60 protein-coding genes, 1 tRNA gene and 2 pseudogenes (1 of these 63 cut by a window edge) are annotated in these 54,334 nt (G+C 63.2%); 35 read left to right on the forward strand and 28 right to left on the reverse strand.

Annotation, left to right across the window (positions count from 1 at the left end; translation table 11 throughout):
* Positions 1-186: 186 nt before the first annotated feature.
* On the reverse strand, positions 187-1,305 hold the full coding sequence (locus G3N64_RS07285) for a lytic transglycosylase domain-containing protein (protein ID WP_205783162.1): 1,119 nt from the start codon (positions 1,303-1,305) through the stop codon (positions 187-189).
* A 596-nt stretch (positions 1,306-1,901) separates the two neighbouring features.
* Between G3N64_RS07285 and G3N64_RS07290 the strand changes: the two genes are divergently transcribed.
* On the forward strand, positions 1,902-3,458 hold the full coding sequence (locus G3N64_RS07290) for a UbiD family decarboxylase (RefSeq protein ID WP_205783163.1): 1,557 nt from the start codon (positions 1,902-1,904) through the stop codon (positions 3,456-3,458).
* A gap of 58 nt (positions 3,459-3,516) precedes the next feature.
* Positions 3,517-4,185 (forward strand): LysE family transporter, encoded by a 669-nt coding sequence (locus tag G3N64_RS07295; protein WP_205783164.1) that lies wholly within the window; start codon positions 3,517-3,519, stop codon positions 4,183-4,185.
* Between the two features lie 129 nt (positions 4,186-4,314).
* Here G3N64_RS07295 and G3N64_RS07300 read toward each other — a convergent pair whose 3' ends face one another.
* Positions 4,315-4,614, reverse strand: a complete 300-nt coding sequence (locus G3N64_RS07300; protein WP_175036418.1) for a hypothetical protein — start codon at positions 4,612-4,614, stop codon at positions 4,315-4,317.
* On the opposite strand from G3N64_RS07300, the gene G3N64_RS07305 reads away from it, so the two are divergent.
* The 3 genes from G3N64_RS07305 (at position 4,601) to G3N64_RS07315 (ending at position 6,695) form a co-directional block, all read left to right on the forward strand.
* Positions 4,601-4,909: a hypothetical protein gene (locus tag G3N64_RS07305; RefSeq protein ID WP_205783165.1), complete on the forward strand. Its 309-nt coding sequence runs from the start codon at positions 4,601-4,603 to the stop codon at positions 4,907-4,909. The genes G3N64_RS07300 and G3N64_RS07305 overlap by 14 nt on opposite strands.
* 220 nt (positions 4,910-5,129) lie before the next feature.
* The gene (locus G3N64_RS07310; protein ID WP_205783166.1) at positions 5,130-6,059 is read left to right on the forward strand and encodes a DUF2520 domain-containing protein; all 930 of its coding nucleotides are present in this window, start codon (positions 5,130-5,132) and stop codon (positions 6,057-6,059) included.
* A 72-nt stretch (positions 6,060-6,131) separates the two neighbouring features.
* Positions 6,132-6,695, forward strand: coding sequence for a YggT family protein (locus G3N64_RS07315; RefSeq protein ID WP_006488584.1), 564 nt, complete (start codon positions 6,132-6,134; stop codon positions 6,693-6,695).
* A 12-nt stretch (positions 6,696-6,707) separates the two neighbouring features.
* Here G3N64_RS07315 and G3N64_RS07320 read toward each other — a convergent pair whose 3' ends face one another.
* Entirely contained in the window at positions 6,708-7,058 is a 351-nt protein-coding gene (locus G3N64_RS07320) for a DUF190 domain-containing protein (protein ID WP_205783167.1), read from the reverse strand.
* Positions 7,059-7,081: 23 nt separating this feature from the next.
* The gene (gene crcB / locus G3N64_RS07325; protein WP_027788140.1) at positions 7,082-7,468 is read right to left on the reverse strand and encodes a fluoride efflux transporter CrcB; all 387 of its coding nucleotides are present in this window, start codon (positions 7,466-7,468) and stop codon (positions 7,082-7,084) included.
* A 405-nt stretch (positions 7,469-7,873) separates the two neighbouring features.
* On the opposite strand from crcB, the gene G3N64_RS07330 reads away from it, so the two are divergent.
* A complete protein-coding gene (locus tag G3N64_RS07330) occupies positions 7,874-9,085 on the forward strand; it encodes a S53 family peptidase (RefSeq protein WP_205783168.1) in 1,212 nt (403 codons plus the stop codon).
* A gap of 37 nt (positions 9,086-9,122) precedes the next feature.
* On the opposite strand, the gene G3N64_RS07335 is transcribed toward G3N64_RS07330, so the two are convergent.
* The 3 genes from G3N64_RS07335 to G3N64_RS07345 form a co-directional block, all read right to left on the reverse strand.
* A complete protein-coding gene (locus tag G3N64_RS07335) occupies positions 9,123-10,001 on the reverse strand; it encodes a Sir2 family NAD-dependent protein deacetylase (RefSeq protein WP_205783169.1) in 879 nt (292 codons plus the stop codon).
* 184 nt (positions 10,002-10,185) lie between these two features.
* Positions 10,186-10,566 carry a DUF4406 domain-containing protein gene (locus tag G3N64_RS07340; protein WP_205783170.1) on the reverse strand — a complete coding sequence of 127 codons (381 nt, stop codon included), beginning with the start codon at positions 10,564-10,566 and terminating at the stop codon, positions 10,186-10,188.
* A complete protein-coding gene (locus G3N64_RS07345) occupies positions 10,563-11,162 on the reverse strand; it encodes an NUDIX domain-containing protein (RefSeq protein WP_205783171.1) in 600 nt (199 codons plus the stop codon). Before G3N64_RS07345 ends, G3N64_RS07340 begins: the two co-directional genes overlap by 4 nt.
* 81 nt (positions 11,163-11,243) lie before the next feature.
* Here G3N64_RS07345 and G3N64_RS07350 point away from each other — a divergent pair, with 81 nt between their 5' ends.
* From G3N64_RS07350 to G3N64_RS07360, 3 genes are all read left to right on the forward strand, one after another.
* Positions 11,244-11,999: a DeoR/GlpR family DNA-binding transcription regulator gene (locus G3N64_RS07350; protein ID WP_175005844.1), complete on the forward strand. Its 756-nt coding sequence runs from the start codon at positions 11,244-11,246 to the stop codon at positions 11,997-11,999.
* 219 nt (positions 12,000-12,218) lie between these two features.
* On the forward strand, positions 12,219-12,830 hold the full coding sequence (locus G3N64_RS07355; protein ID WP_205783172.1) for a chromate transporter: 612 nt from the start codon (positions 12,219-12,221) through the stop codon (positions 12,828-12,830).
* Complete coding sequence (locus tag G3N64_RS07360; protein ID WP_205783173.1) at positions 12,827-13,366, forward strand: chromate transporter; 540 nt, start codon at positions 12,827-12,829, stop codon at positions 13,364-13,366. The genes G3N64_RS07355 and G3N64_RS07360 overlap by 4 nt, the downstream gene beginning before the upstream one ends.
* Positions 13,367-13,484: 118 nt before the next feature.
* On the opposite strand, the gene scpB is transcribed toward G3N64_RS07360, so the two are convergent.
* The 3 genes from scpB to G3N64_RS07375 form a co-directional block, all read right to left on the reverse strand.
* Positions 13,485-14,294 carry a methylmalonyl-CoA decarboxylase gene (gene scpB / locus G3N64_RS07365; RefSeq protein WP_205783174.1) on the reverse strand — a complete coding sequence of 270 codons (810 nt, stop codon included), beginning with the start codon at positions 14,292-14,294 and terminating at the stop codon, positions 13,485-13,487.
* Entirely contained in the window at positions 14,291-15,514 is a 1,224-nt protein-coding gene (locus G3N64_RS07370; RefSeq protein WP_205783175.1) for a CaiB/BaiF CoA-transferase family protein, read from the reverse strand. Before G3N64_RS07370 ends, scpB begins: the two co-directional genes overlap by 4 nt.
* A gap of 61 nt (positions 15,515-15,575) precedes the next feature.
* Entirely contained in the window at positions 15,576-16,898 is a 1,323-nt protein-coding gene (locus tag G3N64_RS07375) for an MFS transporter (RefSeq protein WP_205783176.1), read from the reverse strand.
* A 170-nt stretch (positions 16,899-17,068) separates the two neighbouring features.
* Here G3N64_RS07375 and G3N64_RS07380 point away from each other — a divergent pair, with 170 nt between their 5' ends.
* Positions 17,069-17,998: a LysR substrate-binding domain-containing protein gene (locus G3N64_RS07380; protein WP_205783177.1), complete on the forward strand. Its 930-nt coding sequence runs from the start codon at positions 17,069-17,071 to the stop codon at positions 17,996-17,998.
* Positions 17,999-18,124: 126 nt separating this feature from the next.
* On the forward strand, positions 18,125-18,769 hold the full coding sequence (locus tag G3N64_RS07385; RefSeq protein WP_205783178.1) for a LysE family transporter: 645 nt from the start codon (positions 18,125-18,127) through the stop codon (positions 18,767-18,769).
* Here the strand turns inward: G3N64_RS07385 and G3N64_RS07390 are convergent.
* Positions 18,755-19,915, reverse strand: coding sequence for an enolase C-terminal domain-like protein (locus G3N64_RS07390; protein ID WP_205783179.1), 1,161 nt, complete (start codon positions 19,913-19,915; stop codon positions 18,755-18,757). The two genes, G3N64_RS07385 and G3N64_RS07390, sit on opposite strands and share 15 nt — an antisense overlap.
* A 295-nt stretch (positions 19,916-20,210) precedes the next feature.
* On the opposite strand from G3N64_RS07390, the gene G3N64_RS07395 reads away from it, so the two are divergent.
* The gene (locus G3N64_RS07395) at positions 20,211-20,366 is read left to right on the forward strand and encodes a hypothetical protein (RefSeq protein ID WP_205783295.1); all 156 of its coding nucleotides are present in this window, start codon (positions 20,211-20,213) and stop codon (positions 20,364-20,366) included.
* A gap of 63 nt (positions 20,367-20,429) precedes the next feature.
* Here the strand turns inward: G3N64_RS07395 and G3N64_RS07400 are convergent, their stop codons facing one another.
* From G3N64_RS07400 to G3N64_RS07425, 6 genes and pseudogenes are all read right to left on the reverse strand, one after another.
* A complete protein-coding gene (locus G3N64_RS07400; RefSeq protein ID WP_027783759.1) occupies positions 20,430-20,774 on the reverse strand; it encodes a cupin domain-containing protein in 345 nt (114 codons plus the stop codon).
* 140 nt (positions 20,775-20,914) lie between these two features.
* On the reverse strand, positions 20,915-21,991 hold the full coding sequence (locus G3N64_RS07405; protein ID WP_205783180.1) for an Imm72 family immunity protein: 1,077 nt from the start codon (positions 21,989-21,991) through the stop codon (positions 20,915-20,917).
* A 129-nt stretch (positions 21,992-22,120) separates the two neighbouring features.
* Positions 22,121-22,261, reverse strand: a pseudogene (locus G3N64_RS07410) (helix-turn-helix domain-containing protein); the annotation flags it as partial.
* Between the two features lie 3 nt (positions 22,262-22,264).
* Positions 22,265-22,342: pseudogene (locus G3N64_RS07415) on the reverse strand (IS21-like element ISRso6 family helper ATPase IstB); the annotation flags it as partial.
* A 577-nt stretch (positions 22,343-22,919) separates the two neighbouring features.
* Positions 22,920-23,906 (reverse strand): toll/interleukin-1 receptor domain-containing protein, encoded by a 987-nt coding sequence (locus G3N64_RS07420; RefSeq protein WP_080750988.1) that lies wholly within the window; start codon positions 23,904-23,906, stop codon positions 22,920-22,922.
* A gap of 69 nt (positions 23,907-23,975) precedes the next feature.
* Positions 23,976-25,172: a reverse transcriptase domain-containing protein gene (locus G3N64_RS07425; protein WP_205783181.1), complete on the reverse strand. Its 1,197-nt coding sequence runs from the start codon at positions 25,170-25,172 to the stop codon at positions 23,976-23,978.
* Between the two features lie 691 nt (positions 25,173-25,863).
* Between G3N64_RS07425 and G3N64_RS07430 the strand changes: the two genes are divergently transcribed.
* Positions 25,864-26,076 carry a hypothetical protein gene (locus G3N64_RS07430; RefSeq protein ID WP_126877948.1) on the forward strand — a complete coding sequence of 71 codons (213 nt, stop codon included), beginning with the start codon at positions 25,864-25,866 and terminating at the stop codon, positions 26,074-26,076.
* A gap of 31 nt (positions 26,077-26,107) precedes the next feature.
* A complete protein-coding gene (locus tag G3N64_RS07435) occupies positions 26,108-26,704 on the forward strand; it encodes a hypothetical protein (protein ID WP_009689783.1) in 597 nt (198 codons plus the stop codon).
* Positions 26,705-26,755: 51 nt separating this feature from the next.
* On the opposite strand, the gene G3N64_RS07440 is transcribed toward G3N64_RS07435, so the two are convergent.
* Positions 26,756-27,070, reverse strand: a complete 315-nt coding sequence (locus G3N64_RS07440; protein WP_043295084.1) for a hypothetical protein — start codon at positions 27,068-27,070, stop codon at positions 26,756-26,758.
* A gap of 677 nt (positions 27,071-27,747) precedes the next feature.
* Here G3N64_RS07440 and G3N64_RS07445 point away from each other — a divergent pair.
* From G3N64_RS07445 to G3N64_RS07460, 4 genes are all read left to right on the forward strand, one after another.
* Complete coding sequence (locus G3N64_RS07445; protein WP_205783182.1) at positions 27,748-28,164, forward strand: hypothetical protein; 417 nt, start codon at positions 27,748-27,750, stop codon at positions 28,162-28,164.
* Between the two features lie 118 nt (positions 28,165-28,282).
* Positions 28,283-29,836: a signal recognition particle gene (locus G3N64_RS07450; protein WP_241020829.1), complete on the forward strand. Its 1,554-nt coding sequence runs from the start codon at positions 28,283-28,285 to the stop codon at positions 29,834-29,836.
* A gap of 70 nt (positions 29,837-29,906) precedes the next feature.
* Positions 29,907-31,421: a plasmid replication protein, CyRepA1 family gene (locus tag G3N64_RS07455; protein ID WP_205783183.1), complete on the forward strand. Its 1,515-nt coding sequence runs from the start codon at positions 29,907-29,909 to the stop codon at positions 31,419-31,421.
* Between the two features lie 227 nt (positions 31,422-31,648).
* A complete protein-coding gene (locus G3N64_RS07460; protein ID WP_205783184.1) occupies positions 31,649-32,797 on the forward strand; it encodes a site-specific integrase in 1,149 nt (382 codons plus the stop codon).
* Positions 32,798-32,908: 111 nt separating this feature from the next.
* Here the strand turns inward: G3N64_RS07460 and G3N64_RS07465 are convergent, their stop codons facing one another.
* The 4 genes from G3N64_RS07465 to G3N64_RS07480 all read right to left on the reverse strand — a co-directional run bounded on the left by G3N64_RS07465 (position 32,909) and on the right by G3N64_RS07480 (position 34,801).
* Entirely contained in the window at positions 32,909-33,283 is a 375-nt protein-coding gene (locus G3N64_RS07465) for a hypothetical protein (RefSeq protein WP_241020830.1), read from the reverse strand.
* The gene (locus G3N64_RS07470; RefSeq protein ID WP_205783185.1) at positions 33,261-33,641 is read right to left on the reverse strand and encodes a hypothetical protein; all 381 of its coding nucleotides are present in this window, start codon (positions 33,639-33,641) and stop codon (positions 33,261-33,263) included. The genes G3N64_RS07465 and G3N64_RS07470 overlap by 23 nt, the downstream gene beginning before the upstream one ends.
* A 129-nt stretch (positions 33,642-33,770) precedes the next feature.
* Positions 33,771-34,295, reverse strand: a complete 525-nt coding sequence (locus G3N64_RS07475; protein ID WP_205783186.1) for a hypothetical protein — start codon at positions 34,293-34,295, stop codon at positions 33,771-33,773.
* Positions 34,296-34,327: 32 nt separating this feature from the next.
* Positions 34,328-34,801: a hypothetical protein gene (locus tag G3N64_RS07480; protein WP_205783187.1), complete on the reverse strand. Its 474-nt coding sequence runs from the start codon at positions 34,799-34,801 to the stop codon at positions 34,328-34,330.
* A gap of 161 nt (positions 34,802-34,962) precedes the next feature.
* Here G3N64_RS07480 and G3N64_RS07485 point away from each other — a divergent pair, with 161 nt between their 5' ends.
* Complete coding sequence (locus tag G3N64_RS07485) at positions 34,963-35,208, forward strand: helix-turn-helix transcriptional regulator (RefSeq protein ID WP_205783188.1); 246 nt, start codon at positions 34,963-34,965, stop codon at positions 35,206-35,208.
* A 43-nt stretch (positions 35,209-35,251) separates the two neighbouring features.
* Here G3N64_RS07485 and G3N64_RS07490 read toward each other — a convergent pair whose 3' ends face one another.
* The gene (locus G3N64_RS07490) at positions 35,252-35,731 is read right to left on the reverse strand and encodes a helix-turn-helix domain-containing protein (protein ID WP_205783189.1); all 480 of its coding nucleotides are present in this window, start codon (positions 35,729-35,731) and stop codon (positions 35,252-35,254) included.
* Between the two features lie 197 nt (positions 35,732-35,928).
* Between G3N64_RS07490 and G3N64_RS07495 the strand changes: the two genes are divergently transcribed.
* Both G3N64_RS07495 and G3N64_RS40385 read left to right on the forward strand, forming a co-directional pair.
* Positions 35,929-36,327, forward strand: a complete 399-nt coding sequence (locus G3N64_RS07495) for a helix-turn-helix transcriptional regulator (protein ID WP_205783190.1) — start codon at positions 35,929-35,931, stop codon at positions 36,325-36,327.
* Between the two features lie 28 nt (positions 36,328-36,355).
* The gene (locus tag G3N64_RS40385) at positions 36,356-37,576 is read left to right on the forward strand and encodes an HNH endonuclease signature motif containing protein (protein ID WP_346778805.1); all 1,221 of its coding nucleotides are present in this window, start codon (positions 36,356-36,358) and stop codon (positions 37,574-37,576) included.
* A gap of 5 nt (positions 37,577-37,581) precedes the next feature.
* Here G3N64_RS40385 and G3N64_RS07505 read toward each other — a convergent pair whose 3' ends face one another.
* Entirely contained in the window at positions 37,582-37,812 is a 231-nt protein-coding gene (locus G3N64_RS07505; protein ID WP_205783191.1) for a hypothetical protein, read from the reverse strand.
* A 115-nt stretch (positions 37,813-37,927) separates the two neighbouring features.
* On the opposite strand from G3N64_RS07505, the gene G3N64_RS07510 reads away from it, so the two are divergent.
* The gene (locus tag G3N64_RS07510; protein WP_205783192.1) at positions 37,928-38,242 is read left to right on the forward strand and encodes a hypothetical protein; all 315 of its coding nucleotides are present in this window, start codon (positions 37,928-37,930) and stop codon (positions 38,240-38,242) included.
* A gap of 187 nt (positions 38,243-38,429) precedes the next feature.
* Here the strand turns inward: G3N64_RS07510 and G3N64_RS07515 are convergent, their stop codons facing one another.
* Positions 38,430-40,481 carry an ATP-binding protein gene (locus G3N64_RS07515; RefSeq protein ID WP_183161837.1) on the reverse strand — a complete coding sequence of 684 codons (2,052 nt, stop codon included), beginning with the start codon at positions 40,479-40,481 and terminating at the stop codon, positions 38,430-38,432.
* 198 nt (positions 40,482-40,679) lie between these two features.
* On the opposite strand from G3N64_RS07515, the gene G3N64_RS07520 reads away from it, so the two are divergent.
* Together G3N64_RS07520 and trmB are read left to right on the forward strand one after the other, a co-directional pair.
* A tRNA-Gly gene (locus G3N64_RS07520) sits at positions 40,680-40,754 on the forward strand.
* Between the two features lie 132 nt (positions 40,755-40,886).
* Positions 40,887-41,654 (forward strand): tRNA (guanosine(46)-N7)-methyltransferase TrmB, encoded by a 768-nt coding sequence (trmB, locus tag G3N64_RS07525; protein ID WP_205783193.1) that lies wholly within the window; start codon positions 40,887-40,889, stop codon positions 41,652-41,654.
* Between the two features lie 147 nt (positions 41,655-41,801).
* Here trmB and G3N64_RS07530 read toward each other — a convergent pair whose 3' ends face one another.
* The 3 genes from G3N64_RS07530 to G3N64_RS07540 form a co-directional block, all read right to left on the reverse strand.
* A complete protein-coding gene (locus tag G3N64_RS07530; protein ID WP_205783194.1) occupies positions 41,802-42,632 on the reverse strand; it encodes an undecaprenyl-diphosphate phosphatase in 831 nt (276 codons plus the stop codon).
* A gap of 81 nt (positions 42,633-42,713) precedes the next feature.
* Entirely contained in the window at positions 42,714-43,295 is a 582-nt protein-coding gene (locus tag G3N64_RS07535; RefSeq protein ID WP_205783195.1) for a DUF1439 domain-containing protein, read from the reverse strand.
* Complete coding sequence (locus tag G3N64_RS07540) at positions 43,292-43,609, reverse strand: YkgJ family cysteine cluster protein (RefSeq protein ID WP_205783196.1); 318 nt, start codon at positions 43,607-43,609, stop codon at positions 43,292-43,294. Before G3N64_RS07540 ends, G3N64_RS07535 begins: the two co-directional genes overlap by 4 nt.
* Before the next feature lie 171 nt (positions 43,610-43,780).
* Between G3N64_RS07540 and hemN the strand changes: the two genes are divergently transcribed.
* From hemN to ureA, 11 genes are all read left to right on the forward strand, one after another.
* On the forward strand, positions 43,781-45,172 hold the full coding sequence (gene hemN, locus G3N64_RS07545; protein WP_205783197.1) for an oxygen-independent coproporphyrinogen III oxidase: 1,392 nt from the start codon (positions 43,781-43,783) through the stop codon (positions 45,170-45,172).
* A 98-nt stretch (positions 45,173-45,270) separates the two neighbouring features.
* Positions 45,271-45,528 (forward strand): hypothetical protein, encoded by a 258-nt coding sequence (locus G3N64_RS07550; RefSeq protein ID WP_085039650.1) that lies wholly within the window; start codon positions 45,271-45,273, stop codon positions 45,526-45,528.
* Between the two features lie 105 nt (positions 45,529-45,633).
* Positions 45,634-46,290 (forward strand): protein-L-isoaspartate O-methyltransferase, encoded by a 657-nt coding sequence (locus G3N64_RS07555; RefSeq protein ID WP_205783198.1) that lies wholly within the window; start codon positions 45,634-45,636, stop codon positions 46,288-46,290.
* A 14-nt stretch (positions 46,291-46,304) separates the two neighbouring features.
* Complete coding sequence (locus tag G3N64_RS07560; protein ID WP_011351193.1) at positions 46,305-46,628, forward strand: rhodanese-like domain-containing protein; 324 nt, start codon at positions 46,305-46,307, stop codon at positions 46,626-46,628.
* 469 nt (positions 46,629-47,097) lie between these two features.
* The gene (urtA, locus tag G3N64_RS07565; protein ID WP_205783199.1) at positions 47,098-48,405 is read left to right on the forward strand and encodes an urea ABC transporter substrate-binding protein; all 1,308 of its coding nucleotides are present in this window, start codon (positions 47,098-47,100) and stop codon (positions 48,403-48,405) included.
* A gap of 146 nt (positions 48,406-48,551) precedes the next feature.
* Positions 48,552-50,171, forward strand: a complete 1,620-nt coding sequence (gene urtB, locus G3N64_RS07570) for an urea ABC transporter permease subunit UrtB (RefSeq protein WP_205783200.1) — start codon at positions 48,552-48,554, stop codon at positions 50,169-50,171.
* A 1-nt stretch (position 50,172) separates the two neighbouring features.
* Positions 50,173-51,360: an urea ABC transporter permease subunit UrtC gene (gene urtC / locus G3N64_RS07575; RefSeq protein WP_205783201.1), complete on the forward strand. Its 1,188-nt coding sequence runs from the start codon at positions 50,173-50,175 to the stop codon at positions 51,358-51,360.
* A complete protein-coding gene (gene urtD, locus G3N64_RS07580) occupies positions 51,357-52,214 on the forward strand; it encodes an urea ABC transporter ATP-binding protein UrtD (protein ID WP_205783221.1) in 858 nt (285 codons plus the stop codon). Before urtC ends, urtD begins: the two co-directional genes overlap by 4 nt.
* Before the next feature lie 4 nt (positions 52,215-52,218).
* A complete protein-coding gene (gene urtE, locus G3N64_RS07585) occupies positions 52,219-52,911 on the forward strand; it encodes an urea ABC transporter ATP-binding subunit UrtE (RefSeq protein WP_205783222.1) in 693 nt (230 codons plus the stop codon).
* Between the two features lie 160 nt (positions 52,912-53,071).
* The gene (locus G3N64_RS07590; RefSeq protein ID WP_205783224.1) at positions 53,072-53,947 is read left to right on the forward strand and encodes an urease accessory protein UreD; all 876 of its coding nucleotides are present in this window, start codon (positions 53,072-53,074) and stop codon (positions 53,945-53,947) included.
* A gap of 237 nt (positions 53,948-54,184) precedes the next feature.
* Positions 54,185-54,334 carry the 5' portion of an urease subunit gamma gene (gene ureA, locus G3N64_RS07595; protein WP_006406310.1) on the forward strand. 153 nt of this gene lie beyond the right edge of the window, so only the first 150 of its 303 coding nucleotides appear in the window; it begins with the start codon at positions 54,185-54,187; its stop codon lies beyond the right edge, outside the window.

A 54,334-nucleotide genomic window follows, 5' to 3' on the forward strand; every position in this document is an offset into this window, starting at 1 on the left:
GCGACTTGATACCAATTCCGCCGGCAAGATACTCGTCAACGATGCGTTGCTTGAACTGCTCGTTGTACTTCGTCATGAAAAACACCCCAAAGGTTGGACGGGTGTCCAACTTTTGGGGTGCAGTTCAATCGGGTGCCTTTTTCATTTCCTGCCGGCCTGAGCCATGCGGTGCGCTACCGCCACACGTTACGCGCCAAGCTCCGAACGGTCGCCGTGCGACTGCTTCGCGGTATCGACGCTCGTGTCGTCCTGCGACGCGGCTTCCTTCGATGCCGCCGACTTCGCCGACGTCGAGGTTTCGAGCGTCGCACGTACGCGCTTCGCACCGCCTGCTGCTGCTGCCGTTACGGCGGCGGCCGTGACGATCGGCTTCGCCGGCGCCTGCGGCGCATTGAGCGGCACGCTGCGGCCACGCGCGACGTCACGCAGGCGACCGCGCTCGGCCATCACCTTGGAACCGTAGCCGTTGTCGTCGGGGTTCGTCGAGCCGTTGTACAGGCGCAGGCCGTTCGCGAGCGAGCCGCCACGTGCGATGCAATCCTTCAGCACGAGTGCGCCGACCTGGAGGTTCGCAAGCGGCTGCAGCGCGGTATCGGTGCCGCCGAAATACTCGAACTTGTCGGAATGGACCTTCGACATGACCTGCATCAGACCCTTCGCGCCGACGCCGCTTTCGGCGTACGGGTTGAAGCCCGATTCGATCGCCATCACCGACAGCAGCAGCAGCGGATCGAGGCCGACGTCACGGCCGGTCTGGAACGCAGCCTTGACGAGCTGGCCGAGCGGCTCCTGCGCGACCCGGTAACGACGCGACAGGTAGGTCGCGACGAGCGCCTGTTCGCGATTCGATGCGAGCGCACGGTCGTCACGCGCATCGGCCGCCACGCGCTGGGACGGGATCAGTTTGGCAAGCGCGACGGGCGACGGGCCGTTGCGGGCCGTATCGGACGCATCGCCCTGCGCGGCGGCTTCCGGTGCGACGTCGAGGCCGACCGCAAGCGCGTCCGTTTCGGGGCTGTCTTCCTGCTGCTGCGGCTGCGCGCCGGCGGGCGCGAAGTTCGGCAGCGGATGGCCGGTCAGCAGACGGGCCGGCCCGGCTTGCACGGCCGCGGATACGACCGGCATCAGCTTCGCGGCGAGCGTGCCGCGGACGGTTGGCAGCAGCCACAGTGCGAGCGCAACTGCGACAGCGAGACAGCCGACAACGCTGAATAGATGGTGACTGACACGCGTCCCGCGACGCAGCATGCTGCGCACGAACTGCGCATGCTGCTCACTAGGACGCCACGATAACCAAGCGTTCATTCAGATCATCTCCCATGAACATGACTCGTGCGGCTCGCTCAGCTCGATGGCGAGACAGGTAACGCGCCGCGGAATCACGACGCCGCACGCTTTGGTTGGGGCGTGCAGACATCGGGGAAACGGTATAAGTACCGTTCGAGGCCACGGTGTAAGAGGGCCGGCACCTTCGCACACTGGGCGAGGCGGGCATACGCGGTGGCACCCACGCAAAAAACCAGCGTCTGGTGGCGCTGGCTGAGACTACGACTAAGGCCGTCGGATACGCCGTGCAGGATTCGGCGGACGGTGACGCGCTGCGTCAAAGATCGGTGATTGGCGGCTCGAAGCCTTTTACCCTGCAGCCAATTTGAGCGGATTCTAGCAGGGTTTTATAGATCGTCAACACTATAAAACCTTCAAATTATAACAAAAAGTAATTTAAGAACCCTCTTCAGATCGCGAGCCCCGTGCCGTAGGGGGTTTGCGCGCGGTCGACTTTTTTCTCGGCCGGGCGGTCGGACGGCGGCCCGGGTAAAATCGTCGGTCGATTCGGGGCCGCAGCCGGCCGCTGCGCCCGCCCATCGCTGCCCGCCATGCGGGTGGCCCGGACCATCTTCATGAAATACAAAGACTTACGCGATTTCATCCAGCGCCTCGAGGCGCTCGGCGAACTGCGGCGCGTCACGCAGCCCGTGTCGCCCGTGCTCGAAATGACCGAGCTGTGCGACCGCGTGCTGCGCGCCGGCGGCCCTGCGCTGCTGTTCAATGCGCCGACCGGCTACGACTTCCCGGTGCTCGGCAACCTGTTCGGCACGCCCCGACGCGTCGCGCTCGGGATGGGCGTCGATGCGGGCGACGACGCCGCGCTCGATTCGCTGCGCGATCTCGGGCGCCTGCTGTCCGCGCTGAAGGAACCCGATCCGCCGAAGAGCCTGAAGGACGCCGGCAAGCTGCTGTCGCTCGCGAAGGCCGTGTGGGATATGGCGCCGAAGTCGGTGTCGTCGCCGCCGTGCCAGGAAATCGTCTGGGAAGGCAACGACGTCGACCTGAACCGGCTGCCGATCCAGACCTGCTGGCCCGGCGACGCGGGACCGCTCGTCACGTGGGGCCTGACGGTCACGCGCGGGCCGAACAAGTCGCGGCAGAACCTCGGGATCTACCGCCAGCAGCTGATCGGCCGCAACAAGCTGATCATGCGCTGGCTCGCGCATCGCGGCGGCGCGCTCGACTTCCGCGAATTCGCGCTGCAGAACCCCGGCAAGCCGTATCCGGTCGCGGTCGTGCTCGGCGCCGATCCGGCCACGACGCTCGGCGCGGTGACGCCCGTGCCCGATTCGCTGTCCGAGTACCAGTTCGCCGGCCTGCTGCGCGGCAGCCGCACCGAGCTCGCCAAGTGCCTGACGCCCGGCGTCGACACGCTGCAGGTGCCCGCGCGCGCGGAGATCGTGCTCGAAGGCTTCATCTATCCGCAGGAAGGCACGCCCGCCCCCGCTCCGGCCGGCGCACCGCCGCGCCCGGCCGGCAATGCGTCCGCCGCGTACGAGCACGCGCTCGAAGGCCCGTACGGCGACCACACCGGCTACTACAACGAGCAGGAGTGGTTCCCGGTGTTCACCGTCGAGCGCATCACGATGCGCCGCGACGCGATCTACCACTCGACCTACACGGGCAAGCCGCCCGACGAGCCCGCGGTGCTCGGCGTCGCGCTCAACGAGGTGTTCGTGCCGCTGCTGCAGAAGCAGTTCACCGAGATCACCGACTTCTACCTGCCGCCCGAAGGCTGCAGCTACCGGATGGCCATCGTCCAGATGAAGAAGAGCTACGCGGGCCACGCGAAGCGCGTGATGTTCGGCGTGTGGAGCTTCCTGCGGCAGTTCATGTATACGAAGTTCATCGTGGTCGTCGACGAAGACGTGAACATCCGCGACTGGAAGGAAGTGATCTGGGCGATCACGACGCGCGTCGACCCCGTGCGCGACACGGTGATGGTCGACAGCACGCCGATCGACTATCTCGACTTCGCGTCGCCGGTCGCCGGCCTCGGTTCGAAGATGGGGCTCGACGCGACCAACAAGTGGCCGGGCGAAACCAGCCGCGAATGGGGCCGCCCGATCGAGATGGATGCGGCCGTGAAGGCGCGCGTCGACCGGCTCTGGCAGGAGATCGGACTCTGACGCCACGCGGCCGGCGCCTGCCGGCCCGTGGATTGCCATCGCCACAAGAACGACGAAGATGACCTTTCCGCCCGCCTCCATGCTGTCCGACGGCTTCTTTCTGTCGCTGTCGCTGTGCCTCGACATCGGCCTCGTGAACGTCGCGATGCTGTCGCTGACGCTGTCGCACGGCTTCCGGCCGGGCTTCTGGCTCGGCATCGGCTCGTGCGTCGGCGATCTCGTCTATGCGGCGCTCGCGCTCGCGGGGATGGCCGTGCTGCTGCAGTTCGAGCCGGTGCGCTGGATCGTGTGGATCGGCGGCGGCGCCGTGCTGCTGTTCCTCACGTGGAAGATGGCGCGCGAAGCGCTCGCACCGGCCAAGCCGGCCGGCGACGATGCCGAGGATACGCCGCAGCCGCGCGCCAGCGCGCGGCGCAGTTTCCTGCGCGGAATGCTGCTCGCGATGTCGTCACCGAGCGCGATCCTGTGGTTCGCGGCGGTCGGCGGCGCACTGATCGCGAAAGCCGGCGCGACCACGCCGGCCACCGCGTCGGTGTTCCTGTCGGGCTTTTTTCTCGGCGGCCTCGCGTGGACGCTCTTCATGTGCACGCTCGCGAGCCAGGGCCGCAAGCGCGCGGGCGCCGGGCTGATGCGTGCGTGTCACGTCGCGTCGGCAATGCTGTTCGCGTATTTCTCGTACAGCGTGATCGTCGGCGGCTACCGCGACCTGATCGTGCACGCGGTGTAATCGCAACCGATCTGATCTGCACGGGCCGCGCGTCGAAGCCGGGCGGCGGCCCGGAAGAAAAAACGGCGCAGCGCCCCTCGCGGGACGTTGCGCCGTTTTGCCACGCGCGGTCAGGCCGCGCGGCACGAATCAGCGACGCCAGCCGTGATGCCCCCAGCCGCCGTAACCGTGACGCCAGTACGGACGGCCGTAGTAGCCACCATAGCCGCCGACGACCACGGCGGGCGGCGGCGCGTAATACGCCGGTGCCGGTGCGTAATAGACGGGCGGCGGCGGCGCGTAGTACACGGGCGGCGGCGGTGCATAGACGGGGTACGCGGGTGCGACCGGGATACCGATGCCGACCCCGATCGACACGTGAGCCTGTGCGGCGCTTGCGGCACCCAGGCCCAGCGCGGCGGCGGCGATGAACGGAATGAGCTTTTTCACTTCGATTCTCCTGCTGGAGCGGTATTTTATGCGCTCCTGTCGGCAACGGCGGGCATGCACGTCGCATGAGAGCAATGTAGCGAAAACCCGCCCCGCGCGTATCGTGCATTTGTTGCAAATTGCAATTGCACGCGGCTGGAACCGCCGTACGGTATGGCTTGCAGCACCCGCGGCGACCCTTGCGGGTCGCGCGATTCCGTCCGACGAGTCGGGTCGCGACATCATGGCCGGTCAGTCTTACCGGATACGGCGCGCGCAGCGGGCACGCGACCGTAATGAACGATTACAAATTTGAGACAAGATGCCGACATTTCAAGCGGGATACGGGTGCGATATGTTTCGGGGTCGGATTCCAGGATCGTGAATCGACCGTGACGCCGGGCGCCGGTACACGCATCGATCGCGCTGCCTGCCGGTAAGTCACGCACGTGTCCGCGCGGAAATTGTCCTTTCGCGGCCCCGCCGTCATTCCTGCGATACTGGCGGCTGCTTCGTTTTCGCTTACGCCCGCTGCCATGTCCCTCCCCGACACACCCCGTCTCGGCTTCATCGGCGCCGGCCGTCTCGCGCGCTGCGTCGCGCAGCGCTTCGCGCGGGCCGGCTTTCCGGTCGTCGCGATCGCGAGCCGCACGCCCGCGTCGGCCGCGGCACTCGCCGCGTGCATCGACGGCTGCCAGGCGGTCGACACGCCGCAGCAAGTCGCCGACAGCGCCGACCTGATTTTCCTGACGGTGCCCGACGACCATCTCGCGTCGACCGCCGCGGCGCTGCACTTCGACACGTCGCGCGTGGCGCAACAGGCCGTCGTTCACTGCAGCGGCGCGTCGGCGGTCGCGCTGCTCGATCCGGCGAAGCAGCAAGGCGCGGCCACCGGCGGCTTCCATCCGCTCTACCTGTTCGGCGGCACCGACGCCGACCTCGCCCGCATCGACGGCTGCTCGGTCACGATCGAAGCCGACGGCGCGTTGCATGCGACGCTGATGCGACTTGCTGCCGCACTCGGCTGCCATCCGCTGTCGATTCCGGCCGGCGGCCGGATGCTCTATCACGCGGCCGCACACTACGCGGCGAGCTTCGCGCTGTGCGGTCTTGCGGAAGCGGTCGAGCTGTGGCGCGGCCTCGGTTTCGACGAGGAAGCCGCGCTGCGCGCACTGCTGCCGATGCTGGCCGGCACGATCGAGACCGCGCGCGACAAGGGGCTCGCGAACGCGCTCTCCGGCCCCGTGTCGCGCGGCGATACGGGCATCGTCGAACGCCAGTTGGCACTGCTTGAAACGCGCGGCGGCGATCACGCGACGCTGTACGCGCTGATGACCCGCCGCGCGGTCGCGCTCGCGGCGCAGCGCGCCACGCCGCCGGCATCGTTGCCGGCGCTCGCCGAAGCCGTCGAAACGTCGCTCGCACGCACGGCCGCGCCCCCCTCCCCGTCGCGAGACGAGGCGTGATAAGGTGTCGGCCGATGCGCCGCCATCCGGCGTTGGCGGCCGCACGCTACTGACTAAAAAAGGATGCCAACGATGTTCGGCGAGATCGCCCGTTTTCTGCTCAATACCGTCTTCACGCTGTTCGGCGCCGCGCTGATCCTGCGCGTCTGGATGCAGGCCGTCCGCGTGCCGCCGTACAACCCCGTCACGCAGGCCGTGCTGCAGGCGACCAACTGGCTCGTGCTGCCGCTGCGCCGCGTGATCGCGGGCGTACGCGGCATCGACTGGGCCAGCGTCGTCGCCGCGCTGCTCACCGCGCTCGTCTACGTCGTGCTGATGGTCGTGATGGCCGGCTTCGACCCGGCCGCGGTGATCGCGACGCTGGTCGTGGTCGCGCTGCTCACCGTCGTGAAGTGGGCGCTCAATCTCGTGATCTGGATGACGATCCTGATGGCGCTGCTGTCGTGGCTCAACCCGCGCTCGCCGGCGATGCCGATCCTCTACCAGCTCACCGCGCCGTTCCTGAACCCGCTGCGCCGGGTCATCCCGAACCTCGGCGGGATCGACCTGTCGCCGATCCTGCTGTTCGTGATCGTGCAGGTGCTGCTGATGATCGTCACGCGCGCCGCCGTGTCGCTGACGATGTTCGGCATCTGACGCCGTCGTACCCTACGCCGCCGGCGCTTGCGCCGGCGGTGCGCCGAGCGTGTCGATCACGCCGAAGCGCGCCGGTATCATCGCGTAGCACACGCGCACCTTCTCGTGCGCCAGCCGCTCGAGCAAGCGCTGCGCCTCGTCCTCGGTGACGATGAATTCGACCTCGATCGCGAGCGACCCCTGCAGTTCGAAGAAGCGGTCCTCGTGCAGCACGCGATGCTGGCCGAAACCGGCCATCGCGCGAAACGCGGACCCGCCCGCGACGCCCATCCGGTTCGCCTCCTCCAGCAGCCATTCCCACAGCGGCTTCCAGTGCAGCCGGTGCTGCTCGTGCACATAGAAGCGCAAGAAGATCTTGTCCATCGCTCCCTCCGATGGCGGCCCGCTCAGGCCGCCGCGAGCCACGCGCGCGCGGTCCACATGCCGAGCGCCGTCAGCGCGAACGATCCAGTCAAGTGTAGGGCAGCCACCGCAAACGCCCATCCGAATTCGCCCTGCAACGCGTGCGTCATCACTTCGACCGAATAGGTCGAGAACGTCGTGAGGCCGCCGAGAAAGCCCGTGATCACGAACAGCCGCCACTCGGGCGGCAGCCCGACGCGGGTCGTGAACACGACGGCGGCGATGCCGATCACGTAGCCGCCGATCAGGTTCGCAGCGAGCGTGCCGAGCGGCACGGCGGGAAAGAATTCGTTGAGCGCGAGGCTCAGGAACCAGCGCAGCAACGCGCCGAGCCCGGCGCCGACGAAGATCGCGACGATCGAATAGAACAAGGGCACTCCTCACTGACGCCGCCGCGTGGCGGACGCGGCCTACGCTGAACTGTATGCGGAATCGCGCCCCGCCGGCAATGCCGGCGGGCCGGGCCCGCGAGCGCCGGATCGTGTCGCAATGGCGCGTTGCGTTTCATTATTTCCATGCGCGCACCGCACATCGATATTTTCCAAACAATTACATCTGACATTACGAATTCATTTTGAATCAGCCGAATATTTATCGGCCTTTCAATAATCGATAAAGCCATTCAATCCGGCGCGGGCTAACCCTTAAAAATGCGTGTTCCACGTACTTTCCCTTATCAGACATTCCCGTATCCGGCCGATATTCGATGCAATTGACGCAGTCGATTTCGTAGAATTATTTCGCCAATCCACTCCATCGACATGGAGACTCGAAAAATGAACAATATCCGCCTGTCGTCCATGTTGATTCCGGCGCTGTGCGCGTCGCTGCTCGCATCGGGCGTCGCGCTCGCCGACGGCAACGGGCCGCCGTCCTACGTCGAGGGCAATCGTGCACCGAAAGGCTTCGCACGGCCGCCGTTCCACACGAAGCCGCGTGCGAGCACGGCCACAATCGCCGGCCTCACACCGGCACTTACCCGGCATGTCTACGGCTTCGACTCGATCGCCAATCAGGGCGACGGGATGACCATCGCGATCGTCGACGCATACGACGACCCGAAGATCGAGTCCGATCTCGGCGTGTTCAGCAACGCGTTCTCGCTGCCGGCCTGCACGTCGTCGAACGGCTGTTTCACCAAGGTATATGCACGCGGTACGCGGCCCAGGACGGATTCGGGCTGGTCGCTCGAGATAGCGCTCGACGTCGAATGGGTGCATGCGATTGCGCCGAAAGCGAAGATCCTGCTCGTCGAGGCCGCATCCGCCAGCTTCAGCGACCTGCTGGCCGCGGTCGATCTCGCGGTGAAGCGCGGCGCGTCGGTCGTGTCGATGAGTTTCGGCGGCAACGAATTCAGCAGCGAGGCCGGCTTCGACAGCCACTTCAACGTCGCGGGCGTCACGTTCGTCGCGTCGTCCGGCGACAGCGGTACCGGGACCGAGTACCCGGCGGCATCGCCCTACGTGGTGTCGGTCGGCGGCACGACGCTGTCGTTCGATGCGGCCGGCAACTATGTCGGCGAAGCCGCGTGGAGCGGCAGCGGCGGCGGCATGAGCACGACCGAGGCCGAGCCGGCCGGCCAGAGCGCGTGGCCGATTCCGGTGGCCGGCAAGCGCGGCGTGCCCGATGTCAGCTACGACGCGAATCCGTCCAGCGGTTTCGCCGTGTACGACTCGGTCACCTATCAGGGGCAGGCCGGCTGGTTCCAGGTCGGCGGTACGAGCGCAGGCGCGCCGCAATGGTCGGCGCTCGTCGCGATCGCCAATTCGCTGCGCACGGCGGCCGGCAAGAAATCGTTGACCGGCACCTACGACGCGCTTTATACGGTCGGCAAAACCGCGTACGGCAGCGACTTTCGCGACGTGACGACCGGGTCCAACGGCAGTTGCGGCAGCGTCTGCAGCGCGGCGGGCAGCTACGACTACGTGACGGGCCTCGGTTCACCCATCGCGCCGGCGCTCGTGCAGGCGCTCGTCGCGCAGCCGTAACTGCGCGGTCGTCGCCGGTCGGCCCGTAGCGCGGCGCTCAGTCGCCGTGCCAGGCGCGATCGAGCACGCTCAGCGTCGCGAGCGCACCGCCCTTCAAGCCGATCGCGTCCGCGCGGCGCGCATGCGCTTCGCGCACGTTGATGCGGATCACGTCGGCGCCGAGCCGTTCGCTCAGCAGGCGCACGGTCGGGATCGCGGTGCCCGCGCCGATCTCGACCACCGCGACGCGCCCGGCCCGCGCGAGCCAGTCTTCCAGCGCGCGTTCCTGCGCGTCGTAACGCGCACCGAGCCAGCCGGTATCGCCGAACATCAGGATGTTGGGCCTGGCAAGACCGCCGCAGTGCGGGCAGCGCGGCATTTCGCCGACCAGGCGGCAGGTAGCTTCGTCGACGTCCGGCACGAACGGCGCGGCATCCCACGTGTCGTTCGTGCACGGCCGCAGGCACTGCATCGCATGAATCGAACCGTGGATCTCGACGATCCGCGCCGGATCGAAGCCGGCTTTCTGGAACTGGCCGTCGACATTGCTCGTCAGCACGAAACCGCCGTTTGGCATCGCGTCGATCCAGCGGCGCAGGATCGCGAAGCCTGCATGCGGCACCGTCGCACGGTAGCGCGCGAGACGGTGCCCGTAGAAGCCCCACGCGAGCGGCGCGCGCGCACGGAACGCGTGCGGCGATGCGATCTCGTGGAATTCGAACCGCTCGTGGCGCAACGCCGGATACGCGCGCCAGAACCCGTCCGTGCCGCGAAAATCGGGCAGCCCGGAATCGACGCCGATACCGGCGCCGGCCGTCACGAGCAAAGCGTCGGCGCGCGCGAGCGCGGCAACGGCGGTGGCGACGAGATCGGCGGGCAGTTGCGCAGCGGCGGCAGCAGCAGCAGCAGTGGAGTCGGCGGAATCGGAAAACGGCATGATGGGGCGGCGGTAGCGTCGAGCGGTGCGCGGGTGGCGTCGCGATCATACGCCGCTTCGCGTACGGCGCGGCATGCGCGATGCAACAGCATGACGTACCGCTCGCCCGGCCGCGGGCGATGCAGGCGGCCGGCCGATGCAGTGTGCCGACGGCGCCGCCGCGGCCGGGCGGCGCCCCGCCTGCTCAGCGATCCGAATCGTCCTGCGCGACCGGAATCTCGTCGACCGCGAAATAGACCGGCTTGCCGAGCTGCCGCGCAAGGTCGACGTCCGCATCGGCCCCGCGCGACGCGCCGTCGATCCGCCATACCGCATCGCAGCGGCGCAGCAGCCGGTGCGCGGCCGGATACAGGAACGCCTCGCTGATCGCGTCGCCGACCTGTCGCGACCCGGCCGAGACGGCGAGCGGCAGCGACACCCACTCGCCGATCATCGGCACGTGCCCGCGGCGATACACGGCGAGCGCCGCCGCCTCCAGCCGGTGCAGGTTCGCGGCGATGCGCGCGGGGTCGCCGTCCGTGCCGCTGCGATAGGGGCCGGCGACCAGCACGAGCAGCGGCGTCATGCCGTGCGCGTGCCGGCGGTTTCCCGCAGCGCGACGTACTGGAGCAGCATGATCGTCTTCGCATCGACGATCTCGCCGCGCTCGACCGCAGCCAGCGCCGCCTGCAGCGGCATCTCGACGACCTCGAGATCCTCGCCCTCCTCCGCGACGCCCCCGCCGTCGCCGGTGCGCAGCGACGCATCGTATTCGCCGACGAAGAAATGCAGCTTCTCCGTCACCGAGCCCGGGCTCATGAATGCCTCGAACACCTTGCGCACGCCGCGCACGCGATAGCCGGTCTCCTCCTCGGCCTCCGCGCGGATGCGCGCTTCGGGTGTCGCGTCGTCGAGCAGGCCGGCGGCGGCCTCGAGCAGCATGCCGTCGTGCCCGCTGACGAACGCCGGCATCCGGAACTGCCGCGTCAGCAGCACGTCGCCCGTATCCGCGTTGCGCAGCAGGATGGTCGCGCCATTGCCGCGATCGTAGGTCTCGCGGCTCAGGCGCTGCCACGTTCCGTCGCGGCGCTGGAAATCGAACGTCACCTTCTTCAGCACATACCAGTCATCGGACAGCACCGTCGTATCGACGATGCGGACACGGTCCCGCGTTGCAGCCATCCCAGCCTCCGGTTCGACAAAAGACGGCGCCCATGGTAACGTGCATATTCGTGCAACTTCAAGAAAATTCGTGCAAACACGATGCTGACGACGCAACGCAAGAAAGCGATCCTCGACGCACTCGCGCGCGACGGCCAGGTGCTGGCGGTCGAGCTGAGCGCGCAATTCGGCGTATCCGAAGATACCGTCCGCCGCGACCTGCGCGAGCTCGCGGCCGAGGGCCTGCTGCAGCGCGTGCATGGCGGTGCGTTGCCGGCGTCGCCGGCCGTCGCGCCGTTCGCGCAGCGCGAGGCGCTCGAGACCGCGGAAAAGCGGCGCATCGCGCGGCGCGCCGCAGAGATGATCGCGCCCGGGCAGGTGGCGATCGTCGACGGCGGCACGACCTCGGCGCTGCTCGTCAGCCAGTTGCCGGCCGACCTGCGCGCGACGATCGTCACGCACAGCCCGAGTGTCGCGGTCGCGCTCGCCGCGCATCCGTCGATCGACGTGATCCTGATCGGCGGGCGGCTCTACAAGCATTCGATCGTCGCCGTCGGTGCGGCGGCGATGGAGGGCATTGCGCGCATCCATGCAGACCTGTACTTCATGGGCGTCACGGGCGTCCATCCGGTCGCGGGGCTCAGCACCGGCGATTTCGAGGAAGCGGCGATCAAGCGCGCGCTGGCCGAGCGCGCGGCCGAGACGGTCGTGCTCGCGTCGCAGTCGAAGCTGCGCGCGGCGTCGCAGTTCGTGATCGGCGAGATTACGCTCGCGCACACCGTGGTGGTTGAGAAGGAAACCGATGCCGCGCTGACGAAGCCGATCGAGGCGGCGGGGGTGACGGTCGTGCGCGCGTAGCGGCGACGGGTTGCGGCCGCGCGGGATGTGCGGATGTGCGGATGTGCGGATGTGCGGATGCGCGGATGTGCGGATGTGCGGATGTGCGGATGCGCCTGAACACGCCCGTCGACTCGGCCGCCGGCTTTCATCGCGTCGCCGCCGAGCCCATGTCAGCGTGCTGACAGGGTCCGCTTGCTAACATGAGCGACCGCCCAACCGCCACGCGCCGCCCGCCCGATGCCGCCGCCCTCCGCCACCACCTCGCCTGCGCCGCCTGCCGGCGATGCACCACCGCCCGGCGTGCTCGCGCTGTTCATCGCGTTCTCGCAAATCGGCCTGACTAGCTTCGGCGGCGGGCTCAGCGGCCGGATGATGCGCGACTTCGTGTATGAGCGGCGCTGGCTCGACGAGGAGGCGTTCCTCAACGGCCTCGCGCTGTCGCAGGCGCTGCCGGGCGTCAACGTGAAGAACCTCGCGATCTGGATCGGCTACCGGCTCGCCGGTTGGCGCGGCGCCGTGGCCGGCTTCACCGGCATCATCGCACCGCCGGCCGTGCTGATCGTGCTGTTCGGCATCGGCTTCTCTACCCTCACGCGTTTTCCGCTCACGCATGTCGCGCTCGCCGGCGCGGCGGCCGCGGCGATCGGGCTATCGATCTCGATGGCGATCACCGCCGTGCGCCGGCTGCCGCGCCGCGCGCTGCCGTTCGCGGTGACGGCGCTCACCTTCGTGTCGGTTGCGGTGCTGCACTGGCCGCTTGTATGGACCGTGCTGGTCGGCGGCACGCTGAGCGTCGCGCTCGAATACCGCCGCGCGGCAGCGACGCCAGCCGGGAGCGACTCGCCATGACCGCATCGCAACGCTACGCCGCGCTGTTCGGCGTGTTCGCGCCGCTGTCGATCGCGACGATCGGCGGCGGACAGGCGATCATCGCCGACATCCAGCGGCAGGTGGTCGACGTGCATCACTGGATGACCGCCACGCAATTCGTGAACGATTTCGCGATCGCGCGGATGGCGCCGGGCCCCGGCTCGCTGCTCGCAACATTGATCGGCTGGCAGGTGGCCGGCTTCTGGGGCGCGGTGATCGCGACGCTCGCGCTGTTCGGCCCGACTGCGTTCCTGATCTACGGCGTCGCGCATCTCTGGCGGCGGCATCAGGGCGCGCGCTGGCAGATCGCGCTCGAAGCCGGCCTGCGCCCGGTCGCGGCCGGCACGATCCTCGCGTCGGTGTGGGTGCTGCTGCAGGCGCTCGACGGCGGCTGGGCCGCGCGCGCGATCGCGGTCGCGGCGACGCTGTGCGTGATGTATACGCGCATTCACGCGCTGCTGCTGATCGCGATCGGCGCGCTGCTGCTCGTCGGCGTGCACGCGCTCGGCATGTGAGACGCAGCGACACGCCCGCGAAGGCGGCGGCGAACAGAGCATCCGATACCCGCGCAACGACGCAAGCCCGCCAGCGCGCTTTTCGCCGCTTGGGCGCCCGGCTCGCGCAACCCATCGCCTAGACGCCGCGAAACACCGGCGCGCGTCGTTCCGCAAACGCGCGCAGCCCTTCGTCGAAGTCCGCGCCTTCGCATGCGTGCCGGCGCAGCTCGGCAATCCGTTCAAACGCGTCGGCCGGCAACGGCCGCGCGTCCTGCAGCACGCGCAACTGTTCCTTCACCGCGTGCACCGCGAGCGGCGCCTTCGCGGCGATCGTGCGCGCGACGTCGAGCGCCGCATCGTCGACACCGCCTACTTCTGCCAGCCGGTTCACGAGCCCGTGATGCGCGGCGCGCTCCGCATCGAGCGGCTGCGCGCAGAAGAACATCTCCTTCAGCACGTGGATCGGCAGGTTGTCGTAGAAGCGCAGCAGGCCGCTCGTCGAATACGGCAGGCCGATGTTCGCGGGCGTCATCGCGAAACGCGCGTCGCGCGCCGCGACCACCAGGTCGCAGCTCATCACGAGATCGACCGCCCCGCCCCACGCCGAACCCGACACCGCCGCGATCACTGCTCCCGGATAGGTCCGCACGCGCCGCAGCGCCCGTTCGAGCGGCTTGTCGTACGCGAGCGGATCGCGATCGTCGGCCAGTTCGCGCAGGTCGTGCCCCGCGCTCCACACATCGCCGCTGCCGTCGTTCGACAGGATCACGACGGGTGGAGGACGGTGTTCGGCCAGCGCATCGAGACGCGCGACGAGCGCATCGAGCAACGGCGCGTCGAGCGCATGCCGTCTCGCCGGATTCGCGAACCGCACGCGTGCGATCCGCTCGCCGAGCATGTCGACCGTCACGTTCGACGCCCCTTCGTGTTTCGTCGTGTCGCTCATTGCACGGCCTCCGCCACCGCTTCCGCCTGGAAGATCGCGCGCCCGGCCAGCAGCGCATCGATCGCGTCGTCGCCGTAGCCCGCTTCGCGCAGCACGTCGACCGTATGCTCGCCGAGCAGCGGCGGCGCATGACGCGTGCGCGACGCCGGCACCTCGTCGCCCATCCCGCCGAGCGGCGTGACGACCTGGCGCAGCGTGCCGAGCGTCGGATGCGCGACCGGCTCGACCAGCCCGCAATGCGCGAGCTGCGGATCGTCGAACACTTCTTCGAGCGTGTTGATCGGCCCGGCCGGCAGCCCGGCGTCGACGAAACGCTGCGTCCATTCGCGCTTGCCGCGCGTGCGCAGCCGGCTTTCGAGCAGCGCTTTCAGCGCGTCGCGGTGCGCGACGCGCGCGTCGTTGGTCGCGAAGCGCGGATCGTTCGGCAGTTCGGGCAGGTCCAGCAACTGGCACAGCCGCAGCCACATGTCGGTCGTGATCGGCGCGAGGTTGAGCGGCCCGTCGGCCGTCTCGAACACGCCGTACGGCGCAATCACCGCATGCGCGTTGCCGGTGCGGCGCGGCACGTCGCCGAGGCTCAGGTAGCGTTGCCCGTGCACGCTCAGCAACGAGACGAGGCTTTCGAGCAGCGACGTGCCGACATGCTGCCCGCGCCCCGTGCGCTCGCGCTCGAACAGCGCAGCCATCACGCCGGTTGCGACCCACATCCCCGAGCTGAGATCGCCGATCGCGGTACCCGTGCGGGTCGGCTCGCCGTCGGGAAATCCGGTGAGGCTCATCAGCCCCGCATAACCCTGCGCGATCTGGTCGAAGCCCGGCCAGTCGCGCAACGGGCCGCGCGGGCCGAACGCGGTGACGCTGCCCATCACGAGCCGCGGATCGCGCGCACTCAGCGCGGCGTAGCCGAGCCCCATCGCGTCCATCGTGCCGGCCTTGAAATTCTCGATCACGACGTCGGCCTGCGCGATCAGCCGCCGCACGACGTCAAGGCCGGCCGGCTGCCGGAAATCCACGCAGATGCCGCGCTTGTTGCGGTTGCAGGACAGGTAGTACGTGCTCACGCCGCGATCGAACGGCCCCCATGCACGGCTCATGTCGCCGTGCGGCCCCGACTCGACCTTGATCACGTCGGCGCCGAGATCGGCGAGCACCATCGAGCAGAACGGCCCCGACAGCGCGCGGCTCAGATCGACGACCCTGATTCCTTGTAATGCCTGCATTCCGGACTCCTGATATTGATGACTGGGTGTAGCTGGTTTCCGAACGATCGCGGCGTGCCGCTCATTCGGGCAGCGTCTGGTGGCGGGTTTCGACCGCGAACGGCAGGATCAGGATGCCGAGCCCGAACGCGGCCGCAGTCCATGCAACCGGCACGCCGAGCGATCCGTAACCGTGAATCGCGGCGCCGAGCAGAAAGTTCACGCCCGCACCGATGAAGCGGCCGACCGACGCGTTGAACGCGAACGCGGTGGCACGCACGCGCGTTGGGTACTGCTCGGGCAACCACAGCGAGAAGATCGCGAAATTGCCGCCGAAGAAACCGAGGAACGCGAGCGACACCATGAACGCCGCGAGCCCGTTCGGCTGGTAGAACGCCCAGCCGAACGCAAACACGATCGAACCGGCCATGCCCGCGAAATACACGCCGAGCGCCGCGCGCCGGCCGAGCCGTTCGGAGAGCCACGGCGCAACGAGACAGCCGGCGATCGTCGCGCACGACAGGATCGCCGCGCCGATCGACGCGAGCCGCATCGCACCGATGTGGTCGATGCCCGCGCGCGCCGCCAGCGCGCTGACCGCGCTCGCCTCGTAGACGGAGCCGGCCCACAGCCCGACGATCGCGACGCCGACGAGGCTCGCGCTCGTCAGCGTACGGCGCAGGAAGGCCGGCGCGAAGATCTCGCGCAGCGGATGCGCGCGGCGCGCGTCGGCCACGTCGCCGTCGCGTGCGTCATGCCGGCGCCACTGGCCGGGCTCCTTCACGCGCATCACGGTGAACACCGCGAGCAGCGCGGGCGCGAGGCCGCACAGGAACATCGCGCGCCAGCCGTAGGTCGCGCCGATCGTGTAGTTCAGGCACGCCGCGATGAAGAAGCCGAAGTAGTAGCCCGTCTGCAGGTAGCCGGCGCCCATCTTGCGGCGGTCTTCCGGCCAGCTTTCGGCGACGTAGGTGCCCGCGAGCGCCCATTCGCCGCCGACGCCGATCCCGGCGATCAGCCGGCACGCGGCCAGCGCCCACACGTCGTGCACGAACGCGGCCGCGCCGGTGAACACCGAGTAGATCAGGATGCTCGCGGCGAGCGTGCGGACGCGACCGAAGCGGTCGGCGAGCGGCCCCCAGATGAACGACAGCCCCCAGCCGATCAGGAACAGCGCGAACAGGATCGAGCCGTACATCCCGAGATTCGCGGGCGTCGCCGCGATGCCGGAGGCCGGCAGCAGTTCGGTCAGCGCGGGAATCAGCACGAGCGCGTAGATCACCGAATCCACGCCGTCGAGCACCCAGCCCGCATACACGGCCCAGAAGCCCTTGACCTGCTCGCGCGTGAGCGGCGTGCGCCGCGGCTTCGCGCCGGCCACCGGCGCGTCGATCGCCTTGAACATCTTCGTCTCCTTGCCGGCGGGGCCGGCGCTTTGGCCGCGTCCGGTCCGGGATGGCCGGCAGGCTGGCTCTTTTGTGAGACGAGTATAGAAACCTCATCGATCGGGGAAAAATATGATATTCATCTTGCTCGATCGGATTGGCTTATGGCTCGAATCGGGAGACGGCGGCGATGGACTTGAGACAGTTGCGCTATTTCGTGAAGGTCGTCGAATGCGGCAACGTCACGCATGCGAGCGAGGCGCTGCATGTCGCGCAGCCGGCAGTGAGCCAGCAGATGCGTAATCTCGAACAGGATCTCGGGATGCAGTTGCTCGAACGGAGCGTGCGCGGCGTCGCGCCGACCGCCGCCGGCCGCACGCTGTACCGGCACGCGCTCGAACTGCTGCGCCAGGCCGACGGCACGCGCGAGCTGCTGCGCCGCGACGCCGATACACCGCAGGGCCGCGTGACGGTCGGGATGCCATCGAGCACCGCGCGCGTGCTGGCCATTCCGCTCGCCCGCGCGGTGCGCGACCGCTTTCCCGGCATCATGCTGGAGCTGATCGAGGCGCCGAGCGCCGATCTCGACACGCTGCTCGAACGTGCGCGGCTCGATCTCGCGATCGTCGTCGATGCGGTCGACACGCGCGGCATCGCGATCCACCGGCTGCTGACGGAAACGCTGTACCTGATCACGTGGCCCGGGTTCGAGGTGCCGGACGATCCCGTGCCGCTCGACGCGATCGCGCGGATGCCGCTCGTGCTGCCGAGCGCGCCGAACACGATCCGCAACCGCGTCGACTGGGCGATGCGCGAGGCCGGACTGTCGTACGAGATCAGCTTCGAGGCGAGCTCGACCGGGCTGCTGTTCGCGGCCGTGATGGCGCAGCTCGGCGTGACGATCCTGCCGTGGACGGCCGCGCACGTCGAGATCGAGGAGCGCAAGCTCAAGCTGTCGACGGTCGCGCACCGGCTGTTCGCGCGCGACCTGTCGCTGTGCTGGCACGATACGGCGCTCGTCAGCAACGCGGTGCAGAAGGTGAAAGCCGAGATCGTCCGGCTGTTCGACACGCTCGGGCAGCGGCCCGAATGGGCGGCCGGGCAGGCCGACCGTGCGTGACCGCGGCGCTGCTCGGTGATCGGTGCGCACGCGTCCGGAGGGCATTGACAACGTCCCCCGGCGCCCCTTGACGTTGCTTCCATCGTAACCATCACCGGTTCAGCTTAAGAGGTTGTCGGCCCGCTCGTGCTCGACACCTCTGCCTTCATCGAAGGCCTGCTGCTTGGCGCCGGCCTGTTCACGTCGGTCGGCCCCAAGGACGCGTTCGTCATCAAGCGCTCGATCTCGAGCCCCCATCTGCTTTCCATCGCCCTCGTCTGTGCAGGCAGCGACGCGCTGCTGATCGCGCTCGGCGCGCGCGGGTTGTCGTCATTGCTGTCGCGGCATCCCGGCGTGGTATCGGCCGCGCTGTGGGCCGGCATCGCGTATCTTGCCGGCTATGGCCTGTTCGCGCTGCGCTCGGCGATCCGGCGGCGACAGCCCGGGCACATCGATGGCCCCCACGCGGGTAGTGAGCCCACGCGCTCGCGCACGGTGCTCGCGACCGCCGCCGTCTCGCTGCTCAATCCGTACGCGTGGATCGATACCGTGCTGCTGCTCGGCACCGTGATCGTGAGCCATACGCCCACCGCGCGCGCACCGTTCGCGATCGGCGCGATGACCGCTTCGCTCGTCTGGTTCCTGATGCTCGCGTATGGCGCACGCGCGTGCCGTGCGTGGTTCGCCCGCACGCTCGCGTGGCGCGTGCTCGATTGCTTCGTCGCGGTGATGATGCTCGGCTTCGCGGTGCGTTTCGCGATCGACACGCTTCACGCGTCAGCGGCTCGTTAGCGTGCGAAACACGTCGCGCGCACCGGCATGCATCTCGAAGCCGATACCCGGTGCCTGCGGCACGCGTGCGTATCCCGCGTCGACGGTTTCGCCATCGGCGAGCCCGCTGAACGGATGGAACGCGAACGGACTGACTTCCGCGCCGCCGAGCCCGAGCGCCGCGACGACGTGCAGCGAGAACAGATGGCCGCCATGCGGCCAGAACGCGTCGCGCCGCCAGCCGCGCGATGCGAAGTGCTCGACGATCTGCAGATAGCCCGGCAGCCCGTAGCAATGCACCGGATCGAACACCAGCACGTCGCGCTCGGGACGCAGGCCGCCATAGCGGTCGAGCAGCTTCGCTTCCGCGAGCGAGAACAACGCTTCGCCGGCCGCGATCGGCGGTGCGTAGCGCGTGGCGAAATCCGCCTGCAACGGCAGGTCGAGCGGGTCGCAGATGTCCTCGAACCACCAGAGATCGAATGGCACGAGCATCGCGGCGGCGGCGTCGACGGTCGTCGCGTCGTACGTGTTCATCGCATCGACCGCGAGATGCGAACTGTCCGCCAATTGCATGGCGGCAGCTTCGATGCGCCTGCGGTCCTGATCGAGATCCGCGCCGCCGATCTTGATCTTCGCGTGCGTGTAGCCGAGATCGGCGATGCGGCGCATCTCGTCCGACAGACGCGCGAGATCGTCATGCGGATAGCGGTAGCCGCCGCCTGCATAGACGCGCACGCGTGGTGCCGCCGTGCGGTCAAGCCGGTCGGCGAGAAAGCGATGAAGCGGCAGGCCGGCGATCTTCGCGGCTGCGTCCCAGATCGCCATGTCGAGCGTGCCGACTGCGACGCATCGTTCGCCGTGTCCGCCGGGCTTCTCGCCGGCCATCATCGCGCGCCACGCGCGGAACGGATCGAGGTTCGTGCCGGCTTCGTCCGCAAGCGTGTCGGCGGCGGCCAGCAGGCGCGGTGCGAACCGTTCGCGGATCAGGCCGCCCTGAGCGAAACGGCCGACCGATGCGTAGCCGTAACCCGTCACGGGGCGGCCGTCGCGCACGACGTCGGTGACGACCGTGACGATGCTCGTCGTCAGGCCGCCGGGCGGGATCGCCCGATCGCCATAGCGTGACACGGGAATCGCTTGTTCGTGGATCGCGGTGATGCGCATGGTCGGGATTCCGGGAAAACGGTCGATGTTCGCAGGTGCTGCCCGCATGGCGGCCGGCGCGACTGGCGGATCGCTGCATCATAGGTGCTCGCGCGATGTCCTGCAGGCTCGCGACCGTCATGCGACCCGATCGACAGCGTCCAGATCGTGCCGCACCGTATGACGTACGGACGCGATCGCTGCCTGCAACGCGCAGATCGTTGAACAGCAAACCAGACACCGGAAACAGGGGAGAGGACGACACGAATGGTCGTCATACGGGTTTGACGACAGGCCTGAAGCAACGCCAGTCACGATGCTGTCGATCGCGGGCGCGATCGGCGGGATAGCGGAACCGGCCGAGCATGCGACCACGCTCGGCGCGTTGTTTCCGAACCGGAACGAGTTCTATCGAGCCGGAATCCCTCGCGGGTCATCCCGGCAGCAATTCCTGTTCGATGGTATCGGCTGAAGGGTGCGGCTCAATGCGTCGGAACGACCGGCGCCTTTGCGCAGGCCGAACCGATCAACTCGCTCAGGCGAACACGAAGTACTTGCGCACCGTTTCCACCACTTCCCACGTCCCTTTCATGCCGGGTTCGATCACGAACACGTCGCCGGCTTTCAGGTGCACCGGCTCCTCGCCTTCCGGCGTGATGATGCAGTAGCCGTCGAGGAAGTGGCAGTACTCCCATTTCTCGTAGTTCACTTCGAACTTGCCCGGCGTGCAGATCCAGGTGCCCATGATCTTGCTGCCGTCCTTCGAGACGTAGGCATTCAGGTTCACGGTGTGCGGATCGCCGCCGATGCGCTTCCACTTGGTCGCATCGAGGACCGGGGTCGGGCAGGTTTTGCGCAGAACGGTGATGAAATCGGACATGTCGGCTCCAGACTAACGATCGTGTAAGTGAGGCCTGTCACGTTAGTTCGAAAGCACTGTCGTGGCTTGTATGCGTCCGACACCGACTCGTCTATTTTCGACACGGGCTTGCGGGCGGGGCACTCCGCCTCAGCAGCTATTCAATTATCCGGCTGAGGATCTCCATAATGCCAAATGACCATGCCCCACGCTGTGCGCTGCGGCCCCGGCATAGGCGCTCCGGCCTCGACATGAACCGGATCTTTCACAGCCGGGCTTTGCCAGTAGCCAGTGCGCTGACAAGGCTCTCCGGGCAGCACCCGTAGCCTCGGTTGCGCGACGGGCTTGGGGAGGTAAGTTTCCTCCTCCGCCGGAATGCTGCCGTCCCGGTATCGCTTGTCTTCCCACAGCAGCCGCCAGCGCACCGCATGTTCGTCGTTGGACCCTTCCAACAGGTACTTGTGGGCAACACTGCCTTTGAGGAAGTAGCTCGGACAGCCCACCTTGCCGGACGGAAACCATGGCTCCCAGATACCTTCGACAGGAATCTCCTGATCGCTGCAAACCTCGCCGCTTGCGGATTCGTTCTTCGGCGGACAGGGAGGAAGCGATGCGGGATAGGTGCGACCGGGTGGCCAATACCGCCATGCAGGAAGGGGCGCATTTTCGAACATGGATTCATAGGTCCAGTGCTCAAAAACGCGGGTTCCGCCATCCTCACGTGTTCCGTATGCAAGCATCCCGATATAACCGAATCCGACCGAGCACTTGAGCGCGTAGCAAATCAATCTCTCGATCCACACCCCCTCCGCGAAGCCAGTGGCATACACCGGGTCCGAAAAGTTGGCGTCCTTCAGTCCCAGTGAATGAAAAAACGGATCGTATTTACGACCGATTTCAAGCGCACTCCGTCCAAACAACAGGTCGCCACCTTGCTGGCTTCCTATAACCAGCGCGTCGTATGCTGCTCGTTTGTCGAGACCTCGGCGCAATGCATCGATACCCAGATCCATTTGCACCAGTGCCCCCAGGAAATCATGTACGTAGGCTTCCTCGAGCTCCACCTGATTCGGGCTCGGTGTGTCCAGTTGTTTGGCGTACGCGCCGAGAAAGTCCCGATATAGTCCAACGGCGTATTCCAGGAACGTGAAACTCGTCCACTTCTTGAGCAGATAAAACGCCTTTGCTCGCGCATCCTGTTCCTGCTCGGGGGTCATGGTCAAAATATTCAACATCATGGAACCTGTTCGTCCGTCAATTGTTTGCCAGCATCGGATATCGCTCTCCGCGCGTAACCTTCCTGCCTGATCTTGGCCGATCGCTCACGCTCGGCCAGCATGAGCGCTCGTGCAGTTGCGTGATCGGGTACGATTGCGTGCCAGCTCTCGCGTGATCGTCGACGCGCTGCGACCAAGCAGCCTTGCAATCGCCCTGACGCTCGTGTTTCTGGCCCTCTCGATCATGATCGCCGCGCGCTCTTCGGCGCTCAGATGCTGGTATTTCGTCATTGCAATCGTCTTGCGCGGCGCCCCGACGGCGAAACTGTAGTCGTAGTCATCGAGCGTCTTGATGGCGGGGAACCCGTATAAGGTTGTGAAGAAGCTGCACACCGCTGGACTCGTTCCCGACACCCAGTAGCCCGAAGCAGCCAGGCACCGCGAGTCCAGCACGCTAGGACGACGCAACGTCGACTTCAGCGGAACATTGACGCGCGTTCGGATTGAATCGCCCTCAGAGATGAGATGGGCCGATGACAAAACGTGACGCCAGCGAGAACGTTGAGCGTGGATCCACTTTTCACGCCACCGCCCGAAACCTCCCGCTTGCCATCCCCACCCGAACCCCTGTAGAATTGCGCGTTCTGCGGGCGTCGTATAATGGCCATTACCTCAGCTTCCCAAGCCCCAGCGCGTTAATCAAAACCACTAATCACGCGCGTTCTCACGTCGCAATTTCTCCCAGCTTCGCGAAAAGCCACCGTTCATGCGGGGTTCACAGCGATGCCAGTTTTCATGCCAGCACCGACATCAAGAAGCTGACGATATAGCCTCGCCCTTTAAAGCACGAAGACCGTTTCATTCCCCCTTGCAATTCGAGACGCACTCTCGGCTACGAGCGTTTCGAGCAGGGAGGAAATTACGGTTAAGAACTCGATTCTAAAAACCATTAAGCCTGATCTTCGTCATCGACTGTCACCTCTGCGCCACCACGCGAATAGATCGAGATGACATGTTCCGGCAAAAACACGACTCGATCGCCAACCGCCAGGTGCTCCTGCTCGTCGGCGCAAGCGGGAATATTGTTTAGTTCTCCAATATAGTAGGGACCAGATCGCTCGTGTACGATGACCCACATCCGCTCGCTAGAGCAATCACCGAGTTCGGGATCGTCTGGCACCTGTATATCGAACATAAGCTTGACGATGTCGCCACTTACGAGTCCACGACGCTCTTGCTCATCCGGAATCTCAAACGTTTCGGGCCATCGGCGGTGACTAGCAACGCCACTTCGCAGGCGCCAACCATCTATATCGAGTTCAGCAAGATGGATTTCCTCACCTTCTTGTTGTTCTTGCTCAATTGTGATCGGTTCTTGATCAACTGCGAAGATCGGAGGTTCGCCAAGGTCAGGCGGACAATACATCGGCGCTTTGAAAATCGCTCTTAGCAGCGACTCCATTGAAAAATCCGAATTAGCGTCGGAGCGCATATCAATGGCGTAAGTTCCGTGGAATGCAGCAGGTATCGAGCACTCAGGACCCGCAGCGAAATCGCCATCACGAACGATTGGAATAAAGTGCTCCCTAGCCTTCCCCGAGACAATATTTCCAGTAATGATTTGCTGTTCATAGCCCACACCGCCAACTCGCGCCAGAGATTTCCGCGCGTACTCCTTGGTGCAGACTACGAGGGTGAAATCGCATCCAGAAACTTCCGCCTCCATAAACTGAGTGAGGCTTTGTCCTGGAACAATATGCCATTGATCCAATCTCGCGTGAACACCATTTTTTGTGAGACGCTCGGCCAAGGCGCGGACCCAAGCCTTGTGGTCCTCGCTGTCCCAAGAATAGGAAATGAATACTCTGGGAGGAATGCTCTCTGCCATCATCAGGTCCAGTGATTTGATTTCCAATGAAGACGAACGTGCTGCCATTTTCACATGCAGCAGCCACTGTTCACCTCAAGATCGAATACTTATTGCCATACTCTTCAACGAACTACGTCAATTCAATCCCAAGAAGTTGCGGGCCACAGGCGACAACTTGGCGAGATCGATCCCGAGGCCTTCGCTATAGATTCTTCGAAGTACCCGCTGCTCCAGCTTCCCCAACTCGCGACCCAGATCTTCTACGTTGTGACACATGTCATAGGCTGCCAAATACCCGTTTCGCCTCAACATGAGTACGTTACCCAGTTTTGGCAGAGCTATCCGTCGCGCCACGAGTTCCTGGACTGAGCCGAGCTTAAGCAGGTCATCACGAATGACATCGATTTGTTCCTGCGTCAACTCAAGCCGGTAGCTGGACTGGTGGCGAACCAAGCTCACACCAAGAAATTCGGCAGCCTGCTCGGGTTCGTATATCACTGACTTCGAGCCGGGCTCAACCGGTGGCACCATCAACCCAATCGGGGCGAGATGGCGCGCGCAGAATTCAGCCACATCCTCACACTCACCACGAGACGAGGCAAAGAAAATCAGGTCGTCCGCATACCTGACCGCACGAAGACTCTGCTGCTCAATCACGCGATCAAAACCGGCCAGCATGATATTGGAAAAGAATGGGGATAGCGGCATTCCCTGTCGCACGCCTCGCCCGGCTTTGATGCCGAGTCGATTGATCCTCTTCGCAACGCTCCCCTTCGTCGCGGAAATCTCGCAACCAATTGCCTGCACCAGCAGCGGATGGAGGGAGCGCTCACGGATGACAGCCTTCAGCGCTCGCTCAAGATGCAACCGATCAATGGAATCAAAAAAAGACGCGATATCTGTCTTGTAGACCCATCCATACTTCGCTCGAATCTCACAAGCGTCGTGAACAGCCTTCTTCACCCCACGATCCTTCACGAAGCCATAGCTGATCTTGTTAGCAAGCCGATCCGCGTAGCGATCCGAAAGAAAATTCAAAAGCGCTCTCTGCACAATGCGATCTTGGACCGTCGGAACGCAGATCAACCGATCCTTTCCTGAAGACTTCGGAATGAGGTGTGGTCGAAGATCGGAAAACTGGAACGCTTTGCGGTGCAAATCGCGAGCCAATCGATTGAGACGAGCCTTTTCGTCAGCACGAAAGTCGTTGATGGAGATGTCATCGACGCCCGTAGTATTGCGGGATCGAGGTGAAGATTTCTTAAATAGAATGCCCCACGCCGCGCGTAGGGCATCAAGTGGCAGGGCAGTATGGTATGCGTTTCTAGCCATATCTCAGGTGCTTCGCTGGCGTTGAACATCCTCCCTAGACCAGCGGCTGAAAGCCCCTTCGGCATCCTCGTTGCGGACCGCATCTTGCGATTCGGACCCGCCCCTGATTCCGCCGGTCACGCACACGCGATCGCTCGCATGGGCGCAGGTTGCCGATTGGTAACGTGCAGCGCAACCCGCAGAGATGCCCGTGGGCGCAGCACTTCGACCGAAGCGGCCGCGTCGATGCAAATGCTTCTCATTCCCACCTCCATTACGCTGGTTTTGATCCCGGTGATGCAAGCGATGGCGGCCACGGCCGCGCAGACCAGCTTCCGGCCGGCGCAACGAGGGCGATGCTTCGAAGACATGCGCCGCGACGTTGCCGGCGCGCCCGCCTCCCTGCCTGGGGGATGCCCCACACGTTTGTTAATCGCCTTCCCAACAGTTCTAGGGACAGAAAGCGACCCGGTCGCCCCTTCGGCATCCTCGTTGCGGACCGCATCTTGCGATTCGGACCCGCCCCTGATCCCGCCGGTCACGCACACGCGATCGCTCGCATGGGCGCCAAAGGGCCGATTGGTAACGTGCAGCGCAACCCGCAGAGATGCCCGTGGGCGCTACCGAACCGGTGTATTTTGCCTGATGAGTCAATCGGTAACAACTCCCCACCCGCGACTCGCTCACGCACTTATTACTTGAATGTGACGATATGCCCGACTATCTTTGTACGACCATTGTTAAGTGCGCGGAGGCTGCGGTGGCAGAAAAGCAAAAACCGACAAAGAATCTCGCAAGCAACGCCGCTCGCGCCCTGAAAACCGGTACTGCCAGCAAGAAAACCGTGAAGAGCATGGCAGCCCGAATCCTTGCCGACGAGAAGAACGATCCCGAACCGCACAAGCGCGGGCCGAAAGGCAAATAGGGGTCTACGGCTCTCATAAGGGCGAAAGCAGATGGCCGTCATTTCACTTACCGATTTCGTGGACATCGTCTCGAAGTCTGGAACGCCAAAAGCAACCAAGGTCGCGAGCGTCAAGGAACGCCCCGACTATGAGCCAGCACTCGATTTTTATCGTACGTTGCGTGAGGGAATCATTCACCTTCACCAGAGCAGCAAACCGAAAAGCGAATTGGATCGCATCCTCGACAAGCTGAGTGATCCTAAGAAAATTAAGAACTACCCTGCGCTACTCGAAGGCTACAGAAAGTGGTGGGGAAAGAAAAGCCTTGTTTGGTTCTCGCCGCCAAGAGCGAGCTATGAGCATGCCGGCATTCAAATCAATATCAATCCAGAGCTCGGCATGTCGGTTGACAGCATCCGTCATGTCATCAAACTGTATTTCAAGGCCGATGCACTGACGAAACCGCGCGCCGACCTGATAACTTATCTCATGGAAACTGAGCTCCGAAAACTGGCAGCACCAACCGATGTGATGACAGTGCTAGACATCAGGAAAGCGAAGGCATTCACCTACGGCGCGAGTTCGGCAACAACTCAGCGAATGATCAATGCTGAGCTGGCGTACATAGCGAGTCTTTGGGGCAATTGAGGGAGACAGATAAATTCGAATGTCTGCCTCCACCGCAACAGGCATCAAAATCTACTTCTTGCCCATCGGCTCGTGCTTGTCCTTGATTAGTTGGTAGTAGGTGCTCGCGCCGGCCTTCGTCAGCTTTACCTCAGCGATGAACTTCTCGATGATGTCTTTTCGGGTCACGTCCTTGACGATCCGCATCCGCTTGTAGATTTCCGTCGCCAACTCCATCTTCGTCGGAGTAGCCGGTGCCGCTTTCGCTGCGGTATCGTTCCCTGCTGCATTTGCAGCCGACACCACCGCACCCGCCTTCGAATCGTTGGCAACAGGCTTGCCCGCTTTCTCGTCCTTGCTCGTCGCACCTTGCTTCTGATCGACCATGATCGCACTCCTTTCGTTGAAAGTGCGTCCAGGGTCCAGCAGATCGACCTTCGGGGCAACGGCGATAGCAATCACGACCGACACGACTGCTTCCAGCATGAAATCCCACGAGGAACAGTGACAGTTTTCACGTCACCCTCGTCCGCATCTCTCCTATCCCCTTGATCTACCTGGGATTTCCGAATCAGATCATCAGCTTTCTAAGATTCTGCCGTAGGACCATCCTCGAGTTCGATCCGACAAGTCCGCTCTTTTCAATCTTCAAAAAACAATCTCAACAGTTGTCACTTGTCGCAAAGAACCTATCGGAAAAAAAGTCGAACACGAACAGTTTTTGTTGTTGTTTTGGCACGTCAATGGCTCAGGACCCCGGTTTGACACTTGATCGTGACTTATGGAATGATTCGTCCCGTTGAAGCCCAACGCCTCAACGTACCAAGGACGCAAGCTCCGATTCCGCACACGCGGATTATTGGGGTCGAGCAAACTACCGATTGCAAGGTAGATGTCGCTAGTAGCCGCGACTAGCTGATTTCGATCAGTTGCCGACCTGTATAACCTTGGTTCAAACCTTCGATGTTTTGATTGTTTGAACTATCGCTATACAGGAAAGGCAGAGGCTATCTGTTGATCCGTATAGCAAATTCATTTTTTTAATTTGTTATTAAAGGATCAATATGCAAGAACACACCACTCTCCACGCTGCCGACCCGGCCCAACTCTCAGGCCCGGATCAAATCTCATCCGTCTCCTCCGCCGATGCCAAGCACATCGATGGTCAGCCTCGTCCGCGCAAACAGTACAAGCGCAAACCTCCGATTCCTGTCTCGGAATATAGCGTTTCATACACGCTCGACCCTGAACATCCCATTTGGCCGCTCGACAAAAACGGTATTGCCGACGGTGCTCCGTATCCGCTCTCTATGATCGCGGCCGGTGCTCTGGTGCTGTGTCCCAAACACCGCAAGCGTCATGGCGTCGGCAGCGCCGTCGGCTACGTGGGCGGTCCCGCCGAGGGCGTTCTCTGCCCGAGTTGCAAGCACATCTACTACATTGCACCTCAAGGGCAAGACCAGCCGGTCACATCCTCGTGATATCTATCTCTCCGATCACGAACTACACTAGCTGAACTGAGTCGGGAGACAGTCTTTATCAAAAAAACGCTCCCGACCATTTAATTCGCATTACTTAATTATTATTCGAGAATCGAATATGAAAAATTCAGAACTTACGATGGAAGATATCTCCTCGAACATCGCTGATACGGGCAATGTCTCAGTTGAAAGAGAGACTGCCGAAGATATTCTCGATCCGGCAACACCGCAGCCGCTGGATGCGATCAAGATCGCCATCAACAGGAAGGTTAAGAACAAAGCTCGCCCCGGCACGGATGATTTCAAACTTCTCGCGACACAATTCGAGAACGTTACCCTCACGCCGAATGAAATCACGTCTGCCATCGCTCAGGGGTACGCTTGGTGCGCACAACACGTGGACCGTCGTAAGGCCGCGAACTTCGTCTGCACCGACGTTCTCGGTGTAGATCTAGATGAAGGTTGGACCTTCGATTCGCTGCGAGCGCATGAACTTGTGGCAGACCACGGGTTCCTGATCTACGAAACCTACAGTTCCACACCCAAGCGGCCGCGTCTTCGCGCTATGTTCCGCAGTCCGTACACGATCATCGACGCGGACGAAATGCGCACAGTCGTTCGCGGCCTCGTACGCATGTTCGGGGCAGATGAGTCCTGCATCGATCCTTGCCGCATGTATTACGGTAACGAAGGGTGCGAGCCGTACATCATCGACAAAACCTTGACCGTCGAACAGATCGAACACCTCAAGGAACTCGGCGCGACCCAAGGAGGTGATGACAAACAAGATGGCGGCAATCAAAACGCGAACAACTTCGTCCGCTCGTCTCTGCACGTCACCGAAGATCAATTGCTGCGCATTCGTGGCGGAAAACAGGTTGCCCTCTCCACGCTCGCGAGCGGAACCCCCGTGCATTGCCCGCACCACTCCGACCGGAACCCAAGCGCTTTCGTAACGATGTCGTCTCAGGGTATTCGGGGCGTCCATTGCAGCAAATGCCAGCAGACGTTCTGGCAGGAGACCATGCGCCGCAGTGACCTCAAGAATCACGACTTCGAGCAATTCGACCGGGCGCTCGTCGCGGGAGAGCTGTCGGACGCCGCGCATAACGTCGTCGTCAAGGAACTGAATGTCCAGTATCTTTCGCCTGAGTTGATCCCATTCCGTTCGGGCGTAAATTTCATCAAAAGCCCGAAAGGCAGCGGGAAAACTAAGCTCCTGCGCCCGTTCGTCCAACACTGCATCGACGTCGGCGAATCCGTCTTGCTCGTCTCTCACAGGATCAGCCTCGCGTCGGCCAGCGCGCACGGTCTTGGCATGTTCTGCTATCTGGACAAGTACGACCGGGAACTCGGAAACGATCGGTATATGGCCTATGCCGTCTGTCTGGACAGCCTGCGCAGGCGGCTGAAACCGGGTGTTCATTCTTTTGATCACGTCATCATCGACGAGTCTGAACAACTCTTTTCGCACTTCCTGTCCTCCACGCTGGATGGCAAACGCGAATCGGTATTTCACACACTGAGCTTTTACGTGCGTGAGGCCACTACCGTCATTGTCTGTGATGCGGATCTCGGCCGCCTGTCGTTCGAGGCAATCAAGTGCTGCCGTGACGGCATGGGCATCAAGGACTACCGGAGGGAAGAACGCGATTCCGAACTCCAGGACTGAACAAGTCTTGTCACAGGTTTGGATTGACTTCACATCTGGACACCCACTGCATAAAATTTTTTAATTTATTATGGATAACTACTTTTTCTACGTGAATAATTACACATCATCAGGCCGCTCCATCGACCTCTATCAGTCGAAGAATCATTTGCTCAAAGACATGTTGGACACGATGCGTCAAGGCGGTAAGCACTACGTTGGCGATAACGGAAAAGCTGACTCAGAGAGCGTCGCCGAGATGATCCGGGTTGAGACTGGCCTGCGCGTCATGTGCATCACGTCGGCAAACTCTCAAAATCCTGAGATCAAGGACTTCATCAACAACATCGTTGAACGCATCCGCGATTACGACGTGCTGGTCGCTTCCCCTTCGCTTGGCACGGGCATCGACATCACCTTCCCTGATCAGGAGCAGTGGATCGATTACGTCTGGGGCATCTTTTCAGACAAGATCAACACGCACTTCGACATGGATCAGCAGCTCTGCCGCGTGCGGCATCCCAAACACGTCAAGGCATGGGTCGCCGAATCCAGTTTGCAATATGAAACCGAGCCATCCGCCATCAAGCGGGTAGTTGTTGACCTCGATGAACTGCCGGAAGCAATTCGGGGATATGGTCGCCACGGGATGCCGGTTATCGATGACGACGATCCCTTGTTGCACGTTTATGCCCACGCGGTTTCGATGCAAAACGCGTCGAAGAACGATCTACGTGGCAACTTCATCAAGCTCAAGGAACGCAACGGGTGGGAAGTCAAACACATTGCCCCGCCAAAACCGGGGCACGGCTCATCCGGGGAATCAGGCTCGAATATCGGTATGCAAGCAGCGGAAGCGCGGAAGCGGCTCGAAGAAATGCGCGCAGCGGATGTGTGTGACGCTGAACCACTCACCGAGGAAGAATATCAGGCCCTGAACGATGCCATGATGCTGACCTCCGACGAGCAACTGCGCCGGGACCGTTACGCAATCGGGAAATTCTATGGTCAGGAAATCACTCCGGAACTGGTACTGATGGACAACCGCGGACGTTACCGCACCCAAATCACCGCCATGTGCGAATTGCTGGAATCCGAGATTGTCGCGCTCGTTCGGACATACGGCAACGCGAAGGCACATGCACTCGATAAAGATATGGCGGCCAATCGGCAAGCGATCCTGAAAGAGATACTGATGGCGTCTGGCATCTACGACGGGAAACGGGCGTTCGATCCATCACGCAGGTTCCACAAGGACAACATGAAAGATTTCGTCAACTGCTGCTTGAACTATCGAGCTCAAATCTCCCATCTGTTCGATATGTCCCTGCGCAGGGATATCGAGGACAAGCCTGTGGCCCAGTTCAAGGAATTCCTTGAACTGATCGGTCTTGACACCTCGGCGGATGGAAAAAGCGACGCCGGGGGCAAGCGTACCCACTTCTACCGGCTCGACTCCGACCTGCTTGAGCGCACGATGAACTTCGCGAAATACAGGCTGAAGACTCGGACCCGTCCTGCCGTTCAGTCATATATCGGAACCCCATACGTGCTGAACCCAGACGGCGAAAGGGTATATCTCGCCGAACTCACCGTCGAGGAATAATAATACGGGATCGGTTATGCCCCGTGCGTGAAGCGAATTTCGCGCGGGCGTCGAACGATTGCCATCCGACAAGTGCGCAAATTTTCAACTTCAAAAAAAATATACGGTTACTTGTCGGCGGCCTTGTTTCGAATGTTCCGTCGCTGGTGTGGGCGAAAGCTGTTGTCATACCCCGTCTTAGCTCGGATGGTGTTGCTCATCAATTACATTCCGTAAGGAGCAACACCATGACGCTCATCCGTCGAAACAACAGCAAAAACTGGTACTATCAATTCCAGATTCAGGGCAAGAAGTACTTCGGTTCCACCGGGACGCCGAACAAGACAAAGGCCGCTCAGGTCGAACGCGAAATGCGCAATCGAGCCCACGCCGAGCAGTATCTCGGGGATGCGCAGCCGATTACTATCAAGGACGCGTTGGAGCAATATGTGGCGGCTCGGAGTGAGACGGCCTATCACACGAACATGTGCTCAATCGTTCGGAAAACCCTCGGCTACAAGCTTCATCCTCAAACGAAGGCCAAGCTCCCCTGTTACGGTATTCCACTCGACACACTGCTGCATGAACTGACCACACGCGACTTCGATATCCTCGTCGCAAAGCGCAAGGCCGAAGGTGACAAGCCGGCGACGATCAAGCATGAAATCGGACTGCTTCGCGCGACCATCAACGAGATGGCAAAGCTCGGATTCAAAGTTAGTCGTGAGATCGTTTTTCCAGAGCTTAGGACTTCGTATAGGCTTCGATATCTGGATTCTAACGACGAGTCGGCGTTATTGCGCGAGCTCGATCCGGAACGGCTTAGAGCGCGTATAACCGCGTCTAAACCGCAAAAATCTGAAATGACGCGGAATATGCAGGATAACTACGATATCACGGTTTTCCTGCTCGATACAGGGTGCCGCTATTCGGAGGTCGCGAACATTCCATGGTCGGCGATCAACATCGACGCCTGCACGATCAGTCTCTATCGGAGCAAGGTGCGGAATGAGGATGTGCTGCACATGACGTCCCGGCTCGAAACGATTCTTCGTCGTCGGTGGGAAGAACGCCGGGCCGGACAGCGGTATGTCTTCGAAGACCGCACCGGCAACGAACGAGGCTACAGCACGAAATCGATCAAGAAAGCCATCGAGCGCGCCGGTCTGAATGATCCCCTCCTCGTGAAGGAACGCGGCGGCCGCGTCACGCTGCACACGCTCCGTCACACGTTCGCGAGCAAGCTGGTCAAAGCGGGCGTCAGTCTCTATGAGGTGTCGGTGCTGCTCGGTCACAGCGATCCAAAGATGACGCAGCGCTACGCGCACCTCAGCCCGAACGACGCGAGCCGGAAGGCCGTAAAGGTCATCGACTCGCTACTGCTCAATCCCGCGTGAATCGTGGGGTTTCCCGGCCTCGGTTCGACTTAATTCGGGGTACTTTGCAGCTTTTATAGAAGGCGTAGAAAACCGGGATTCGTGGCATCGAGTCCCGGACACGCACGCAGCCTATCTATCTGGAGCGGCCGCACACGCCTCATCAAGCCACTGAGCGTGACGTTGTTCGTCGATCGGATCGCCATGCCAGAACTCGTAGTGATGAAGCTCGCGCCTTTCGATTTGGGCGCGCACCACGACTTCGATGCAGAACTTGCCGTCGTCGCGCTTGCACATGCGACCGAGCAATGCAGCCTTGCCATCCTTCGACGTTGCAACCAGATAGCCGTCTTCCGCGACAACTAGCGCCCATTGCCGGTTGAGCGAATCGACCGACATGACGCCGATCCGCTCCGTCGTCTCCGGCGACGATTTCCTTTCGAACAACGTTTCGAATTTCCGTCTGCGATTCATACGCTGAGGATCAATTGCAGCGGGATAGCTCATCAGTGCTTTGCCAGATATTCCCCGCCCTATCGACGAGACGTAGCTTTCCACCGTCAATCTTCAGACTCAACACTTCCTTTCGTCCTACGCCGTCTCCCTTGCAGTCGAACGTCCCATTGATGTGGGAAGCATCGATAGTCGACATCTTGAGCAAGGTGCATTGCGCTTCGCCGTATGAGACGGTGGTCCTGTCGGTGCGCACGATAGACATGGCGGCCTCAGTATTCTGCGGAGTCGTTGCCTGTTTGCAGTTGGATGCCCAATCGCCCTGAAATTGCTTGGGGATGGTCGTGGCAGCGTTGGCTCCAACGACAACGCAAAGTCCAGCAGCAAGAACAGAAATTTTGATGTGCTTCATTCGTGATACCCCGTCTGCTATCCGTTACCTGTCGCGACGCCTTTGAGTCAACGACTTGCCGGTTGATCACGGGGAATGCGAGACGCATGCCCCGATTTTGATTTCCTCGCCGCACTTGCCTATCATCGCTCAATAACTTCTCTGCGGCCCGCCGCCTGACGGTTTTTCTCCCACGCACACAAGACGCAGATGATCTCGGATATCCGGTCTGCCGGGCACCGGGCGGTCCATCATCAACGCCATCGTGTCGTTACCGTCCGTTCCAATCAGCATCCCGTCGTAAGGTTTTTGATTGTTTTGAAACCCCGAACCGATAAATTCGTCCACAAACTGTATCTTCAACATCCCATCATCGATCTTCACTCTAAACTTTCCCTTCACTTCTACTGAGTTCCGATGGCCGGTACGCGGATCGGGATGCGAGTTCAACCGGGAGTAATATCCGTCGTCATGGAAATCGTAATAGGCATGTTCATCCGTCACTTTCCCATCTACAGCTTCGCGACACTTGAAGCTTCGCCAGCTCCCAAGCTTGGGACCAACAAGAAAGTCCAGTGTTTTGTCGATCGGCGTTTTAGCAAAGCTAGACCACGACACCACCAATACCGATATTCCTAGAAAGCATTTGTTGAGCGCCGCTTTTCTTTTTCCCATACAAATCCCCGCAATACATGCCTTAATTTTATTTAATGACCAACAACCCTGATCTCTGACTCCATCTTACGAATGCGTACCTCGACCTCCGAATCGGCATCCGGCGTGATCTTGTAGTTTTCCGGCCAACTCGTTGTGACACTGCAAAGTCGAACACTACGTTCGGGGCGCGAGTTCTGGGCGCTGTCGGCGTTCTGGATGTACCAAGCGTCATCCGCGCAGTCCCGCTCGATGTTTCTGCTTGGCTTATTCTTTGCGAGATAGTAGATCGCCTGATGCACTTCGAACGGGATGCTACGTCGGAGTTGACGAGCACCCTCAGTGTTGCCGTTCGACGCAATCCGGTCCGCCCTCGCCTCCATGCACTGCATCTTCAATTGGAGGTATTGCTTGCAGCTCGGTCCCAACTCATCCGCGCGGCAAGAACCAGCACTCATCGCCATTGCCGCGATGGCGACAGCGATGACTCGTCCCGCTCCCGTAATGCTGACTTCCAGCTTGATCATTCCTGTCACCCCGTTTGGCCTTCTGTAATTTTCTGCTGACCTCCAGCGGCACATCGACGGCCACCGATACCAAATGTCACTCATAGTGCGTGTCACTATAGAGAGTGGCTTCATAAAGGTCAAATCCATACCCTCGATCGGATGTTCATGGACGTCCAACGATGGATTACGACCCGCTGGAACTATTCGGAAAACGACTGGTGGAACTGCGCAAGGCAAGAGGCTGGTCGCAGGAAAAGCTCGCCCTCGAATCGGGTTTGGCGCGGTCGTATGTCGGCGGGATCGAGCGCGGCCAGAGAAACATCGCGCTCTACAATATCTGCGTGCTAGCTGAGACGTTGGGCGTGGCCCCGAGCGACATGCTTGCGTTCGACTCCGGCCATGGAAAAACGCAGCGTCGCAGGTAGTGTGCCGCAACGCTGCTGGCTGAGTTCGCACCGGCCGCCATAATTACGCGACGCGCGCCAGAATCCGACGTTGCGCCTGATACTGGATATTCTGCGCATCGCCTTGCAACTCCTCCAGCGCCTTCGTCAGAACGTCCTGGAGCAACGGCAGCAACGCTTCCAATTGCCCGGTGATTCCCGCGTCTGCCGCAAGATTACCGACGAGCCGCTGGTAGCCATCGAAGCCAAACATTCTTTCTCGAATCGGTCTCAGAACCCGGCGACGGTCGTCGTTTCGCTCCTCGCTTATCTCAACGTACCCGAGATGCTGAAGGTCGAATGCAGCCCCGATCACCTGCCCCTGACTGCCGCCGAGAATACAACTCAGCTCATGCAAGGTCATGCCGGGAAACGCACAAATCAAACTGAGCGCCCGTGCTGCCATCGGCGTCATCTGCAATGCGTTACCCAGTGCCGAAGCTCGGCAACCCTCGTAGACGGCCATGAAGGAATGGAATCGGGAAAGTGAATCGTTCGTGGTCATAGTTCATTAGTTTTTCTGGAACCATCAAGGCCACCGCCCTACAGCAGCCACCTGCCTGCCGGAATTCGTACACTTCCCCACCCGCTCAGGCATCTCCGCACGATACGTCAACGCCTCGACAAATTCAACCATATTGGAATATAACATTCCCATATGGTTGTTCATCGTAATCGGAATGAAGACGACCATATCGTCCTATGACTACCCGCCCTACCTCGCCGACCGACGACGCCCAAGACGCGCTGCTTGCTGCTCGTGTTGGGACCGCTATTGCCGAACAACGACGCGCCCGCGGTCTGACTCAAGCGAAGCTCGCAGAGATGATCAATCTCGAACAGGAAGCGATCAGTCGATGGGAACGCGGTGCGCGGATGCCGACCTTGCATCGGCTCCAGCAGCTCAGTGACGCGCTCGACTGCTCAGTAGACCAGCTATTGCAGCGCGGATCGAAGCGGCCCGACGACCAACTGGCGATGATCGCGGACGCACTTGATGGGCTGGATAGCGATGAACGAACGCTCGTCGTGAATTTCGTCCAGCAATTTGCCGACATGCTCAAAGCAAAGCGCTTGCCGAAGCATCGGCGACGCAAATAATCGAACGCTTGGCCCAGGAGTCTGCCCAGTGGAAGCCTCAATCTTCGATAAACCACACAACGAAGCGTTCTCCGACCTCGGGGCACAGCGCCCCGTTCGAGAGTGGTCCATGTTCGACGTTGCTGCCGAAGAAGCCGAAGAAGGTAAGGCTGCGTTTCTCCTGACGACCATATGGAACTACCACAGCGAAAAGGATCACCAAGATAAGCGGATCAAGACGGAAGTTGCGATCTGTAAGGATCGGGCTACCGGTACGTACTGGTATTGCATGCCCAACGCGCCATCGAAAATCTCAAGGCGAACGCATGTCGCTCATATGCGGCGGATAGATCTTGCCTTCAAGCAGCATGTGCCCGTTGTCGGAATCTTGAAGGATGTCGACTCGGGAAGATGTGCAAGCTCTCAGCTGTTTGACTGCCCCGAAATCAGGGAGTCCGTCGACGGAAAGGCGATATGGCTTCGCTTGGTGCCACGTAACAAAATCGCGTACGAAACGAAAGAAATCGACATCGACCGACTAGCCAACCCTAGTTACGGCCCGCTTGATGGAAATGGGAGTGTGGCGTCGGACGAACTGTCAGCCGGTAGTTGGTCCGAGCCCGAATTGAGGGCCTCGGTAGCTGCCTACTTGGACATGGCCCGTCGTTTCCGAGACGCTCGTCCGGTTGTGAAACGACAGGTCTATCGAGATCTCGCGGCGCAAATTGGTCGATCCGAAAAATCGTGCGAATACAGGATGCGGAACATTTCCTACGTTCTTGAGCTCATGGGACGCGATTGGATACCGGGCCTCCCACCGGCAACAAATGTTGGCGTAAGGGTCGCCGGGCAGATAGAAGCCCTCATCTGCGAATTGGAAAGTCGACAGGAATTGCCTCGGGCTGCCGAAGCGGTAACCATCGCCGAGCTTCGCGAGACGCTGGAGGAACGGCCCGATGGCAATAAAGCGCCTGGCACAGCAACATCAACGACTACCAGCTTCGTGCGCGACCTCAAGGTCAAAGCGTGGGTGCTTAAGCGAGCGAAGGACAATTGTGAGGCTTGCGACCAACCCGCGCCATTTTCGGGTGCAAATGGTCCGTTTCTCGAAGTTCATCATCTCCGCAAGCTGGCGGACGGCGGGTCGGATACGGTGACGAATGCGGTCGCAGTTTGCCCGAACTGCCATCGGCGACTGCACTTCTCCAAAGACGCGCGCGCATACCGGGAAACCATCTATGAAAAAGTAACTGAACTGGTGCGCGAGTAAAAATCTCAAGATTCGGGCGGACGACCGCTGTACGTCGCCCATGCCGACTCAATGAGCGTCTCGTCCACATCACACGCCTCGAACCCCGGAACGTCTTCGAGAAGCATGAGCAGACTTTCGATGAACTCTGCTCGCGAAAGCTTGCCGCCGAAATCGTCACGCACTGCGGTAGCCAGATTGTGAATCTGCCCGATGGTCAGCGGTGGGAAATCGTTGGGGTGTTTGATGTCGTCCATGCGACGACTATCCCGGCTATACCGTGATCCTGGCAACGAAGCACGCCCGTCTCCGCACTGCCTTCGCTATACTTCCCTGACGGCGGCCCATCGTTTCGCCGTTTGGGGGGCAACGATGAGCACCTATGGTATTTCGATGATTAAGCTGGACGCGACGATCGGGGAAGTGGCCGAAGCGAAAATTCATCGGTTCAGTAAGAACGACGACGGAAGCGTCGGATTAGATGCGGGCCGAGCGCTGGCTTATCATGAGATTGCCAGTCTGATCCTGCGCGGTGATACCGTGTTCGTCATCGTGCCCGACGGTCCCGGCGCGTACCGCCACACCGATAAAGTCCGAGTGAAGTCCGGGCAGCACGAGTATCTGGAGAGTGTCTCGGATGATGGTATTTCGACTGCTGCACTGATGGCGCTCCCCACCTATCAGTAGCCGAACGCAACTGCGTCCGAGATCGCTGCTCGCTATCGCAACCACAATCAGATCGCGAATTTTGAAATTGACACGCAACGGATAATCGTTAGAGGTTTAATACCGCCCCACCTAACGATCATCCCAATACCTCCGAAACAAAACAACGACATGGCTCAATAGAACTCGGCCACTTGCTTGCTCCGCTCTAGCTCGACCTACGTTGATCACGTGGTTTCGACTGGGAATTTCCCTGCGCGCTGCGCCCTCGATCTGCACCAGCAGCCCGCTGTTGCTTGATTGCGAAATCCAAATTCTTTTGGACGATGTCTCGGAGATTCATATCCTCCGTTGTTAGCGCCTGCTCGAGGTCTCGCCGTGCAGAGGCCAAAAAACGCCTACAGTCATCCCACGCCCGTCGCCTTGCTTGCGCTGACAACTGCCGACTGTTGCGGGCTGTTTGCGCACACTGCTTCGCCATACCGATATATGCGTTACCACGCACTTGGAGTAGTGACGGATTGGTGCTCCACTCCGGGTGATCGCGAAATTGCTTATTCAAAAACTCCACCGCAGCATGATCTCCGCCCGAGCGGCTCAATCCCTGAGCGAGCTTTCGTACTTCTCGCTCCTCCACATAGCCTTGAGAGGCAGCCAAGTACAACTTTCGAGCTTCTTCACGGTCATTTTGTGTCGGTTGCTCACGCAAGGTTAGCGCATCCGCGAGCCGTGTAAGCACGAAAGGAGGTAGCCCGGCCAAATGAATTCGTTGATGATTTATGTAATCACGGACCAATGACACATCCGCAAGCGCCATCGATACATCTGCCAAGAGCCCTACCACTCGATGATTCAGCGGATCACGTTGCAGCAGTGTATCGACACGATCTTTCGCGTTATAAAACTCTCCAAGCGAAATTGCTTCCTCGATAGCACTGTACTCACGTGCGAGCGCATGACGAGGGTGAGCTGGTAACAGGCAAGCAACGGTTGCCTCTGTAACGTCAAAGCTGGGCGCAGGACACCCCTCTTCTCGCATAGACCGAATGATCGTAGGTATCCCCTGCCCTTCGGCTTGAGCCAACTGTAAACGGTTCAGAAACCATGCTAGGCTTTGATTTCGCCATTTAGAAGTCGCCTTACCTTCGCGGAAGGCGTCCACTCGAACACCCGTTGGCAGAGAACCAGGAGAGGTAATTTCAATCCGATCCGAGAAGACCGTAGTTCGAGTCGGCTCCGGCCGTTCGTAGTCTCTATGCGCGAGCGCATTCACCATGGCTTCTGTGAGCGCTTGGCGTGGATATTTCAACGCATTAGGACTCTGAGCATTTGTCTTATCAAAAGCGACATGACTCTGAATTCCAAGCAGGTCGATCGATCGTCTTGCTTGCTCGATGAGGGACCCAGCTAGTTCATGCCGCTCAGCGTGAGGCTCAGATCTATCAACTCCCGGGTAAATGGACAGCAAAGCATAAGCACCGGGCACGTGTAACTGGAGCTGTCGCGCAAATAGCAGCACCGCAAAATTTCGAGGCCTCAATTGGCCTGTCAGAGCGTCTCGTCCGCACAGCGGTGGCACAAATGGGCTCAACGACTGCGTGTCCGACAAATACTCATCGATCCCTCGATTGGGATCGAAGACATTCATTCGCTGCAAGGCGTCCCGGAATGCAACCAAATCAAGATCGTTCGTAGTCGCGGTAGGGCATATCCGTCTATCCCACGGCTCGACATCGCCCTTACGAACCAACAACTCTCGGAGAATTCCATCACGAGCTTCTCGAGTCTCTCGACTCAATCGTACATAGTGCTTCCCACTATCGTTACCACGGCGAAATGTGTGGGCGTGGGATGTCGCCGCAACAACGAAGACCAGAATACGCTTGTCAGGCGTAGGCCCATCCAGCTCACGCACGAGCGGAGCGATTCCCGGAAAAACCCTATCGCGACATGCAGTCAGCACCCGCCCCTCAATCTCGCGCAAACGCGAAGCCGTCAATCCGACAAGATTGACCGCAGGGAATCCATGCTCGTCCTTCTTTTCCGCAGCGCCACAGACGACATATCCGCCCCCTAGATTTGACCAGTCGTTTGCAAAGGCCGAGATAGTGGCAACGACGTCGTCTATGTCAGCTACGTTTTCCTTCCATTCAACTTGCTCGCTCTCGCGCAGCAGCAAAGAATTCAAATCAACGCTAAAGCCTGCCCCCGTCGCGCTCATCCGGTCCCATCCTTTTTCTATTAGAAGTTCGTCAACCATCTTCAGATCCGACATAGCCGCACAGAATGGAACGAACCCTTAAGCGAGGTCAAGTGGGACGTGGACGCAGTGGCATCCGAAAAAACGCACCTTCAGCGATGCCACGGCCCAGCTACGCGGCCATGCCAGTTTCGCTGCCACCGGCCAAAACGCCCCGCTTGCCATCTCCACCCAAACCCCTGTAGAATTGCGCGTTCTGCGGGCGTCGTATAATGGCCATTACCTCAGCTTCCCAAGCTGATGACGTGGGTTCGATTCCCATCGCCCGCTCCACTTTCCGGCTGCATCGCAGCCTGCGCATGAGCCGCCTCGTCGAAGGCGGCTTTTTTGTACCATGTGCCGGTTCACCCGGCGCACTGCTGCGCAACGGGCCCTCGCCCGCAACCGAGCCTTTCTCTGTCACCAATGATGCACGACGATCCGAACGAAGCCGGCCTGCCGCCGCACGACGACGCCATTCCCGACGAAGCCGCCGAAGGCGCCGACGCAGTCAATCCGCTGCACCACCGCCGCATCCGCAGCTTCGTGACGCGCGCCGGCCGCGTATCGACCGGCCAGCGCCGCGCGATGGACGAACTCGGCCCGCGCTTCGTGGTGCCGTATGCGCCGGAGCTGCCCGACTGGAACGCGGTGTTCGGCCGCAGCGCGCCGCGCATCCTCGAGATCGGCTTCGGGATGGGCGCGTCGACCGCGGAAATCGCCGCAAACCGCCCCGGCGACGACTTCCTCGGCGTCGAAGTCCACGAACCGGGCGTCGGCGCGCTGCTGAAGCTGATCGGCGAGCAGGATCTGTCGAACATCCGCATCATCCAGCACGACGCAGTCGAGGTGCTCGAGCACATGCTCGCGCCGGAAAGCCTCGATGGCGTGCACATTTTCTTCCCCGACCCGTGGCACAAGGCGCGCCACCACAAGCGCCGGCTGATCCAGCCGCCGCTCGTCGCGCATCTCGCGTCGCGCCTGAAGCCCGGCGCGTACATTCACTGCGCGACCGACTGGCAGAACTACGCGGAACAGATGCTCGACGTGCTCGGCGCGGAGCCGACGCTCGAAAACACGGCCGCCGACTACGCACCGCGCCCCGACTACCGCCCGGTGACGAAGTTCGAACGGCGCGGGCTGCGGCTCGGCCACGGCGTGTGGGACCTGGTGTTCCGCAAGCGCGCGAACTGATCCCGCCCGACATCGCGCGCACGGCGTCAAGCAAAACGGCCCAACCGGCAAATGCCGATTGGGCCGTTTTTACGTTGGGTGCACGTACGGCGTCGAGCGTTGCGGGCGGCGCCCGGCTTCACGCATGCACGGCGCCGCTGCCCCGTGTCACGCCCAGTTCAGCCAGCCGCTGTACCCGACCAGCAGCACGAACAGCCCGAACGCGATCCGGTACCACGCGAACACCGTGAAATCGTGCGTCGCGACGTAGCGCAGCAGCCAGCGCACGCACACGAACGCGCTGACGAACGCCGCGACGAGCCCGAGTGCGAACAGGCCGAGCGAATCGACGGTGAACGCCTGCCAGTCCTTGACGGTTTCATAGAGCGTCGCGCCGAAGATGATCGGGATCGCGAGGAAGAACGAGAATTCGGTGGCCACGCGCCGGTCGAGGCCGAACAGCATCCCGCCGATGATCGTCGAGCCCGAGCGCGACATGCCTGGAATCAGCGCAAAACACTGCGCGATGCCGACCTTGAGCGCATCGAGCGGCGTCAGCGCATCGACCGACATCACCCGCGGCGGCTCGCCGCGTTCGCGCTGCCGCGCCTCGGCCCACAGGATGATCGCGCCGCCCACGACGAGCGCGAACGCGACGGGAACCGGCGAGAACAGCACAGCCTTGATCTTCTTCTCGAACAGGAGGCCGAGTGCGATCGCGGGAATCGTCGCGATCACGACGTTCAGCGTGAAGCGCCGCGCGTCGGGCCGGCTCGGCAGCCCGGACACGATGGACGCGATCCGTTGCCGGTATTCCCAGCAGACCGCGAGGATCGCACCGAACTGGATCACGACGTCGAACGTCTTCGCGTGCGAATCATTGAAATTCAGGAAGCTGCCCGTGACGATCAGGTGACCGGTGCTCGACACCGGCAGGAATTCCGTCAGCCCCTCGACGACGCCGAGGATCAAAGCCTTGCAGATCAGGATCCAGTCCATCCGTGGCCCAACTCCGAAATGGTCGAATGAATGGGCCACTCTTCCGCGCGCGGCCCCCCTCCGGCCGAGCGCGGTTCGTCGTCACTTTTCGACGATCGCCACGCGTATGCCGTTTGTAAGAATCGTAATTGTACCGGGTTCGTAGTTCACCCCGGCAAATTGCAATTGTTCGGGCTTGAACGTGTAGATCGGGTAGTCGGTCAGCAACTGCGTCGCGAGCAGGCCGGCGGCCGCACCAACCTGTTGCGCATACATCTGTGCGTCGCCGTCGAGCGCGAGGCTGTCGACGGCCGGCGACTTCAGCACGACCGAGCGGCTCGGCGCGTCGTACGCGAGCTGGCCCGACACGGTGAACTTGCCGCTGACGGGCGCGCGCAGGAACGGACTCACGAAATGCGCGTCGAGCTGCACGGCCACGCGGTTCTGGTCGGGCAGCAGGTTGACGGCCGGGTTCGCGAGCGACACGTCGACGACCTGCGCGACCGTCTTCTGGTACGGAAACTTGCGCGCGACGGCTTTCTGCACGTCGCCGCGCGAGAACGTGTAGTGATCGGGGATGAACGGGAACGTCGACGCGCACGCGGCGAGCGACAGCGTCACGCCGATGGCGCCGACGGTTGCGGCAAGAAAACGGCGCCGGCCCGGCGCGCAAGGTGCGGTCATGCTGAACACTCTCCTGGTGGCGACGGCCGCGTCGCGGCCTCGAGACGCGTGAGCCACGCGAGCGCGTCGTCGCGCGACGCGCCGCACATGTCCGCGGCCGGCTGCAACCCGGAACAGCACGCGGGCCGCTCGGGGCGGCCGAAGATCCGGCAGCGCAGGTCGTCGCCGAGCTGCACGCAGCGCACGCCGGCCGGCTTGCCGTCGGGCATGCCCGGAATCGGGCTGGAAATCGACGGCGCGATGCAGCACGCGCCGCAGCCCTCGCGGCACGCATGCGGCGGCGGGACATCGGCAGGCGCCGGACGGACAGGCATTTCGACGGACACTCGGCTCTCTCGAACGAACAACAAAAAACGGTGCGGCAACCGGACGTGTGCCGGCAGCCCCACCCCGCATTGTGCCATCGCCGGCTGCGACGTTATTACACAATGCAGCCGAATCGCGCGTTTATATACTCGAAAGCATCTAAAAAGCGCGAGACCATCATGCGTACCGGTTCTGCCGACTCATTGTTCCGTCCCGATTTGCTCACGAAATACGGCGCGAACGGGCCGCGCTATACGTCATACCCCACCGCGCTGCAGTTCCGCGACGATTTCGACCCGGCCGACTATGTGCGCGCGGCAAGCGATCCCGGCGCGTCGTCGAGCGAGCTGTCGCTGTACTTCCACATCCCGTTCTGCAACTCCGCGTGTTTCTACTGCGGCTGCAACAAGATCGCGACCAACAACCGTCGCCGCGCGCGCCCGTATCTCGACCAGCTCAAGCGCGAGATGGCGCTGCAGGCCGCGCTGTTCGATCCCGCGCGCCCGGTCACGCAACTGCACTGGGGCGGCGGCACGCCCACCTTCCTGTCCGACGACGAAACGGCCGAGCTGATGACGGCCACCCGCGAGCACTTCGCGCTCGCGCCGGACGCCGATGCCGAGTTCTCGATCGAGATCGACCCGCGCACGGTCACGCCCGCGACGCTCGTCCACCTGCGCACCATCGGCTTCAACCGGCTGAGCCTCGGCGTGCAGGATTTCGATCCGGTCGTGCAGCAGGCGATCAACCGCGTCCAGCCGCTGGCGATGACGGCCGACCTGCTCTCGGCCGCGCGCACGACGGGCTTTCATTCGGTGAGCGTCGACCTGATCTACGGGTTGCCGCACCAGACCGTGTCCGTCTTCGCGCGCACGCTGGAAACGATCATCGAACTCGCACCCGATCGGCTGTCGGTGTTCGGCTACGCGCACATGCCGCACCTGTTCAAGATGCAGCGGCAGATCGACGACGCGACGCTGCCGCCGCCGGAAACACGCATCGCGCTGCTCGGCCTCGCGATCGACATGCTGACGTCGGCAGGGTACGTGTACATCGGGATGGACCACTTCGCGCGGCCGTCCGACGAGCTCGTGCGCGCGCAGAAGAACGGCACGCTGCAGCGCAATTTCCAGGGCTACAGCACGCGCGCGGACACCGACCTTGTCGGCTTCGGCGTGTCGTCGATCGGCAAGGTCGGCGACGTCTATGCGCAGAACGCGAAGGACCTGCCCGCCTACGGCGCCGCGCTCGACGCAGGCCGGCTGCCGATCGCGCGCGGCGTGCGGCTCACGCCCGACGACCGGCTGCGCCGCGACGTGATCACGCAACTGATGTGCAACCTCGACCTGCCGTTCTCGCATGTCGAGGCCGCGCACGGCATCCGCTTCGCCGATCATTTCGCGCGCGAACTCGACGCGCTGCGCCCGTTCGAGCACGACGGGCTGCTGACGATCGCGGCCGACCGCCTGACGATCCTTCCGGCCGGCCGGATGGTCGTGCGCAACATCGCGATGGCGTTCGACGCGTATCTCGGCCAGACGCAGCAGCAACGCTATTCGCGCACGGTCTAGCGCCCGGCAGGCCCCAGGGCCCGACGGGCCCCGGCCGGCCGCACGCGGGCGGCCGGTTTGATACAGTGTGGGGCTTACGCTCCGCCAGAATCCGCACGATGCGCACCACCAAAGCGACCCACGCGGTCGAACGCCTGAAGACCCGCTCCGGCAACCCGCAATTCGCGGCCGTCGCGATGGCGGGCGGCCTGTTCTATCTCGTCGACCGCTCGGGCGGCACGGCCGAGAAGCGCTGCGAGCCGCTGCCGCTCGACGAGTTCGTCAAGTTCGTCGACGAATACGGCCCCAAAAAGCCGCGCAAGGCGAGCAAGCTCGACCTCGCGTTCGAGGCGCAGATCAAGAAGAGCAAGGGGTAAAGGTCTGTTGCAGGCCGCCTGAAGGCTTCGCGGCCGCCCCGTTTGGTACAATCACGAAGTTTCTCTATCCCCCGCTGATGGCCGACCAGGCTGCGTGACCACACCATGAATATCGAAAACGCGCGTTTCAACATGATCGAACAACAGATCCGGCCGTGGGACGTGCTGGATCTCGACGTCCTGGGCCTGCTGTCGATCGTCAAGCGTGAAAACTACGTTCCGGCCGAATACCGCGATCTCGCGTTCGCCGACCTCGAACTGCCGCTGCCCGGCGGCCGCAGCAAGATGCTGTTCCCGCGCGTCGAAGCGCGCGTGCTGCAGGAGCTGACGGTCAAGAAGCACGAGAACGTGCTCATCATCGGCGCCGGCTCGGGCTACCTGGCCGCACTGTTCGCGCATCGCGCGCAGCACGTGACGGCCGTCGAGATCGATCCGACGATCGCGAAGTTTGCGGAAGAGAACCTGCGCAACGACGGCGTGACCAACGCGGAAGTCGTCCTCGGCGACGGTTCGCGCGGCTGGGCCGCCAAGGCGCCGTACGACGTGATCTGCGTCGCGGGCGGCCTGCCCGTCGTGCCGCAGGAAATGCTCGAACAATTGAAGGTCGGCGGCCGTCTCTCGGCATTCGTCGGCGGCCGTCCGGTGATGAAGGCGCAGATCATCACGCGCATCGACGACAAGCAGTACCGCGTCGCCGACGTGTTCGAAACCTACATCGACCACCTCGTCAACGCGATCGAGCCGTCGCGCTTCAAGTTCTGAGCAGCGGAGCCTCCATGCAGATCCTGACGGCCGCGATGCTCGCGGAATGGCTCGGCGACAAGGCGCGCCCCGCCCCGGTCGTGCTCGACGTGCGCGAACCGTGGGAAATCGCGACTGCGCACATCGCCGGCAGCGTGTCGATCCCGATGCAGCAGATTCCCGCGCGCAGCGAAGAGCTCGACGACGAAGCGGAAATCGTCTGCGTGTGCCATCACGGGATGCGCAGCGCGCAGGTCGCGATGTTCCTCGAATCGCGCGGCTTCACGAAGCTGTACAACCTGCAAGGCGGGATCGACGCGTGGTCGCGCGACGTCGATCCGTCGGTGCCGCGATACTGATCCTGCCGGTGGCGCATCACGCGCCGCCGCCGCACCGGCCGGCACCTTGCCGCCGGTCACACTGATCCGCCGAACGGGCGCGCATCGCGCGCCCGTTTCTGTTTCCCGCTCCGGTTGACTTCCGCGCGTCGTCTCGATGACCGACTGCGGCACCGCGCTGCGCCGGCGCTCTGCCCGCGCTCTGCCCGCGCTCCGCCCGCGTGATGCGAAGTCATGGTGCACGGCAGTTCCGGCACCGCACGCAGGCACCGGAACGAAGAACCCCGACCGTGCACCATTTACGCCCGTGACCCTGCACCGCGACGGACCGCGCATGCTGCACGAAGCGTCACGCGCACCGTCCCGACGCCTCACACGGCCCCGCGCAGGCACGCCGGACGTGCATCCGCACGACTGGCACATGCCTTGCGTTACCTGTTGGCACACGCCTTCACGGCGCACGCACATCCAACACGACAAGGGGATCCCGATGAAACGTCGCAGTCTGTTGAAGTTCGGTTCGATGGCCGGCGCACTCGCGCTCGCGGGCAAGAGCCCGTTCGTACACGCGGCCGATGCGGGCACCGGCCCGATCAAGGTCGGCATCCTGCACTCGCTGTCGGGCACGATGGCGATCTCGGAGACGTCGCTGAAGGACACCGCGCTGATGACGATTGCCGACATCAACAAGAGCGGCGGCGTGATGGGCCGCAAGCTCGAGCCCGTGGTGGTCGATCCCGCGTCCAACTGGCCGCTGTTCGCGGAGAAGGCGCGCCAGCTGCTCACGCAGGACAAGGTCGCCTGCGTGTTCGGCTGCTGGACGTCGGTGTCGCGCAAGTCCGTGCTGCCGGTGTTCGAGGAACTGAACGGGCTGCTCTACTACCCGGTGCAGTACGAAGGCGAGGAAATGTCGCGCAACGTGTTCTATACGGGCGCCGCACCGAACCAGCAGGCGATCCCGGCCGTCGAGTACCTGATGAGCGCGGAAGGCGGCGGCGCGAAGCGCTTCTTCCTGCTCGGCACCGACTACGTGTATCCGCGCACGACCAACAAGATCCTGCGTGCGTTCCTCAAATCGAAGGGCGTGAAGGACGCCGACATTCAGGAGGTCTACACGCCGTTCGGCCACAGCGATTACCAGACCATCGTCGCGAACATCAAGAACTTCTCGCAAGGCGGCAAGACGACCGTAATCTCGACGATCAACGGCGACTCGAACGTGCCGTTCTACAAGGAGCTCGGCAACCAGGGGATCAAGGCGACCGACGTGCCGGTCGTCGCGTTCTCGGTCGGCGAGGAAGAGCTGCGCGGGATCGACACGAAGCCGCTGGTCGGCCACCTCGCCGCGTGGAATTACTTCATGTCGGTGAAGAACCCGACCAATACGAAGTTCAAGGACCAGTTCGCCGCGTGGGTGAAGGCGAACAACCTGCCGGGCGGCGCGAAGCGCGTGACCAACGACCCGATGGAAGCCACCTACGTGGGCATCCACATGTGGAAGCAGGCCGTCGAGAAGGCAAAGAGCACCGACGTCGACAAGGTGCGCGTGGCGATGATCGGCCAGACCGTCGCCGCACCGTCGGGCTTCACGCTCGCGATGGACGGCAACCATCACCTGCACAAGCCGGTGATGATCGGCGAGATCCGCGGCGATGGACAGTTCAACGTCGTGTGGAAGACCAAGACCGCGGTGCGCGCGCAACCGTGGAGCCCGTACATCGCGGGCAACCAGGGCAAGCCGGACATCGTCACGTCGATCCCGGCCTTCCTGCGCCGGCAGCGCGCGGCGCTCGCCTGATGCAGGGCGGCGCGTCGTGCTTCACGCGCGACGTGCCGCTCGCACGCCGATGCCGATATCGATGCGCGGGCGCTTGCCGTGATGAACCGCAAGCGCCCGCGCATCGCCGCCGGCATCCGCCTCCCCACGCCCGACAGGATTTCCCGATGCCCACACGCTTTCGCCGAGCCGCCGTCGCAATCGTCGCGTGCGCCGCCCTCGCGGGCGGGCTGCCGCACGCCGCGTTCGCGCTGACGGCTACCGATACCGCCGCGCTCGCCGGCGACGACTTCGACGCGAAGACGGCCGCGATCGAACGGCTTGCCGCCGACTCCGATCCGCGCGCCGTCGCGGTGCTCAACGCGCTGTCGACCGGCGACGCACTCGCGACCGGCGACGGCCACCTGCTGATCCAGACCGGCGACACCGCGCACGACGCGCTCACGCAGGCCGCGACGCCGTCCGGCGACGCACAGCCCGTGATGCTGAACAACCTGCTGCGCACGAAGATCACGGGCGCGCTGTCGGGCCTCGCACTCGCGTCGCCCGATGTCGCCGCGCGCCGCGACGCGATCGATGCGTTGCTGAAATCGCCCGACCCGTCACTCAAGCCGATGATCGACCGCGCCCGTGCCAAGGAAACCGATCCGGCGCTGAAGCGCCGCCTCGACGCCTTGTGGGCGATCGCCGCGCTGCACGATGCCGATCCGGCGAAGCGCCTCGAAGCCGTGCAGGTGGTGGCCGCGCGCCACGACCTCGACATGATCGAGCAGTTGCGCCCGCTCGTCGCGAAGAACGCCGACGGCAGCTACGCGGAACCCGACGCACGTGTACGCGACGCCGCGCAGCAAGGGCTCGACGCACTGCATTCGCTGCAGCGCCGCGGCGAAATTGCCGGCACCCTGTTTGCCGGCCTGTCGCTCGGCAGCGTGCTGCTGCTCGCCGCGCTCGGCCTCGCGATCACGTACGGGCTGATCGGCGTGATCAACATGGCGCACGGCGAATTCCTGATGATCGGTGCGTACGCAACCTATGTCGTGCAGACGCTGATCCAGCACTACGCGCCCGGCGCGTTCGACTGGTATCCGCTCGTCGCCGTGCCGGTGTCGTTCGTCACGGCCGCGCTCGTCGGCATCGTGCTCGAACGGCTCGTGCTGCGGCACCTGTACGGCCGCCCGCTCGAGACGCTGCTCGCAACCTTCGGCGTGAGCCTGATCCTGATCCAGGCGACGCGGATGCTGTTCGGCGCGCAGAACGTGCAGGTCGTGAACCCGTCGTGGATGAGCGGCGGCGTGACCGTGATGCAGAACCTGATCCTGCCGTACAACCGGCTCGTGATCCTCGCCTTCGCACTTGCGGTCGTGTTCATCGCGTGGGCCGTGCTGACGAAGACGCGGCTCGGCCTGTTCGTGCGCGCCGTCACGCAGAACCGCCGGATGGCCGCGTGCGTCGGCGTGAAGACCGCGCGCGTCGATGCGTATGCGTTCGCGTTCGGCGCGGGCATCGCGGGCCTCGGCGGCTGCGCGCTGTCGCAGATCGGCAACGTGGGCCCCGACCTCGGCCAGAACTACATCATCGATTCGTTCATGGCGGTCGTGCTCGGCGGTGTCGGGCAGATTGCCGGCACCGTGCTCGGCGGCTTCGGGCTCGGCCTCGCGAGCAAGGCGATCGAGCCGTTCTGGGGTGCCGTGCTCGCGAAGATCGCCGTGCTCGTGATGATCGTGCTGTTCATCCAGAAACGTCCGCAGGGCATGTTCGCCCCGAAGGGCCGCAGCGCGGAGGCTTGACGTGACTTCATTCAGCCATTCCCTGTCGAACCCGGCCGCCGATACGCCGAAGCCATCTGCCGCCGCACCCGCGGCAGACGGCTTCGCGCTCGGCCTGCCGCCCCGCCCCGCACTGCTGTCGCGGCGCGCGTGGCTCGCACTGATCGCGCTGTGCATCGCGATCGGCATCGGCGTGCCGCTCGCCGCGCTCGTCGCGCCCGAGTCGAGCGCATTCCACCTGTCCGCGTACACGATGACGCTCGCCGGCAAGCTGATGTGCTACGCGATCGCCGCGCTCGCGCTCGATCTCGTGTGGGGCTATTGCGGGATCCTGAGCCTCGGCCACGGGCTGTTCTTCGCGCTCGGCGGCTATGCGATCGGCATGTACCTGATGCGCGAGATCGGCCGCGACGGCAAGTACGGCAGCGACCTGCCCGACTTCATGGTGTTCCTCGACTGGCACCAGTTGCCGTGGTACTGGAGCGGCACGCAGCATCTCGCGTGGGCGCTCGCGCTCGTCGTGCTCGTGCCGGCCGTGCTCGCGTGGGTGTTCGGCTTCTTCACGTTCCGCTCGCGCGTGAAGGGCGTGTACCTGTCGATCATCACGCAGGCCATGACGTTCGCCGCGATGCTGCTGTTCTATCGCAACGAGACGGGCTTCGGCGGCAACAACGGCTTCACCGATTTCAAGCGCATCGCGGGCTTCGCGATCACGTCGCCCGGCACGCGCACGGTGCTGTTGCTGCTGACGTTCGCGACGCTCGTGCTCGCATTCGTCGCCGCGCGCGCGATCGTCACGAGCAAGCTCGGGCGCGTCGTCACCGCGGTGCGCGACGGCGAGACGCGGCTGATGTTCCTCGGCTACAGCCCGCTCGCGTACAAGCTGTTCGTGTGGACCGTGTCGGCCGTGCTGTGCGGCATCGCGGGCGCGCTGTACGTGCCGCAGGTCGGCATCATCAACCCCGGCGAGATGTCGCCCGGCAACTCGATCGAGATGGCGATCTGGGTCGCGGTGGGCGGGCGCGGCACGCTGATCGGGCCGATCGTCGGCGCGTTCGCGGTGAACGGCGCGAAGAGCTTCTTTACCGCGTACTTCGCCGAATACTGGCTGTTCTTCCTCGGCCTGATCTTCGTGCTCGTGCCGCTCTTGCTGCCGCGCGGGATCATGGGCCTCGTCGAAACCGTGCTCGCGAAGGGGAAACGCGCATGAACGGAACGGCCCTCTACCAATTCACGCCGCCGCCCGAAGACGAACTGCTGGCCGTCAGCGGCACCGCATCGATGGGGCGCGTGGTGCCGCCCGGCATCGACACGTCGCACGGCACGATCCTCTACCTCGAGGATATCGAGGTGAGCTTCGACGGCTTTCGCGCGCTGAAGAAGCTGTCGCTCGCGATCGACGCGGGCGAACTGCGCTGCGTGATCGGCCCGAACGGTGCGGGCAAGACGACGATGATGGACGTGATCACCGGCAAGACACGCCCCGACGCGGGCAAGGTGTTTCTCGGCCAGACCATCGACCTTGCGCGAATGAACGAGCCCGAAATCGCACGTGCGGGCATCGGCCGCAAGTTCCAGAAGCCGACCGTGTTCGAACAGCATCCGGTGTGGGAGAACCTCGAGCTCGCGATGCAGACCGACAAGGGCTGGCTCGCGTCGCTGCGCGCGCGGCTCGACCGCACGGCACAGGCGAAGATCGAGGAGACGCTCGCGCTGATCGGCCTCGAAAGCCAGGCATTCCGCGCGGCCGGCGAGCTGTCGCACGGGCAGAAGCAGCGGCTCGAGATCGGCATGCTGCTGATGCAGCGCCCCGCGCTGCTGCTGCTCGACGAGCCGGCGGCCGGGATGACCGACCAGGAAACGATGGAACTCGCCGAGCTGCTGAACACGCTGCGCGGCACCTGCTCGATGATGGTCGTCGAGCACGACATGGAATTCGTCGCGGCGCTCGCGGGCGACACGGGCCGCGTGACGGTGATGGCCGAAGGCGCGGTGCTCGCGCAAGGCACGCTCGACCAGGTCAAGCGCGACGACGCGGTGATCGAGTCTTACCTCGGACGATGATGCGATGCTGAAGATCGATGCACTGAACCAGTTCTACGGCGGCAGCCATATCCTGCGCAACGTGAACCTCACCGCCGACGACGGCAAGCTCACCGTGCTGCTGGGCCGCAACGGCGTCGGCAAGAGCACGTTGCTGCGCTGCCTGATGGGCGTCGTCGCCGCGAAAAGCGGCAGCGTGTCGTGGCGCGGCACGGCGCTCGGCGCGATGCCGCCGTATGCGCGCGTCGCGGCCGGGCTCGCGTACGTGCCGCAGGGCCGCGACATCTTTCCGCGGCTGACCGTCGAGGAGAACCTGCTCGTCGGCGCGGCGAGCCGGAAGGCGCCGTCGAAGGTGCCCGACCGCATCTACGACCTGTTCCCGGTGCTGAAGGACATGCGCGCACGGCGCGGCGGCGACCTGTCGGGCGGCCAGCAGCAACAGCTCGCGATCGGCCGCGCGCTGATGAGCGAGCCGCAGTTGCTGATCCTCGACGAACCGACCGAAGGCATCCAGCCGTCGATCATCCAGGACATCGGCCGCACGCTGCGCCAGCTCGTCGACGAATCGAAGATGACCGTGCTGCTCGTCGAACAGTATTACGATTTCGCCCAATCGATCGCTGATCGCTACTGGGTGATGAGCCGCGGCGAGATCGTCGCGGGCGGCGACGCGCAGGACATGGAAGCGAACGGCGTGCGCGAACTGATCGCGGTGTGACGCGCGGTACGGCGGCGGGCGCAGCGGCACCGGCAGAGGCAGGCGGCAGGCTCGCAGTGCGGCCGCACGCGGCACTTCCAGCGAACGCGGCATCTGCATTATTGTTCCGGTAGCATCCACGTTCTTCGTGCCCGTTTCACCTGCTCCCCGTTCGCCGCCGATGTCCGCCCCCGATTCCCATGCCCCGCTGTCCCGCCCCGCCGTCGCCAAGTCGTGGCACGGCCGCCTCGAACTCGGCTTCGAGCGGCACGGCGCGCGCACGACGCTCGCGCACCGGCTGCACGACGGCCCGCTGCGCGTGCAGCGGCCGCTGTACCCGGAAGGCGACGCGATCTGCCACGCGGTGATCGTCCACCCGCCGGGCGGCGTCGCGGGCGGCGACCGGCTCGACATCGACATCGCGCTCGGCAACGGCACGCACGCGGTGCTGACGACGCCCGGCGCGACCAAGTGGTACAAGTCGAACGGCCTCGATGCGACGCAGCGCATCGGCATCACGGTCGGCGAGCACGCGAAGCTCGACTGGCTGCCGCAGAACAACCTGTTCTTCGACGCGGCGCACGCGTCGCTCGACTTCACGGTGACGCTCGGCACAGGCGCGAGTGCGATCGGCTGGGACGCGTCGCAGCTCGGCCGGCAGGCGGCCGGTGAAACCTGGTCGGCGGGCCGCATCGCGTCGACCTCGGCACTCGTCGATGCCGGCGGGCGGCCGCTGTGGACCGAACGCGCGCTGCTCGATGCGCACGACCCGCTGCGCGGCGCGCTGCAGGGTCTTGCCGGCTTTCCCGCGTACGGCACGCTGTGGGCCGCCGGCGCCGCGTGCGACGCCGCGCTCGCCGAATCGCTCGCCGCGCGGATGCCGTTCGATGCGACGCTGCGCGCGGGCGCGACCTGCGTGACACCCGGCGTCGTGCTGGTCCGCGCGCTGTCGACGTCGATGGAAGCGCTGCAACGCCACTTCACCGACTGCTGGCTGCATCTGCGGCCGATCGTGCACGGCGTCGGCGCACGGCCGCTGCGCCTCTGGCAAACCTGAGCGCGGTCGCGCCACGCACCGTTTCGGCGCAGTGCCGCTCCCGGGCGCTGCACGTTATCCATGCATCGCGCACCATGAACGCGCATCGCGCTGCGTTCGATGCGCATGGCACGCGCCTTGCTCCTTACATAACCGATACACAACGCACGCAAAACAGCACGGTGCTACGATGACCTGCGCGTTCGCCCCGGTGCGCACGCGCCGATAAAAATTACGTTTTCCTGAACGTCTGCCTTCATGAAACTGACTCCCCGCGAGAAGGACAAGCTGCTGATCTTCACGGCGGCGCTGCTGGCCGAGCGCCGTCGCGCACGCGGCCTGAAGCTCAACTATCCGGAGGCGGTCGCCTTCATCACCGCCGCGCTGATGGAAGCCGCGCGCGACGGC

It is taken from the genome of Burkholderia sp. Ac-20344, from assembly GCF_017104975.1.
In the GTDB taxonomy this organism is placed as follows: Bacteria; Pseudomonadota; Gammaproteobacteria; order Burkholderiales; family Burkholderiaceae; genus Burkholderia.

Excerpts from the sequence above, each read along its gene's own strand:
- G3N64_RS07285 (WP_205783162.1), bottom strand. The coding sequence starts at position 1,305 with ATGAACGCTTGGTTATCGTGGCGTCCTAGTGAGCAGCATGCGCAGTTC.
- G3N64_RS07290 (WP_205783163.1), top strand. The coding sequence starts at position 1,902 with ATGAAATACAAAGACTTACGCGATTTCATCCAGCGCCTCGAGGCGCTC.
- G3N64_RS07295 (WP_205783164.1), top strand. The coding sequence starts at position 3,517 with ATGACCTTTCCGCCCGCCTCCATGCTGTCCGACGGCTTCTTTCTGTCG.
- G3N64_RS07305 (WP_205783165.1), top strand. The coding sequence starts at position 4,601 with ATGAGCTTTTTCACTTCGATTCTCCTGCTGGAGCGGTATTTTATGCGC.
- G3N64_RS07310 (WP_205783166.1), top strand. The coding sequence starts at position 5,130 with ATGTCCCTCCCCGACACACCCCGTCTCGGCTTCATCGGCGCCGGCCGT.
- G3N64_RS07315 (WP_006488584.1), top strand. The coding sequence starts at position 6,132 with ATGTTCGGCGAGATCGCCCGTTTTCTGCTCAATACCGTCTTCACGCTG.
- G3N64_RS07320 (WP_205783167.1), bottom strand. The coding sequence starts at position 7,058 with ATGGACAAGATCTTCTTGCGCTTCTATGTGCACGAGCAGCACCGGCTG.
- G3N64_RS07330 (WP_205783168.1), top strand. The coding sequence starts at position 7,874 with ATGAACAATATCCGCCTGTCGTCCATGTTGATTCCGGCGCTGTGCGCG.
- G3N64_RS07335 (WP_205783169.1), bottom strand. The coding sequence starts at position 10,001 with ATGCCGTTTTCCGATTCCGCCGACTCCACTGCTGCTGCTGCTGCCGCC.
- G3N64_RS07340 (WP_205783170.1), bottom strand. The coding sequence starts at position 10,566 with ATGACGCCGCTGCTCGTGCTGGTCGCCGGCCCCTATCGCAGCGGCACG.
- G3N64_RS07345 (WP_205783171.1), bottom strand. The coding sequence starts at position 11,162 with ATGGCTGCAACGCGGGACCGTGTCCGCATCGTCGATACGACGGTGCTG.
- G3N64_RS07350 (WP_175005844.1), top strand. The coding sequence starts at position 11,244 with ATGCTGACGACGCAACGCAAGAAAGCGATCCTCGACGCACTCGCGCGC.
- G3N64_RS07355 (WP_205783172.1), top strand. The coding sequence starts at position 12,219 with ATGCCGCCGCCCTCCGCCACCACCTCGCCTGCGCCGCCTGCCGGCGAT.
- G3N64_RS07360 (WP_205783173.1), top strand. The coding sequence starts at position 12,827 with ATGACCGCATCGCAACGCTACGCCGCGCTGTTCGGCGTGTTCGCGCCG.
- scpB (WP_205783174.1), bottom strand. The coding sequence starts at position 14,294 with ATGAGCGACACGACGAAACACGAAGGGGCGTCGAACGTGACGGTCGAC.
- G3N64_RS07370 (WP_205783175.1), bottom strand. The coding sequence starts at position 15,514 with ATGCAGGCATTACAAGGAATCAGGGTCGTCGATCTGAGCCGCGCGCTG.
- G3N64_RS07375 (WP_205783176.1), bottom strand. The coding sequence starts at position 16,898 with ATGTTCAAGGCGATCGACGCGCCGGTGGCCGGCGCGAAGCCGCGGCGC.
- G3N64_RS07380 (WP_205783177.1), top strand. The coding sequence starts at position 17,069 with ATGGACTTGAGACAGTTGCGCTATTTCGTGAAGGTCGTCGAATGCGGC.
- G3N64_RS07390 (WP_205783179.1), bottom strand. The coding sequence starts at position 19,915 with ATGCGCATCACCGCGATCCACGAACAAGCGATTCCCGTGTCACGCTAT.
- G3N64_RS07395 (WP_205783295.1), top strand. The coding sequence starts at position 20,211 with ATGCTGTCGATCGCGGGCGCGATCGGCGGGATAGCGGAACCGGCCGAG.
- G3N64_RS07400 (WP_027783759.1), bottom strand. The coding sequence starts at position 20,774 with ATGTCCGATTTCATCACCGTTCTGCGCAAAACCTGCCCGACCCCGGTC.
- G3N64_RS07405 (WP_205783180.1), bottom strand. The coding sequence starts at position 21,991 with ATGATGTTGAATATTTTGACCATGACCCCCGAGCAGGAACAGGATGCG.
- G3N64_RS07420 (WP_080750988.1), bottom strand. The coding sequence starts at position 23,906 with ATGGCAGCACGTTCGTCTTCATTGGAAATCAAATCACTGGACCTGATG.
- G3N64_RS07425 (WP_205783181.1), bottom strand. The coding sequence starts at position 25,172 with ATGGCTAGAAACGCATACCATACTGCCCTGCCACTTGATGCCCTACGC.
- G3N64_RS07430 (WP_126877948.1), top strand. The coding sequence starts at position 25,864 with ATGCCCGACTATCTTTGTACGACCATTGTTAAGTGCGCGGAGGCTGCG.
- G3N64_RS07435 (WP_009689783.1), top strand. The coding sequence starts at position 26,108 with ATGGCCGTCATTTCACTTACCGATTTCGTGGACATCGTCTCGAAGTCT.
- G3N64_RS07440 (WP_043295084.1), bottom strand. The coding sequence starts at position 27,070 with ATGGTCGATCAGAAGCAAGGTGCGACGAGCAAGGACGAGAAAGCGGGC.
- G3N64_RS07445 (WP_205783182.1), top strand. The coding sequence starts at position 27,748 with ATGCAAGAACACACCACTCTCCACGCTGCCGACCCGGCCCAACTCTCA.
- G3N64_RS07450 (WP_241020829.1), top strand. The coding sequence starts at position 28,283 with ATGAAAAATTCAGAACTTACGATGGAAGATATCTCCTCGAACATCGCT.
- G3N64_RS07455 (WP_205783183.1), top strand. The coding sequence starts at position 29,907 with ATGGATAACTACTTTTTCTACGTGAATAATTACACATCATCAGGCCGC.
- G3N64_RS07460 (WP_205783184.1), top strand. The coding sequence starts at position 31,649 with ATGACGCTCATCCGTCGAAACAACAGCAAAAACTGGTACTATCAATTC.
- G3N64_RS07465 (WP_241020830.1), bottom strand. The coding sequence starts at position 33,283 with ATGAGCTATCCCGCTGCAATTGATCCTCAGCGTATGAATCGCAGACGG.
- G3N64_RS07470 (WP_205783185.1), bottom strand. The coding sequence starts at position 33,641 with ATGAAGCACATCAAAATTTCTGTTCTTGCTGCTGGACTTTGCGTTGTC.
- G3N64_RS07475 (WP_205783186.1), bottom strand. The coding sequence starts at position 34,295 with ATGGGAAAAAGAAAAGCGGCGCTCAACAAATGCTTTCTAGGAATATCG.
- G3N64_RS07480 (WP_205783187.1), bottom strand. The coding sequence starts at position 34,801 with ATGATCAAGCTGGAAGTCAGCATTACGGGAGCGGGACGAGTCATCGCT.
- G3N64_RS07485 (WP_205783188.1), top strand. The coding sequence starts at position 34,963 with ATGGATTACGACCCGCTGGAACTATTCGGAAAACGACTGGTGGAACTG.
- G3N64_RS07490 (WP_205783189.1), bottom strand. The coding sequence starts at position 35,731 with ATGACCACGAACGATTCACTTTCCCGATTCCATTCCTTCATGGCCGTC.
- G3N64_RS07495 (WP_205783190.1), top strand. The coding sequence starts at position 35,929 with ATGACTACCCGCCCTACCTCGCCGACCGACGACGCCCAAGACGCGCTG.
- G3N64_RS07505 (WP_205783191.1), bottom strand. The coding sequence starts at position 37,812 with ATGGACGACATCAAACACCCCAACGATTTCCCACCGCTGACCATCGGG.
- G3N64_RS07510 (WP_205783192.1), top strand. The coding sequence starts at position 37,928 with ATGAGCACCTATGGTATTTCGATGATTAAGCTGGACGCGACGATCGGG.
- G3N64_RS07515 (WP_183161837.1), bottom strand. The coding sequence starts at position 40,481 with ATGGTTGACGAACTTCTAATAGAAAAAGGATGGGACCGGATGAGCGCG.
- trmB (WP_205783193.1), top strand. The coding sequence starts at position 40,887 with ATGATGCACGACGATCCGAACGAAGCCGGCCTGCCGCCGCACGACGAC.
- G3N64_RS07530 (WP_205783194.1), bottom strand. The coding sequence starts at position 42,632 with ATGGACTGGATCCTGATCTGCAAGGCTTTGATCCTCGGCGTCGTCGAG.
- G3N64_RS07535 (WP_205783195.1), bottom strand. The coding sequence starts at position 43,295 with ATGACCGCACCTTGCGCGCCGGGCCGGCGCCGTTTTCTTGCCGCAACC.
- G3N64_RS07540 (WP_205783196.1), bottom strand. The coding sequence starts at position 43,609 with ATGCCTGTCCGTCCGGCGCCTGCCGATGTCCCGCCGCCGCATGCGTGC.
- hemN (WP_205783197.1), top strand. The coding sequence starts at position 43,781 with ATGCGTACCGGTTCTGCCGACTCATTGTTCCGTCCCGATTTGCTCACG.
- G3N64_RS07550 (WP_085039650.1), top strand. The coding sequence starts at position 45,271 with ATGCGCACCACCAAAGCGACCCACGCGGTCGAACGCCTGAAGACCCGC.
- G3N64_RS07555 (WP_205783198.1), top strand. The coding sequence starts at position 45,634 with ATGAATATCGAAAACGCGCGTTTCAACATGATCGAACAACAGATCCGG.
- G3N64_RS07560 (WP_011351193.1), top strand. The coding sequence starts at position 46,305 with ATGCAGATCCTGACGGCCGCGATGCTCGCGGAATGGCTCGGCGACAAG.
- urtA (WP_205783199.1), top strand. The coding sequence starts at position 47,098 with ATGAAACGTCGCAGTCTGTTGAAGTTCGGTTCGATGGCCGGCGCACTC.
- urtB (WP_205783200.1), top strand. The coding sequence starts at position 48,552 with ATGCCCACACGCTTTCGCCGAGCCGCCGTCGCAATCGTCGCGTGCGCC.
- urtD (WP_205783221.1), top strand. The coding sequence starts at position 51,357 with ATGAACGGAACGGCCCTCTACCAATTCACGCCGCCGCCCGAAGACGAA.
- urtE (WP_205783222.1), top strand. The coding sequence starts at position 52,219 with ATGCTGAAGATCGATGCACTGAACCAGTTCTACGGCGGCAGCCATATC.
- G3N64_RS07590 (WP_205783224.1), top strand. The coding sequence starts at position 53,072 with ATGTCCGCCCCCGATTCCCATGCCCCGCTGTCCCGCCCCGCCGTCGCC.